This window comes from Chelatococcus albus (genome assembly GCF_030067675.1).
Taxonomy (GTDB): Bacteria; Pseudomonadota; Alphaproteobacteria; order Rhizobiales; family Beijerinckiaceae; genus Chelatococcus_A; species Chelatococcus_A albus.
Genome location: NZ_JASJEV010000009.1, coordinates 54,750 through 111,747, shown reverse-complemented (window position 1 = coordinate 111,747; position 56,998 = coordinate 54,750). Strand labels below are relative to the sequence as shown.

The following is a 56,998-nucleotide window of genomic DNA, read 5'->3' as shown; positions in this document are numbered from 1 at the left end:
AGGTCAGGCTGACGTTGTTCACGGCCTTCACGTGGTGGGTCTGGCCGAGGAACCAGCCCGAGCGCAGCGTGTAGCGCTTGGACAGGCCCTCCGCCTGCAGCACCGGCCCGGCCGGCTTCGGACGATGCAGCTTCGGCGTGGCCGCGATGATGCCGGCGCTCGCCACCTCGCGCAGAGGCGTCAGCCGCTCGCCCGGCGCCATGCCGAAGCGGGGTACGGCGTGCATGAGCGCCTTGAGGTAGGGGTGCCGTGGATCGTGGAAGATCTCCTTGCGCGAGCCCGTCTCCATGATGCGGCCGCGATACATGACGACCACATCGTCGGCCATGTTGGCCACGACGCCGAGATCGTGCGTGATCAGGAGGATGGCCATCCCCGTCTCGGCCTGGAGCGAGCGCATGAGGTCGAGGATCTGGGCCTGCGTCGTCACGTCGAGGGCGGTCGTCGGCTCGTCGGCGATGAGCAGCGCCGGGCGGCAGATGAGTGCCATGGCGATCATGGCGCGCTGGCGCATGCCGCCCGACAGCTCGAAGGGATAGGTCACGAAGGCGCGCTTGGGATCGGGAAAGCCGACGTGCGCGAACACCTCCTCCGCCGCGGCGCGTTCCTCCTCCGGTGACACCTTGCGGTGCAGGCGAAGCGCCTCGATCACCTGGTTGCCGATGGTGTGCAGCGGCGACAGCGAGGTCATCGGCTCCTGGAAGATCATGGCGATACGGCCGCCGCGCAGGGCCCGCATTGGCGCGCCGTCCGCGGCGAGCGCCGCGATGTCGGTGGGGCCGCGGCCGTTCGCCGGATCGTCGAAGAGGATGGCGCCGCCGGCGATGCGCGCCGCCTTCGGCAGGATGCGCAGGATCGCCTGCGCCGTGACGGATTTGCCCGACCCGGACTCGCCGACGAGCGCCACCGTGCGTCCACGCGGAATGTCGAACGAGATGCCGTCGACCGCACGGAAGGTGCCGCCGTCGCTCGCGAAATCCACCACGAGGTCGCGGATCGAAAGAAGCGGCTTGCCCGCCGTCGCCCCTGCCGTCACGGTCGGTGTCCCCTTTGCACCGAGTGGCGAAACATTAGACGATTACGAGGTGATGACGCCATATTTTGCAAGCCGTCGCGCGGGCCCTCGCGTCGATCGTCTCCGGTCATGACGAGAATCTGATGATGGCCTGACGGCGCCGAGCCCGTACCGCGCGCGTCCCCTCCGGGCGTGCCCGGGACGACCCTCCGCACCGCACCGGCCCTGGTCGCGCCGGGGCCGTGAACAGATGCGGGTGCAGCGGCTAGGCCGGACCATCGACGCCGCTTCCCGCCGACGGAGCGGCAAAGACCTCGCGTGCCGCATGGATGCGAACCCCTGCGTGCCGGCAGAGACGCTCGATCAGGCGCTCGCAGAACGACCAGATCGCCTCGTCATGGACGAGATGGTGGGTGAGGAGACCGATCGGCTCGAGAGTATCGTCGGCACGGCGGCGGGCCGCGATCGCCCGGACCAGCCCGTCGAGCAGCATGTCCTCGGCGACGAGGCTGCGGCTACCGTGCCAGTCGACCGGATCGAGATGCGTGTTCACCTGGATGAGCCCTGGGGCGGCCTCGGTTGCCGGCCGGTCGCGGAAGGTGGACAGCCCGCAGAAGCCGAGCGCAGGCAGTTCGGCGACGAGTGCCGGCGCGATGCGGTTCCAGGGCGGCACGAAGATGGGCAAGAGCCGGGCTCCGAAACGCTCGCGCGCGGTGGCGAGCGCCCGCTCGGCATCGGCGACCAGCGCGGCCGTCGGCCGATGGGCGCCGAACTCCGCCTTCTTCTCGTCTGCCGGGGCATGGTTGCGGTGGGAGAGGCCGTGCACCAGCGGGCTCGCCAGAGGTTCGTCGGCCAGCCGCTCCGCCAATGCCCGCGTCGCAGCGGCGGGGATCGCGGCGAGCGCCACCGGCGCGGCGTGACGGCGGGCGAGGGTCAGGAGACGGTCGAGGGCCGGCGTCGGCGCCGTCGCGTCGTCGTCGCGCCACCAGAAGGCGAGCGTGTCGCCGGACGCCACCGCCGTGGCCAGCGCATCGTCGAGGCGGCGCCACGCGCTCTCCGCGCTGTTCGCGGCGAGGGCGGGCGCGGCCAGGCCTCCCCGCCGCCTCGCGAATTCCTCGACGAGGCGAACCGTCGTCGCGAGCCCGCCGCAGTCGATCGCCGTCGCCTCGGGTGGAGGCAGGGCGAGGGCCGCACGCACGGCGCGGGCGAGATTGCCGGCGGTCAGCTCGCCCTGCGGCAGGACGGTGACGAGGCCGTGGCTCGCCAGACGGTCGGCGCGCAGCCGCTGCTCGGTCTCGTTGCCTTCCTCGAAGGGTACGAGCACCGCTTTCACGCCGGTGCCGAAGAGGTCAACGACGGTGTTGTAGCCCGCCTGGCTCACCGAGACGGCCGAGCGGCCGACGAGAAGGGGAAAATCCGGGCGGGCGCGCTCGACGACGAGGTTGTCCGTGGCGCGCGCCGCGACGGCGGCGAAATCCGCCTGGACCACGCCTGCGCCGAGGAGAAGGCGCCAGCGCTTCTCGCGCACGAGGCGCGCCGCCTCCGCCGCGGCGCGGTAGAGCGGCAGGGCGGCGGCGCTGCCCCCGCCTGAAACGACGATCTCGTCGCGGCCGTCGCCGGCGGGTTCGTCGTCCTCTGGCGCCGGCTCGCCGACGTAGCCCGTGTAGCGCAGGAGCGGGGCAAGGGTCGCATCGAGCGGCCAGGAGGCCTCGAGCGGCAATATGGCCGGATCGCCGTGCACGAGCACGCCGTCGTAGTGGCGGAACAGGCGCCGGTGCGCCTCGGCGATGCGTTCGGGCTTGGCCGGCGCGACCAGCACGTCGCGCACGGAAGCGAGGGTGACCGGGCGCGGTCGGCAGGCCTCCGCCGCGGCGAGGAGGGCCATGAACTCGTCCGCGAGCATCCGCCGCCCGAAGGGGAAGAGTTCGGTGACCATCACGTCCGGTCGCATCCGGGCGAAGATGGCCGTGAGCTCGCGGCGGCGTTCGGCGAGGAGCGCGGAGGAGGCCGGACGACCGTCCTCGTCGAGGAGTGTCGAGAAGGCTGTGCCGGCGGAGCGCACAGGCGGCAGCTGCACGAAGCGCAGCCGTCCGGTGCGTACGAGCGGCGCCGGCATGCCGCCGGACACGAGCGTCACGTCGTGGCCTGCCGCGGCGAGCGCGCGGGCGATCGCCGCCGCGCGGGCGAGATGGCCGACGCCGAGCAGATGCGTGACGGTGATGAGGACACTCAGGCTCATGCCGTCGGCTCCTCGGCGAGGAGCGGCAGAAGCGCGCGCCGCAGGATCGCTGCGGCGCCCGCCACGGTGCGCTCTTCCGCAATGAAGCGTCGCGCGGCCGCGGCCATCGCCTCCCGCCGTGCCGGCGCGGCGAGGAGTCCGCGCACGGCATCGGCGAAGACGGCGGCATTGCCTGGCTCGACGAGAAGCCCCGTCTCCCCGTCGCGCAATGCGTCGGCGACGCCGCCGAAGTGGCCGGCCACGACGGGGCAGCCGCAGGCCTGTGCCTCGAGGAAGGCCATGCCGTAGGCTTCGTTGACGGCCGGCCACAGGAAGAGGTCGGCCCCCGCATAGAGGCGCGCGAGCACGGCCTCCTCTCCCACCAGTCCGCGGAAGGTCACGCGCCCGGCCAGGGGGGCGAAGAGAGCTTCCACCTCCGACCGCGCCTCGCCGTCGCCCACGATGGTGAGATGCCATGCCAGATCCGCAAGGCTGGCGAGGCTCTCGGCGAGCAGGCGATAGCTCGCGAGCTTGTCGCCCCGCCGCATCATGGCGACGGTGAGGAGGTGGGCGCCCCCTGTGGGCGGCCGTCCGGCGCCGGCGGCATGGCAGGGCCAGTCGATGAAGGGCGGCAGGGCGACGAGGCTCTGGCGCGCCGGGCGCGCTGCTTCGAGGGCCGGCCGGTCGGCCTCCGTCATGACGAAGATCACGTCCGCGGCATCGAGCGCAGCCTCGGCCGCCTGGTTGGCGATGGCCCAGGGGCCGCGCGCGCGCTTGGCCGCGCGCGACCCTTCCGCCACCACGTAGGGGATGGCGAGCGCGCGCGCGACGCGCGGCCCGATCCAGTCCGGGGCCTTGTAATAGACGTGGTAGGTGAACCACAGCCGCGGCCGCGCCTCGGGCGCGAGCGCGCGATAGACGGCAACGAGCCGCTCCGCTTCGGCGCGGCCCTCGGCCGCCAGATGCTCCTGCGCCACGGCATCGCCGACGAGGTCAAGCGTGCGCAGGTGGCTCGCGAGGCCCGGCACGAAGCCGGCCTGCGTCAGGGCCTGCATCAGGAGCTGCGCCATGCGGCGGTCGCCCGAGGGCGAGGGGTGGTCGGGCGCCTTCAGCGGCGCGTAGAAGGCGATGGGGAAGCCGCCGCTCACGGGGCCGTCGCCTCCGCGGGCTCCCGGTACCCGTCCGCGAGCGGCATCTGCCCGAGCGAGTGGCGCAGCCGTGCCTCGATGAGGTCGAGGCCGGCGTCGATGGAAAAGGCCTCGCGCAGCCGCGCGTGCGCGGCCCGGCCGAGGGCGGCGCGCCGTGCGGGCTCGCGGGCGATGAGATTGAGGGCGTTGGCGAGGGCCTCCCAGTCGCCGGGCGACACGAGCACGCCCTCGCGGCCATCCCGCACGAATTCCGGAATGCCGGCGAAATCGCTCGCCACGATGGCGAGTTCCTGGCTCGCCGCCTCCATGACCACGTTCGGCAGACCGTCCTGGTCGCCCGAGCGGGCGCGCTTGGCCGGCAGCACGAAGACGTCCGCCTCGCGCATCAGCGCGATCACCTCGGGCTGGGCCTTGGCGCCGAGGAACGCGACCTTGCCGGCGACGCCGGCTGCCTCGGCCTGCCTCTTCAGCGCGCCCAGCATCTCGCCGCCGCCGATATGGGCGAAGCGCCAGTTGAGGTCCTCAGGCAGCGCGGCGAGGGCGTTGAGCAGGTCGTCGAAGCCCTTCTTCGCCACTGCCCGGCCCACCGAGACGATGCGCACGGGATCGGCCGGGTCCGAGCCGTCGCGCGCCGGCCGCTGCGGGGGGCTGGGAAAGCGCGACAGGTCGAGCCCGTGATAGGCGAGGGCCACGCGCGCAGGGTCCGCCGGCGGGGCGAGCATGGCGAGATGCGCGTGGCCGGCGGCCGTGCAGGTGACGCCCCAGGCGGCTTCCGCGATCTTCTCGCGCTTCTCCCAGTCGGGCGTCGTCCAGATGTCCTTGGCATGGGCCGAGAAGGACCAGGCGAGCCCGCGCAGGATGGCGGCATAGCGCACCACCGACGCCGGCGTGTGCAGATAATGCACATGCAGGTGGCGCACGCCGGCGGGCAGCTCCCGCGCCATCACGCAGGCCTGACCGAGCCGGCGCCCGCGGTTCGGAGTGGGGTCGCGCTTCAGATCCTGCAGGAAGATGCGGATAAGCCGGCGGAACCCCGGCTGGCGCAGGCTCCACAGGAGGCCGCGCAGGACGCGCAGGGGCTCCTGGTAGAGATACTCCGGAAGATAGGTGGGGCGCGCCCGGATGCGCTCGTGCATCGGATGCACGACGCGCTCGGTCGGGTGGCGAAGCGACCAGATGTCGAGGGGCAGCCCGCGCTCCTCGAGCGCCAGGATCTCCTGCGCGATGAAGGTTTCCGACAGGCGCGGATAGCCCTTCACCACGACGGCGATGCGGCCGATGTCGGAACGAGGACCGGTCACACGTTTCTCTCAGCCATGCTCATCATCCGCGGATGGTCGACAGCGGTGGGCCGCCAACGGGCAGCGAGGACGCGCGCTCACTCTGCGGCCTCACTTATGGCGATGCGGCGGGGGCGCTCGGCCAGCCAGCCGGCGAAACGCCGTTGGATGACGTCGAGCCCGTCGAGGAGACCCGGCACGATGACCTGCGAGGGGCGCTTCTGCGCCGGCAATGCCCGCAGGGCCGCCGCCATGCGGGCCGGATCGCGCTCGGCCTCGTCGTCGACGAGCATGCGCACGAGGCCCAGGCGCTCGGCGTGCATGGCCCGGATGTATTGTTCGAGCCGCGGGCTCGTGCGCGGCACGATCAGGGCCGGCTTGTCGAGCGACAGCACCTCGCAGAAGGTGTTGTAGCCGCCCATGGCCACCACCGCCGTGGCCCGGTTCATGAGATATTCGAGCTTGGTGTCGAAGGCGATGGCGTCGAGCTTCGGGTGCCGGGCGATGCGCTCGGCGAAGCTGCGCCGCCGGTCGCGGTTGATGAAGGGGCCGAAGACGATCACGGCCGGCAGGTCGAGACCGGCATCGGTCTCGTAGGCGGAGATCACCCAGTCGATCAGGTCGTCTCCGTCGCCGCCGCCGCCCGTCGTCAGCAGGATGAAGGGGCCCTTGGTACTCTTGGGATAGCGCATGAACCCGGGCTCCTGCGGCAGGCTGCGCCGCAGGTAGCCGGTATAGGCGATGCGCTGTCGGACCTCTCCAGGCAGGGCGAGGCCCGACAGCGGCTCGTAGATCTCCCTGAGACCGTAGACCCAGGTCTCGTCGTAATAGGCGGCGAGGGCGTCGACCGCGCCCTTGCGCTCCCACTCGGGCACGAGCAGCGCCGGCTCGTCCATGACGTCCCGCACGCCGAGCACGATGCGCGTGCCCCGCTCCTTCAGCCGCTCGAGCGCCGGCACGATCTCGCCGCGAAAGCCGGTCGGCTCCTTGTCGACGATGACGAGGTCCGGGCCGAAGGTGTCGGCCGTCTGCTGGATGATGGCCGCCCGCAGGCCGACCGCCTCGTCGAGCTCGACGTTGAGGTTGAGGCTGCGATAGTCACCGTTCGGCAGCTTCACCACGCCGGGCACGCGCACGTAGTCGACGCCGGAGCCGAACTCGAAATTGCCGATGACCGGCGAGCCGGAGATGATGACGACGGATACCCCGGGCCGGTCCGTCACCAGCGCGTTGGCGATGGCGCGCGAACGGCGCAGATGCCCCAGCCCGAACGTGTCGTGGCTGTAGATGAGCACCCGCGCGCTCTCCGACCCGCCGCCGGCCGATCCCGCCCCCTCTACCCTCGTCGCTGCCGCCATAGGCAGGCTCCTGGCAACCGTGCCCCCAAGGAAATGGGCAAGGAGGTGCCGCGATCGTGAACCCCCTCACCCACGCCATATGGATCGCTGGGCCGGCAGAATGGTACCCATCGCCGGAGCAGCCGATCCGAAATCCAGTAGCTGTACCCTGACCGTCACCGATGTGCGCCACCACCGCTGCACGGGATCCGCGGCAGGGTGGCCCACCGGAGCGGCGGGTTATGGAGCGTTCCCGCGTGCTCGTCTATCTTCTAGCATGCCGATTTGGGGACGCATCCCCTTTCTGGCAGGCGCCGTGATCCGGTCCCGGCCTGGCGCCAAGAGCTGGAACGGCCGCGGTCGGACAAGGAGAAAGGCTTGGAGAAGAGCCTCTTTCGCTACATCTGGCGACACACGCGGCGCGAACAGCTGGTGATCTTTGCCGCGGTCCTCGCGTCGCTGCCGTTCTATTTCTGGTCCCTCGACCTGCCCAAGCGCATCGTCAACGAAGCGATTCAAGGCGGCGCGTTCAAGGACGGCCGGGCGACGGCGACCTTTCTCGAGATCGGCGCGACCCCTCCAGCCCTTTTCGGGGGCGGGCCGCGCGTCACCTTCTTCGAAGGCTTCACGGTCGGCCAGCTCGGCCTCCTGTTCGGCCTGTCGACGTTGTTCCTGGTGCTCGTCCTCGTCAATGGCGCCTTCAAATACTGGATCAATGTGGCGAAAGGAGCACTGGGGGAGCGCATGCTGCGGCGCATGCGCTTCGATCTCTTCTCGCTGACATTCAGATTCCCGCCCGAGACGCTGCGCACGGTCAAGGCGTCAGAGACGGCAACCATCATCAAGGACGAGGTCGAGCCCATCGGCGGCTTCATCGGCGATGCCTTCATCCAGCCGATGTTCCTTGGCACGCAGGCCGCGACCGCGATGCTCTTCATCCTGCTGCAGAATGTCTGGCTCGGCATCATCGCGGCCTCGATCGTCGGCATCCAGTTCGTCGTCATCCCGCGCCTCAGGCGCGTACAGCTGCGTCTCGGCAAGGAGCGGCAGATCGCCTCACGCAAGCTTGCAGGCCGCGTCGGCGAGATCGTCGACGGCATGGAGGCCGTGCACGTGCACGACGCCACGGCCTGGGAGAAGGCCGAGATCGGCGAGCGGCTCTTCCACCTCTTCGATCTGCGCTTCCGCATCTACAAGTGGAAGTTCGCGGTCAAGTTCCTGAACAACCTGCTCGCGCAGATCACGCCGTTCTTCTTCTACTCGGTCGGCGGCTATTTCGCGCTCAAGGGCAAGCTCGACATCGGCCAGCTTGTCGCCGTCATCGCCGCCTATCGCGAGCTGCCGCCGCCGCTCAAGGAACTGATCGACTGGGATCAGCAGCGCCTCGACGTGCAGATCAAGTACGATCAGATCACGCAGCAGTTCGCGCCCGAGCGCCTCATTCCCGAGGAGGTCTTCGCCGGCGCCGAAGCCGATGCCGAGCCGCTGCGGGGCCCGCTCGTGGTCAAGGACCTGCGGGTCATGGACAGCCACGGCTCGCCGCTGGTCGAGGGCGCGTCCTTCGCCTGGGACCTGCCGGCGCGGATCGCCCTCGTCGGGGACGGGGGCGGCGGCCCGAGCGTGCTGGCGCGGGTGCTGGCGCGGCGGATCGACGATTTCACCGGCCAGATCTCGATCGGCGGGCGGGATCTGAGGCGCCTGCCGGAAGCGGTGACGGGCCGTCGTCTCACCTATGCGGGTGTCGATCCGATCCTCTTTCCGGGGACCCTGCGGGACAACCTCGTCTATGGGCTGCGCCACAGGCCGGTGCGCCCCGGGGCCGCTGGGGACGACGCGGAACAGCGCCGGCGCCGGCTCGAGGCCTCGCGCACCGGCAACCCCGAGGCGAGCCCGGACGACGAATGGATCGACTACGCCGCCCTGGGCCTTGAGGGTGCGGACGAGCTCGATCACCGGCTGCTCGAGGAGCTGGCGCTCGTCGGCATGCGCGATGACGTCTATCGTTTCGGCCTGTCGGGCCGGGTCGATCCGGCGCGCTATCCGCATCTCGCGGAAAAGCTCGTCGAGGCCCGCGGCCTCCTGCGCGCCAAGCTTGCCGACCGCGACATGCGCCAGCTGGTCGAGCCCTTCGATCCCGCGCGCTACAACAACCAGGCGACGATCGGCGAGAACCTCCTGTTCGGCGCGTCGGTGGGCGGCGCCTTTGCGGGGCGGGCTCGCGCCGTCAATCCGCTGGTGCGGCGCGTGCTCGACGCCGAGGACCTCACCGACGAACTCGTGCGCATGGGGGGCGACATCGCGCAGACGATGACGGAGATCTTCCGCGGCCTGCCGCCGGGGCACCCGCTGTTCGAGCAATTCTCCTTCATCGCGGCGGACGACCTGCCCGAATACGAGGACATCGTGCGTCGCTGGGCAACGCGGCGGGCGTCGGGCCTGACCCGCGAGGACCGCAACCGCCTCCTCGTCCTGCCGCTCGACTATGTCGAGCCGCGGCATCGCCTCGGGCTCATCGACGACGTGCTGAAGGCGCGTATCGTGGAGGCGCGGATGCGCTTCCGCCGCGAGCTGCGCGGCACACTCTGGGAGCAGGAGGTCGAGCTCTACGACGCCGAGCGCGTGTGCGGCGCCGCGCCGCTCCGGGACAATCTCCTCTTCGGACGCGTGGCGCACGGCATCGCGGATGCGCGCGAACGGGTGACCAAGGTCGCCGGCGAGGTGATTTCCGAACTCGGCATGCGCGACGACATCGCCCGGGTGGGGCTCGACTTCCAGGTCGGGCCGGGCGGACGTCTGCTCACGGCCCAGCAGCGCGCCAGCGTCGCGCTCGTGCGTTGCCTGGTGAAACAACCGGACATCCTCGTGCTCGACGGCGCCCTCGCGTCCTACGGCGACGCGCAGGCGGCAAGCCTCCTCGCCACGATCACCGAGGCCTACCGCGGCCGCAGTCTGGTGGCCGTCCTGCGCGACGAGGCGCAGGCGGCCGACTTCGATATCCTCGTGCGCTTCACGGGCCCCCGACCGCAGCAGGTCCGCGGGCCGCTGGCGCCCGCCGCCGAGGGCGGCGAGGCGGGTGTCGGCGCCGGCACGGTCCAGCAACCTCTGCGTGATAGCGACAAGGCAACAACAGAACCGGAGTTTGAGAGGCAGACGCCATGACGCTCGACACCGAAGTCCAGTCCCTGCGGCAGGTGCCGATGTTCAAGGACATCGACCCCGCGCGCCTGAAGCTCCTCGCCTTCACCAGCGAGCGCGTGACCTTCGCGCCGGGACAGCGCTTCTTCTCCCAGGGCGACCTTTCGGACGCCGCCTACGTCATTCTCGAAGGCCGCGCGCACGTGATGCTCGAGGCCCCGACGGGCGTCATCAAGGTCGCAGAGCTCGGCCGCAACGATCTCGTTGGCGAGATGGGCATCCTGTCCGAGACGCCGCGCTCCGCCACCGTGCTCGCCGATACGGACATCATCGCGCTGCGCATCGACAAGCGCGTGTTTCTCGAGCTGCTCGGCCAATTCCCGCAGATGTCCATCGCTGTCATGCGCGAGCTCGCCAAGCGCCTGGAGCGCACCAACGCGCAACTCGCTGGCCGCGCTTCCTGAGCCGGGCCCGGTCCGCTCCGCCCCCGCAGCTCACGCGGCATCACGATTGCCCGATGGCTGCTGTCGCTTGCACCGTCGCGCGGTAGATTGGCCTCGCAATTCGCGCCGAGTGGACGGACTGGATGACGCTCTCGCAACTGCAGGACAGCCGCGGCGCGCGTCTCGCGGGCAGGCTCTTCGGCCGCTTCGGCCGCCTGCCGGCACGCGTCCAGGCCATCGTCGATGGCGAGACACAGGCGGCCGAGATCCTGTCGGCCTGGCTCGTCTTCGGCATCGTGCTGCTGCTCGGCCTCCTCTATCTCCTGACGCCGAAGGCGCTCGACGCCGTCAGTGAGCTGCGCCCGGTACCGATCGCAGTCTCCATCGGCCTGATGCTCGGCATGCTGCGCCTGACGCTCGCGCACACCGGCCGCATGCACGGCATCGCCGTCACCTTGTTCACCGTGGCGGATTTCGCGCTTCTCTACGGCCTCATCTGGACCTTCCATCTGCAGTACTGGCAACCTCCCGCGTTCTCGCTCAAGGCGCCGAGCTTCCTTTTCACATTCCTTCTCATCGCCGTGCGCACGCTGCGCTTCGAGCCGCGCGTCGTCGTCATGGCCGGGCTGACTGCCGCGATCGGCTGGGCCGTGATGGCATGGCTCGTCTTCACCGATGCGCGTTCCGCCGTGACCCGCGACTTCGTCGTCTACATGACCTCGAACGCGATGCTCATCGGCGCCGAGGTTGAGAAGATCGTCGCGATCCTCCTCTTCACCGCCGTGCTCACCCTGTCGATCGCGCGGGCGCGGCGGGCGCTGCTCACGGCCGCCATCGGCCACACCGTCACCGAAGATCTGTCGCGCTTCTTCGACCCGGAGATCGCCGAGCGCATCACGCGTGCCGAGGAGCTTGCCCCCGGGCGCGGCGAGACCCGCGCGGGGGCTATCCTGATGACCGACATCCGCGGCTTCACGACACTTGCCGCCCGTCTGCCGCCGAGCGAGGTCATCCGCCTCCTCGTCGCCTACCAGCGCCGCATGACAGCCGTGATCACGGCGCACGGCGGCACCATCGACAAGTTCCTTGGAGACGGCATCCTCGCGACCTTCGGCTGCGCCCACGAGAGCGCGGCCGCAGCCGCCCAGGCCCTGCAGGCGATGCTCGACCTCGACGCCGAGGCCGAGCGCTTCGCCGCCGAGCTTGCGGCCGAGGGCAGGGAGCCGGTCGAGATCGGTATCGCCGTCGCCGCCGGCCAAGTGATCTTCGGGACTGTCGGCGATGGGGACCGGCTGGAATTCACGGTGATCGGCGAGCCGGTGAACCGCGTCACCAAGCTTGAGAAGCACAATCGCCGGCTCGGTGCCCGCGCCGTCACCGACAGGAACACCTTCACCCTTGCAGAGGCGCAGGGCTTTGCCGGCGCGGCCCTATTTGCGGCAGCGCCCGGCGAGCAGGTGCCGGGCATCGAAGAGCCCCTCGATCTGGTCTATCTTCCGCGCCGGGATGGCGGCCGGAGCAGAGCCGACGGCGCGGCGCTCGAAGGGGGGCGACCGGCGTGACCGAGACGGCGGAACGCCACGAGGACAGGGCGGTGTCGGCAGCCGGGCGAGCGGGCCTGCGCATCGACCGCCAGCGCCTGCGCCTCGCCTCGGGTCTCGTGCTCTTCGCCTTCGCGGCGACCCATTTTCTCAACCATGCGCTCGGGCTCGTCGACGTCACGTGGATGGATGCTGCGCAGGCCGTCCGGCGTGCCTTCTGGCGCTCTCCGCCCGGCACCGTGCTGCTCTACGGCGCGCTCGTCCTCCACGTCGGGCTCGGCCTGTTCAAGCTCGTCCGGCGCAACACCTGGCGCATGCCGCTGTGGGAGGCTCTGCAGATCGGCCTCGGTCTGCTCATCCCGGTGTGGCTCATGCAGCATGTGGTCGCCACGCGTGGCATGAACCTCGCCTTTGGCATCGACGATACCTATACGCGCGAGCTGCGCATCCTCTGGCCGTCGACCGCGCTGCAACAGACGCTCCTGCTCTACATCGTCTGGCTGCACGGCTGCATCGGCATTCACCACTGGCTCAACACCAAGTCGTGGTACGAGCGTTGGGCGCCCTGGCTGCTCGGCCTTGCCGTGCTCGTGCCGGTGACGGCCACGGCCGGCTGGATCGAGGCGGCACGGCGTCTGGAGGAGTTCGAGTTCGAGGCCCCAGCCTGGACGCGCGAGCAATTCTTCGCCGCCCAAGGCATGATCAACCGCGGCCATGTCCTGCTCATCGCCCTGGCGTTGGCGACGGTGCTCGCCATCGCGGCGCGTCGCGTGGTCACGCGGCTCGGGGGCGGCTTTCTCGTGCGCTACGCAGGGGGAAGGGTCGTCCGCGCCCGTCCCGGTCCGACGCTCCTCGAGATCAGTCGGGCGAACGGCATTCCGCACGCCTCGGTCTGCGGCGGCCGGGGGCGCTGCACCACCTGCCGTGTGCTGGTGACCGACGGCGCTGACCAGTTCCCGGCGGCCGAAGGGGCCGAGGCGGCGGCACTCGCGCGCATCAGCGCGCCCGAAGGCGTGCGCCTCGCCTGCCAGATCAGGCCGCAACGTGACGTGACGGTGCGCAAGCTCGTGCCCGTTGTGCCAGCGGAGCCGACCGGGCGCGCCCGCGACCCCTATCGCTGGGGCGTCGAGCGACGCGTGACGGTGATGTTCGCGGACCTGCGCGCCTTCACGACGCTCGCGGAACAGCTCTATCCCTACGACTCCGTGTTCCTGCTCAACCGCTATTTCGAGGTGATGGGGGAGATCATTCGCGGCAGCGGCGGGATGGTCGACAAGTTCCTGGGCGACGGCATCATGGCCCTCTTCGGCGTCGATCCGGCCCCAGGGGCCGGCAGCCGTGACGCCATCGTCGCTGCGCGCGCCATGCAGGCGGCGCTTGCCGAGCTCAACGCCGAGTTCGCCATGACCCTGCCGCAGCCCCTGCGGATGGGAATCGGCATCCACACCGGCCCTGCGGTCCTCGGCCGTGTCGGGTCGGCCGCTGCCGGGGGAACCGATGCCGCGCTCACTGCCCTCGGCGACACGGTCAATATCGCAAGCCGGCTCGAGACCTTGACGAAGGACTATGGCTCCCTCGCCGTCGTGTCCGAGGCGACACTCAAGGGGTCGGGCTTTGCGCTGCCCGGCTGCGACGTGCACGAGATCGCCGTGCGCGGCCGCAGGGAGCGGATCCATGTCTATGTCGTGCCGGATTTCGCGCTCCTCGCGGAGGCGCCTGCGAAGAAGGTCGTCAGCACCTGACGAGGAGCCACTCGTCCGTTTCCGGGACTTCGCGTCGCGGGTCGAGGCTGGCGGCATCGTCCGTGCGCCATTCGGCGCCGGCGCTTGTCACGGCGTGGGCGCCCCAGCCGCGGAAGGGTGCAAGAGCAGCCGCCGTCCTGCGTATGATCTCATTGGCGTCGAGGCCGCGGCCGGCGGCGAGGATCCCCGGATGCAGGGACAGAAGGACCGCCGCCTCCGATCGGTCCATGAGCGGGCCGAGATGGGGCAGGAGATCGTATTCCGCCCCTTCGATGTCGATCTTGACGAAGCGCCGACCGTCGCACGGCAGCAGGGCCGCCAGTTCGGCCGGCGTGATCGTCTCGGCCGACCAGGTCGTGGGCGCGCCGGCGAGGAGCAGGCTCGACATCGAATCACCGGGCTTGCGTCGGGCACCGAAGGTCACGGTGCCGGCATGGGGATGGATGGCGCGGTCGATCACCGTGATGCGCTCGGCGAGCGTCGGATTGGCGGCGAGATTGCGCGCGAGCTGATCGAGCGCCGCCGGATCCGCCTCCACGGCGAAGACGCGCGCGCCAAGGGCTGCGGCATAGAGCGCGGTCGGCCCGACCCAGGCACCGAGGTCGACGAAGACGGTGTCGCCATCGAGCCAGCGATCGAGCACGGCCAGGGTGCCGGGTTCCCAGAGGCCGGCGGCGACGCGGTCCCAATAGGTCGGCTGGTCATCGGCGACCGCGAGGGCGACAGCGCCCATCTTGACCTCTCGTGCACCCAAGGCGAGCCTCCTCCTGCGGAACACGAGAGATAGGCCCTGCTCCGGCGCGGGGCGAGGGGGCGGTCATGGATCTGGGCGCGCGGCTGCGGGGCAAGCGGTTGTTCGTCACCGGCGCCTCGGGCGGTCTCGGCGCCCATTTCGCCACGCTCGCCGCGCGCCACGGCGCCGCCGTCGTGGTCGGCGCCCGCCGGCGCGCACGGCTCGACGCATTGGTGGCAGACCTCGGCGGGCTCGGCGCGGCGGCCGCCGTCGCCGTCGATCTCGATGTGGCGGACGAGGTCTCCGTTGCCGCAGCCCTCAGCGCGGCCGAGGATGCCGTCGGGCCCCTGGACGTCGTGGTGAACAACGCTGGCATCGGCGGGGAAGGACGTGCGGCCGTCGAGACCGCGGCGAGCGACTTCGATGCCGTGATGGCGACGAACCTGCGGGGCGTCTGGCTCGTGGCGACCGAGGCCGCGCGACGCTGGCGCGCGGCGGGAAGGGGCGGAACGATCGTCAACATCGCCTCGATCCTCGGGCTGCGGGTCGCAGGCCACGTGGCGCCCTACTGTGTGTCGAAGGCGGGCGTCGTGCAGATGACCAAGACGCTGGCGCTCGAGTGGGCGCGGCACGGCATCCGCGTCAACGCGCTCGCCCCGGGCTACATCGAGACCGACATCAACGCCGGCTTCCTGGCGAGCGAGGCGGGCCAGGCGCTCCTCAAGCGCATCCCCATGCGCCGCGCCGGCACGCCGGACGACCTCGACGGCCCCTTTCTTCTGCTAGCGACCGATGCTTCCGCCTGGATGACCGGCTCCGTGGTGACCGTCGACGGCGGTCATCTCGTGTCGTCGCTGTGACGGGGGAGTTCGGGGACAAGCGCTCCGATGGAGGTGACACGCCATGGACTTCACCATCTCTCCCGAGGTCGACGACTTGCGAGCCCGCATCGCCGACTTCGTCGAGCGCGAGCTCATCCCGCTCGAGCCGCATCCGGCGAGCTACGACGAACACGAGAATATCCGTCTCGAACTGCTCGACGAGTTGCGGGACAAGGCGAGGGCCGAGGGCCTGTGGTGCCTGCAGCTTTCGCCGGAGTGGGGCGGGCAGGGCCTCGGCAAGGTCGGCATGGCGGCCTGCTACGAGGCGATGAACCGCTCGCTCTTCGGCCCCGTGGTCTTCAACTGCGCCGCCCCGGACGATGGCAACATGATGCTGCTGGAGGCGGTTGGTACCGAGGCGCAGAAGGAGCGCTGGCTGAGGCCACTGGCCGAGGGGGCCGTGCGCTCCGCCTTCGCCATGACCGAGCCGCATCCCGGCGGGGGCTCGGATCCCACGATGATCCGCACGCGGGCGGAGCGGCGCGGCGACGCCTACGTCGTGCACGGCCGCAAGTGGTTCATCACCGGGGCCGAGGAGGCGGCGCATTTCATCCTGATCGCCCGCACCTCCGACGACGCGCGCCGCGGCCTTACTGCCTTCCTGTTCCACAGGGATGACCCCGGCTGGCGCATTCTGCGGCGCATCGCGATCATGGGCCCGGAGGAGCACGGCGGCCATTGCGAGCTGGAATTCGACGGCCTGCGGATCCCGGCCGAGAACGTGCTTCTCGGCGACGGCGATGGCCTGAAGGTAACGCAGATCCGCCTCGGCCCGGCGCGGCTCACCCATTGCATGCGATGGCTCGGACTTGCCAAGCGCTGCGTGGAGATCGCGCAGGCCTATGTCGCCGAGCGCCAGAGCTTCGGCGTGCGGCTCGCCGACCGCGAGAGCGTGCAGATGATGCTCGGCCGGCTCGCCATGAACATCGAGATCGGCCGCCTGCTCGTCATGAAGGCCTCCTGGGAACTCGACCGCGGGGGCTTCGCCCGCAGCGAGATCTCCATGGCGAAGATCCACGTCGCCGACACGCTGCACGAGGCTGCAGACGTCGCCATCCAGCTCAACGGCGCCCGCGGCTATTCCAAGGACACTGTGCTCGAATGGATCTACCGCTACGCCCGTCAGGCGCGGCTCGTGGACGGTGCGAGCGAGGTGCACCGCATGGTGCTCAACCGCTTCCTGAACGAGCGTGGCCGCGACTTCTGGTCCTGGCCGGTAGCGGAAGGGTGAGCGCGCCGGCGGGTTCGCGTCGCTGCCGGTCGGGTCGCAGCGGGCGCCTTGCAGAACCTGCCGGCCGGCCGGGGCAAGTCGTCATGCGCAAGGCGCATCGCCCGTTTCGCCGGCGGCGGCTTGAGCACGGGGGAGGGAGCATACATTCTGTGCTCTGCATACAGGGATGACGGGGTGAAACGCATGCTGCTCGGCGTGATCGCGGACGACTTCACGGGGGCGAGCGACATCGCCAACACCCTGGCCAAGGGCCTGCCCGGCAGCGGCGGTCTCGCGACCACCCAGTTCCTCGGCGTTCCCTCCCGCCCCGCCGCGGTCGATTGCGAGGCAGGAGTCGTCTCGCTCAAGAGCCGGTCGATCCCGGTGGCCGAGGCGGTCGCCCAGTCGCTGGCCGCGCTCGCCTGGCTGCGGGCTCAGGGCTGCCGGCAGATCGTCTTCAAATACTGCTCGACCTTCGACTCGACGCCGGCGGGCAACATCGGCCCGGTGGGCGAGGCGCTGGCGAAGGCTCTCGGGGCGCAAGGGGTCGTCGCCTGCCCGGCCTTTCCGACGACGGGGCGGACGGTCTACCGCGGCCATCTCTTTGTCGGCGACCGGCTCCTCAACGAGTCGGGCCTGGAGCACCACCCGCTCAATCCCATGACCGATGCCGACATCCGCCGCTGGCTGGCGCGCCAGTGCGAGGAGCCGGTCGGCCTCGTCGACTGGGGCACGGTGCGTCGCGGGAGCGACGCGATCCGCGCCGCGCTCGCGGCCGCGGCCACACGCGGCGAACGGCTCGTGATCGTCGACGCGCTTTCGGACGAGGACCTCGTCGCCATCGGCGCCGCCTCTGCCGAGGCGCCGCTCGTCACCGGCGGTTCGGGGATCGCGCTCGGCCTGCCGCAGAACTTCATCGCAGCGGGGCTCGCGAGCGGCCGGCGCCCCGCGTTCATCGGCGTGGGCGGGCCGGAGGCGATCCTCGCCGGATCCTGCTCGCGCGCGACCCTCGCCCAGATCGAGCGGCACCGCGCCGGTCATCCGGTCCTCCCCATCGACGTCGATGCCGTGATGGCCGGGCGCGTCGCGGTTGCCGACCTCGTGGCCTTCGTCCGCGGGCACGCGGGCAGGGCGCCCCTCGTCTTCTCCTCGGCATCGCCCGAGAAGGTGGCCAGGTTACAGGCGGCGCATGGCCGCGAGGCCGTGGCAACGAGGCTCGACGGGCTCTTCGCCGAGACGGCACGAGCCCTCGTCGCCGGCGGTATCCGCCGCCTCGTCGTTGCCGGCGGCGAGACGTCCGGGGCGGTCGTCTCGGCGCTCGGGCTCGATGCGCTCGCCATCGGCCCGGAGATCGATCCGGGCGTGCCGGCGCTCGTCGCCGACGGCGAGAAGCCGCTGGCGCTGGCGCTGAAGTCCGGCAACTTCGGGGCGGAAGATTTCTTCTCGAAGGCGCTCGCCGTGCTGGGCGGCGCGCCGGCGCGCGGAGAGGCCGCATGAGCGGGGCGGCGAGCGAAGCGCGCACGCGCGAGACGATCGTGCGTTTCGCGCGCTCGATGTTCGAGCGGGGTTTCACCGTCGGCTCCTCGGGCAACATCAGCGCCGCGGTGGAAGACGGGCTGCTCGTCACGCCGACGAATGCCTGCCTCGGCTTCCTCGACCCCGCGCGCATCGCCAAGCTCGATCGGGACGGGCGGCACATCGCCGGCGACCCGCCCTCGAAGGAGGTCTTCCTGCATCGCGCCTTCTACGAGACGCGGCCGGGCACCGGCGCCGTGGTGCACCTGCATTCGACCTATGCCACGGCGATCTCCTGCCTCGCCGACACCGATCCGGACGACTGCATTCCTCCGCTCACGCCCTATGTCGTCATGCGCGTCGGGCGCGTGAAGCTGCTGCCCTACGTGCGTCCCGGCGACCCGCGCATGGGCCACATGATCCGCGCGCTGGGCGGCAGCCACGCCGCCGTCCTCCTCGCCAACCACGGCCCCGTGGTGGCGGGCAAGGACGTGGAGACGGCCGTCTACGCTGCCGAGGAACTGGAGGAGACGGCGAAACTCGTCCTCGTCCTGCGCGGTCAGCCGGCGCGGCGCCTCGATGCGGCGCAAATCGAGGAACTGGAGCGTGTCTTCAGCCCGCCGCGCTAGGCAGACCGCAGCACCTCCGGCTTGGCCGACGGCCGGCGCGCCGGAACCACCGCCCACTCCCGATCGACGGACGCCCCATGCCGAGCTTCTCCGCAAACATCGCCTTCCTCTTCGCCGACCGGCCGTTTCTCGACCGCATCGACGCGGCGAAGGCGGCGGGCTTCGACAAGGTCGAATGCCACTTTCCCTACGAGTTCCCGATTCCCGTCCTGAGGGAGCGGCTTGCGCGGGCGGGCGTTGCCATGACGGGTCTCAACACGGCGCCGGGCGACGTGGCGCGCGGCGAGTGGGGGCTTGCCGGCATGCCAGGGCGCGAGGCCGATTTCGCGGTGCACTGGAGCGACGCACTCGCCTATGCGCAGGCGCTGGGCACGGGGAAGATCCACGTCATGGCCGGCGTGGTTGCGCCGGAGGCCCGGGCGGCGGCGCTCGACACCTATGTGGCGAACATCCGCCGGGCGGCGCGCGAGGCCGCGGCGGCGGGCGTCACCATCCTGCTCGAGCCGCTCAACGTGCGCGACAAGCCGGACTATCTCGTGTCGCGCTCGGACGAGATCGCCGACCTCATCGCCCGCGTCGGCGAGGCTAACGTGAAGCTCCTCTTCGATGTCTACCATGTGCAGATCATGGAGGGAGACCTGATCCGCCGCCTGGAAAGGCACCGGGATGTCATCGGCCACGTGCAGATCGCCGCCGTTCCTTCCCGCCACGAGCCGGACGAGGGCGAGGTCGCCTACCGCGCGATCTTCGACGCGCTGGAGGCGATCGGCTATCACGAGCCCATCGGCCTCGAATACAGGCCGCGCGGCCGCACGGAGGACGGGCTCGGCTGGATGAGGGCCCTCGGAGTGGCGTGAGAGAGCCCGCTGCGGCGGTGAACTCTCCCGCATTCCGATGTCTCGCCGTCAGGCCGCCTTCGCCGGCTCGTCATTGAGGTGGCAGGTCGAGAAGCGCCCGGGCGCGACCTCCTTCAGCATGGGCTTCTCTGCCTTGCAGCGGGGCATGGCGAAGGGGCAGCGCGGATGGAAATGGCAGCCCGACGGCGGGTGGAGCGGCGAGGGCAGCTCGCCCTTGAGCGCCGAGAAGGTCTTCTTCTTCGGCTCGAGCCGCGGCACCTCGGCGAGGAGGGCCTGGGTGTAGGGGTGGTTCGGCTTGCGGAAGAGCTCTTCCGCCGGCGCGAGCTCGACGATGCGGCCGAGGTACATCACGGCGACACGGTCGGCGATGTGCTCCACCACGCCGAGGTCGTGGCTGACGAAGAGATAGGTGAGGCCGAGCTCCTCGCGCAGCTTCATGAACAGGTTGAGCACCTGCGCCTGGATCGACACGTCGAGGGCCGCCGTCGATTCGTCGCAGACCACGACCTTGGGATTGACCGCGAGCGCCCGGGCAATGCCGATGCGCGCCCGCTGGCCGCCCGAGAACTGGTGCGGATAGCGCTTGCGCGTCGCCGGATCGAGGCCGACGCGCGTCATGACCTCGCAGACGTAGGCATCGACGTCGCGGCGCGTGACGAGGCCGTGCACCACCGGCGCCTCGCCGATGATGTCGACGACGCGCAGGCGGGGGTTGAGCGAGGCCATCGGGTCCTGGAAGACCATCTGCACGGCGAGCTCCGCCGCCCGCCGCTCGCGGCCGTGCAGGGTGGCGGTGTCGGCACCCTTGTAGCGGACCGTGCCCTCGCTCGGCGGATAGATGCCGGCGACGACGCGTCCGAGGGTGGACTTGCCGCAGCCCGACTCGCCGACGAGGCCGACGACCTCGCCCTCGGCGATCTCAAGGTCGATGCCGTCGACGGCGCGCACGACCTGGGCTTCGAGCCGCGAGCCGAGGAGCCGGGCGATCTTCTGGGCGGTGTCGAGCGGCTTGACGAAGCGCTTCGACACGCCTTCGAGCGACAGGATGGGAGTGGTCACGCGGCGGCCTCCGCGGTCACGAGCGGGTGGAAGCAACGGTGCATGCGCGCCGTGCCGAAGGCGACGACCGGCGGGTCGTTGCGGCATCCGGCGTCGGCGCGCGCGCAGCGCGGGGCGAAGGCGCAGCCGGGTGGCAGCTTGGCGAGGGAGGGCGTCATGCCCGGGATCTGCGAGAGCGGCACGCCGCGCCGGTTGCGGCTCGGCACGGAACCGATGAGCCCGGCGGTGTAGGGGTGGGCCGGGTTCTCCAGCACGTCGGCGACGCTGCCCTGCTCGACGATGCGCCCGGCGTACATGACGGCGACGCGGTCGGCGAGGCCGGCGACCACCGACAGGTCGTGCGTCACCCAGACGAGCGCGGTGCCCGCCTCCTGGGCGAGTGTCTGCACCTCGGACAGGATCTGGGCCTGGATGGTGACGTCGAGGGCGGTCGTCGGCTCGTCCGCCACCAGGAGGGCAGGCCGGTGCAGGAGGGCGATCGCGATGGCCACGCGCTGGCGCATGCCGCCGGAGAACTGGTGCGGATAGGAGGCGAGGCGCTCGTCGGGCGAGGGGATGCCGACCTTGGCCAGCGCGTCGCGCGCCTTGGCGCGCGCGGCCTTGTGCGACACCTTCTCGTGGGCGGTGATCGCCTCGATCATCTGGGTGTCGACACGCAGCACCGGATTGAGCGTCGTCATCGGATCCTGGAAGATCATGGCGAGCCGCTTGCCCCTCAGGCGCCGCAGCTGCGCCTCGCGCATCCGCGTCAGATCCTCGCCTTCGAGCAGGATGGAGCCCGAGGCGATGCGCCCGGGGGCGTCGATGAGACCCAGAATGGCAAGCCCGGTCACCGACTTGCCGGAGCCCGATTCGCCAACGAGGCCGAGCACCTCGCCGCGATCGACGTGGAAGCTCACGCCATTGATGGCCGTGAGCACCCCGTCGCGGGTGGCGAACTCGACGACGAGGTCGCGGACTTCGAGGATGGGTTGGGATGTCATGTGAGATCTCCCGTCGCGGTGCGATCGGCCGCGTGCAGCATCACCGCGACAGCCTCGGGTTCAGCACGTCGCGCAGGCGGTCGCCCACCAGGTTGATGGCGACGATGGCGAGGACGAGCGCGACGCCGGGGAAGGTCGAGATCCAGTACTTGCCCGAGAGCAGGTAGTCGTAGCCCTTGGCGATCAGCATGCCGAGGGAGGGCTCCGTCACCGGCACGCCGACGCCGAGGAAGGACAGCGTCGATTCAAGCGCGATGGAATGGGCCACCTGCACCGTCGCCACGACGATGAGCGGCGGCAGGCAGTTCGGCAGGAGATGCCGGAAGACGACCCGGTTCTTCGGCAGGGCGAGGCAGCGCGCCGCCTCGATATATTCGCGCCGGCGCTCGACGAGGGCCGAGCCGCGCACCGTGCGGGCGTAATAGGCCCATTGCACGATGACGAGGGCGATGACCACCTTGTCGACGCCGCGGCCGAAGACGGCGAGCAGCACGAGGGCGACGAGGATCGCCGGGAAGGAGAGCTGCAGGTCCACGACGCGCATGACGAGGGTGTCGACGCGCCCGCCGGCATAGGCCGCGACGACGCCGATCGAGGCACCGAGGGCGCAGGCGATGACGGTGGAGACGGCCCCAACGCCGAGCGAGATCCTGAGCCCGTAGAGGATGCCCGAGAGCATGTCGCGCCCCTGCTCGTCCGTGCCGAGCCAGAAGGTATAGCCGGCCAGGCTCTTGGCGCCGGGCGCGAGCGTTCCGTCCATGATGTCGAGCTGCGACAGGTCGTAGGGGTTCTGCGGCGCGATGAAGGGCGCGAGCAGGGCGAGAAGCACCATGGCGAGGAGCGTCACGAGGCCGGCGACGGCCAGGGGGCTCTCGAAGAAGGCCGCGACGTGCCGTGCGAGCAGGCTCTCGCCCTTGTCCGGCGTGGCGGCCACGGCGGCCTCGGCGGCCAAGGTTGTGGTTTCGGCGTGATCGCTCATCTCAGGCCTCCGACAGGCGCACGCGCGGGTCGATCGCGGCGTAGATGAGATCGACGACGAGGTTGATCACCACGAAGATCACCACCGTCATCATGAGGTAGGCGACGATCACCGGCCGGTCGAGGCGCGAGATCGAGTCGATCAGGAGCTTGCCCATGCCCGGATAGGCGAAGACCGTCTCGGTCACCACGGCGAAGGCGATCATCGAGCCGAGCTCGAGGCCGAGCACCGTCACCACGGGAATGAGGATGTTCTTGAGCACGTGCACGCCGATGACGCGCGCCTGGCTCAGGCCCTTGGCGCGGGCGAAGCGCACGTAGTCCTGCAGCATGACCTCGCGCGCGCCGGCACGGGTGAGGCGGATGACGAGCGCCATCTTGTAGAGGGCGAGGTTCAACGCCGGCAAGAGCAGGTGCTGCAAGCCGTCGACGGTGAGAAAGCTGACCGGCAGGCCGAGGATCTCCACCGTCTGGCCGCGGCCGCCGGCCGGCAGCCAGCCGAGGACGACCGAGAAGAGGAGCACGAGCATCAGGCCCTGCCAGAAGTTCGGCAGGCTGAAGCCGAGGATGGAGCCGGCCATGACCGAATGGCCGCCGAGGGAGTTCGGCTTCAGGCCGGCGTAGAGGCCGAGCGGAATGCCGACGCCCACCGCAATGACGAGCGCCGTCATGGCGAGCTCGAAGGTGGCGGGCAGGCGCTTGAGGATGAGCTGCACCGCCGGCTCGTTGTAGACGAAGGAGCGCCCGAGGTCGCCGTGCAGTGCGTTCCAGACGAAGAGGCCATATTGCTCGTAGAGCGGCCGGTCGAGGCCGAGGCGGCGGGTGATGGCCTCGATCTCCTGCTGGTCGGCCTGCGGGCTCGCCAGGATGTCGACCGGGTTGCCCACGGCATAGACGGCGACGAAGACGAGCGTCGCCATCACGGCGATGACAAGCGCGGACTGGCCGAGGCGCCGGATGATGTAGACGAGCATGACGCGTGCTTTCCGATGACGGCACGGGCGAGCGGCGCTCGCCAGTGCCTCTTGCGACTACCGTCGACTGTTGGGCCTTCAGGTTGCGGTCTTGCGCCGATCGCTCGGCCCGGTCGCGGGCGCGATGCGCGGCACCGGTCTTTCCCCGCGTGCGGGGCGCGCGCCGGGCGGAAGCCCGCCAGAGCGGAGGCGCTGCCTGGGCCGGACGCCCGCTCCCCGCTCTTCGGCCGGCGGGGAGGGGAGCCGGCCCATCCCACGAGCCTCGGCCCCGGGTCACTGCGGCGCGACGCCGCTGCCTGCGGGGCTTCGACGCGTGAAGGGACGACGCGGGTGCGGCCTTGCGGGAGCGGGTTCCGCAAGACCGCACCGCGATCCTCAGCCGCTCATTTCGACGACTTGACCTCGGTCGCCATCGTGTACTGGTCGACGCGCGGCGCATAGATGAGGCCCTTCTTGAAGGCCCACGGCGTCACCTCGAAGTGCAGCGGAATGATGCCCGCGTCCTTCTCGAGCACGTCGGAGGCCTTGTGCAGGAGCGCCTCGCGCTTCTTGTCGTCGATGGTGCTCTTGGCCTCGGTGACGAGGGCATCGAGCTCCTTGTTGGAGTAGCGGCCGTAGTTGGTGTTGCCGGCCCCGGTCTCCTTGTTGGGTGTCATGACGAGCGCCGTGAGGGGGTTCGACATCTCGCCCGAATCGGCGCCCCAGCCAGCGAGATAGGCCGAGAACTCGTGCTTGTTGCGCTTGCCGAAGAAGGTCGAGGCCGTCATCGAATCGACGGTCGTCTTGACGCCGATGCGCGTGAACATCTGGGCCACCGCCTGCGCCACCTTCTCGTCGTTGATGTAGCGGTCGTTCGGGCTGCCGAGCACGAGCTCGAAGCCGTTCGGGTAGCCCGCCTCGGCGAGGAGCTTCTTGGCGCCGTCCGGGTCGAAGGCCACGGGCTTGGCATCCTTGCGCGTGCCGAAGAGCGGATGGGGCAGAAGCTCGCCCGCCGGCTGGGCGACGCGGCCCATGATGCGCTCGACGATGGCCTCGCGGTTGATCGACTTCGACAGGGCGAGGCGGACGCGCGGGTCCTTGAAGGGGTTCTTCTCCGCTCCCTTCACCCCCGGCGTCGGCTCGGCGAAGCTGTCGAGATGGATGTAGATGACGCGGTTCGACAGGCCCATGGCCACCGTGAAGCCGCTCTCCTTGATCTTGGCGAAGTCCTGGATCGGCGGGTTCTCGATCAGGTCGACGTCACCGGCGAGGAGGGCGGCGACGCGCGGGCCGGCGCTGGTGATCGGGCGCATGGTCACCCGCTTCCACTCGGGCTTCGTGCCCCAGTAGTCCTCGTTGCGCTCGAGCACGACATGGGTGCCGCGGGTATATTCGACGAGCCTGTAGGCGCCCGTGCCGATGGCCTTTTCGGGGCTGTTGAAGTCGGAGGACTTCGGCACGGTGCCGAGGTTCTCGCAAGCCGTCTTGCCCCACTTGACGTTCTCGCCGCCGAAGACCTTGGCGGAGAGGATGCCGATCGTCGTCATGTTCGTCGGCAGCAGGGGCTGCGGCGTCGTGGTCTTGATGCGGACCGTCAGGGGATCGGGCGTCTCCACCGTCTCGAAGCCACGGGTGAAGACCGTGAAGGACGAGGGCGAGTTCTCGACGGTGGGCACGCGGCAGAGCGTGTAGACGAAGTCTGTCGCCGTGAAGGGCGTGCCGTTCGAGAACTTGACGTTCGGCCGGAGCTTGAACTCCCAGGTCGTGTCGTCAACGGCCTTCCACGATTCGGCGAGGGCAGGCACGAGCTTCTGGTTCTGGTCGGTGGTGACCAGGCCCTCGAAGATGTGCCGGCGCAGCGCGTTGTTCTGGCCAACGTTGTGGAAATGCGGGTCGATCGAGGTCGCCTCCGAGGCGACGCCGATCTTCAGCTCCTGCGCGGAGGCCGCGCCTGCCGCGAGCGGCAGCAGCGCCAGCGCCACGGTGCCCAGTTTCTTCATCCCATTCCCCTTCAGACGTTCTTGCGTGGAGCGGAGCTGGCCCGATCGCGTGCATCGGCCCCCTGCCGCTCCCTCTCGACTGATCGGAGCCGGTGTCGAGGCCGGAAACGCTTCCACCTCGGCCAATCCTGCCCCGGCGCCGGGATGCAAAGCACCGCGCCCGGCGCAGGTCACCACTGTGCGTCGGGCGCGGCACTTCGCTTGATCGGCTGGGGCACAACGCTATTATGCCGATTGATCATTGTCACGATCCAACAACATAACCTCACGACATACCGCTATGCTCGATCCGGATAGTCTGGGTCAGGCGCGCTCGACCCGGCCGAGCCTGCGTGAACTCGAAGTCCTCCATGCCGTCGTGCTGACGCGCAAGACGACTGCCGCGGCCCAGCGGCTAGGCGTGTCGCAGCCGGCCGTGTCGCGCACCATTGCCTCGCTCGAGGCGAGACTCGGCCGCATCCTGTTCGAGCGCGACGGCGGGCGCCTGGTGCCGACCGCCGATGCCCTGTCGCTCGATGCGGAGGCAGCGCCCATCCTCGCCGCGATCGCGCGGCTCGAGAACTGGCCGCATGCGCCGCACGCCGGCGGCCTCCTGCGGGTCTCGGCGGCGCCCACCATCGCCCACAGCTTTCTCGCGCCCTTCATCGCGCGCTTTGCGGCGCTCGAGCCCGAGACGCGCGTGCTCATGGAGATCGGGCGTGGCGCGGACGTCGTGGCGGCGGTGGCCGACGGCAGCGTCGACCTCGGCATCGGCCTCGTCGAATCCTCCTTTGCCCATGCGGGCGTGCGCCCGGACGTCTTCTGCGTGTCGATCGCCCATTGCGCCCTGTGGGCCGGGCATCCGCTAGCCGAGCGGGCGTTGATCCGGCCCGCCGACCTCGCCGGGGAGCCGATGATCGCGGTGACGCGGCGCTTCTCCTCGCGCGCCCAGCTCGACCGCGCCTTCGCCGATGCCGGCATCGAGCCGCGCATCGTCGCCGAGGCGACGACCTCCACCTTCGTGGCCGAGCTGGTGCGCGCCCGCGTCGGCCTCACCATCATCAATCCCTTCCCGCTCGCCCTGGTCGAGGAGGGCGACCTAGTCTTCCGGCCGTTCGACCCGGCCATCGCCTACGAGACGGCGTTCTTCCTGCCGTCGACGGGCGCGAGCCTGCCGGCCGCCCGGCGCTTCGCCGACCTCATCCGCGCAGAACAGCCGGACAACCCCTACGTCACGGTGATCCGCTGACGGTCCCTCCGGAGCCTTGCATGACCACTGCCGCCATCACGGACATCCTGTCCGCGCTCGTGTCGTTCGACACGACGAGCCGCAATTCCAATCTCGCCCTCATTGCCTGGATGGAGCAGTACCTCGCCCGTCACGGCGTGGCGTCGGAGCGGATCTACGATTCGACCGGAAGCAAGGCGAACCTCTGGGCGACGATCGGCCCCGCGGACGTGCCGGGCTACGTCCTGTCGGGCCATACCGACGTCGTGCCCGTCGACGGGCAGGAGTGGACGAACGATCCCTTCACGCTCACCGAGCGCGACGGGCGCCTCTACGGTCGCGGCGCCTGCGACATGAAGGGTTTCCTCGCCGTCTGCCTCGCCATGGTGCCGCAGATGCGGGCGGGCGGGCTCGCGGCGCCCATCCACCTCGCCTTCTCCTACGACGAGGAGGTGGGCTGCGTCGGCGTGCGGGGCCTCCTCGAGAGGCTCTCCCGTCAGCCGGTGAAGCCGCGCGCCGCCTTCATCGGCGAGCCCACCTCCATGCAGGTCGTGCTCGGCCACAAGGGCAAGCGCAGCGTCAAGGTGCACGTGCGCGGGCGCGGTTGCCATTCCTCGCTCGCGCCGCAGGGCGTCAACGCGGTTGAGTGGGGCGCCCGCCTCGTCGCCAGGATCCGCGACATCGCCGATGAGTTCGCCGCGGGCGGCGCGCGCGACGCACTCTACGACGTGCCCTTCACCACGGCCCACGTCGGCGTGCTCACCGGGGGCACCGCACTCAACATCGTGGCCGACTCCTGCGAGATCCTGTTCGAGGTGCGCTCGGTCGGGGCGGACGATCCTGATGCGATCGTCAACCGCATCATCGCCCATGCCCGCGAGGAGCTCGAGCCACGCATGCGAGCGGTTGCCCCGGAGGCGGGCTTCGACTTCGATGTCTATGCCGGCTTTCCCGGTCTCGATACGGCACCGGACGCCGAGGTGACGACGCTTGCCAAGGCGCTCGCCGGCCGCAACGACCACGCCAAGGTGGCCTACGGCACGGAGGCCGGGCTTTTCGACGCCATGGCCGGCATCCCCTCGATCATCGTCGGTCCCGGCTCGATCGGGGAAGCGCACAAGCCGGACGAGTTCATCGAGGTTGCGGAGCTCGAGCGCTGCGCCGCCTTCGTCGGGCGGCTCATCGAGCACTGCCGGGCGCGCTGACCGCGCGGAATACGGTGCCCGGAGCCCGCGCAGGCAGGCTCCGGGGCAAGGGTCACTTCATGGTGCAGTCCTTGGCGTAGACGTCGCCGTAGTCCTTGAACACGGTCTTGACCGGCGCCGTCTCGAACTTGCCGTCGGCGCGCTTCTCCACCTTCACCAGATAGAAATCCTGTTTCGGGAACTGGTTGCTGTTGAAGGCGAACTTGCCGCGCACCGAGGCGAATTTCGCGGTCTTCAGCGCCTCGCCGAGCCTGGCCTTGTCCTTCAGGTCGCCGCCGGTCGCCTTGATCGCCGCATCGATGAGGAGGGCGGCGTCGTAGCTGTTGGCGGCGTACATGGCCGGCACGTAGCCGTATTCCTTCTCGAAGGCGCCGACGAAGGCCTTGCTTTGGGCATTGTCGAGACCGGGCGCCCATTGAGCGCCGGAGAAGAGGCCCACGGCCGCATCCTGTGTCGCCGGCAGCGTCGTCTCGTCCACGGTGAAGGCGGAGAGGAAGGGCACGTTGCCGGCAAGCCCCGCCTGCTTGTACTGCTTGACGAGATTGACGCCCATGCCGCCGGGCATGAAGGCGAAGACGGCGTCAGGCTTGGCCGCGGCGATCTTGGCGAGTTCGGCCGAGAAGTCGAGCTGGTTGAGGGGCGTATAGACCTCGTCCACCACCTCGCCCTTGAAGTAGCGCTTGAAACCGGCGAGCGAATCCTTGCCGGCCTGATAGTTCGGCGCGAGCAGGAAGACGCGCTTGTAGCCCTGGTCCTGCGCGTGCTGGCCGAGAACTTCGTGGTTCTGGTCGTTCTGGTAGGCGGTCGAGAAGAAATAGGGGCTGCAGGCCTTGCCGGCGGCGGGTGAGGGGCCGGCGTTGGTGCCGATGAAGAAGGTCTGGGACTCGACCACCGGCTTGTGCACGGCCATGAGCACGTTGGAGAAGACGACGCCGACCACGAAGTCGACCTTGTCGCGCTCGATGAGGCCCTTGACCTTGTTGACGGCCACGTCCGGCTTCAGCTCGTCGTCGACCACGACGACCTCCGCCTCGAGCCCGCCGAGCTTGCCCCCGAGCGACTTCACGCCCAGGGCGAAGCCGTCGCGCAGGTGCTGGCCGAGCACGGCGGAGGGACCCGACAGGGTCGAGACGACCCCGATCTTCACCTTGCCCGGCGTCTGGGCCACGGCGAGCCCCGTGCTGGCGAGAAGCGCGGCAGTGAGGCCGGCGCCGAAGAGACCGGCGGTCTTGATACCAGCGGACTTGGCGCCAGCGGACTTGGCGCCAGCGGACTTGGCGAGACGTGTCATCGAGGCTCCTCCCTGGAGGCGCGGACCGGCTGAAATCTTGTTGCGCCGAAACCCGCACCCGAATGGCGAAAATAATTTAGGCTTGAAATATCTCGGTTGTGAAGGCCCTCGCCGGGCGGTGCGGGGGGATCGGCCTCCCATGGCATCCGCTGAGCCCTCCCCGTTATCCCGGGGCCGAGCGGCGCGAGGGGCCCGGGACCCGGAACCGATGCGGGTGATCGGGAAGGCGCGGCGCCCGCCGCGCCCCTCAGGCGCCGGAGAGATCGGCGAGCCGCCGCGTCATTGCCGAGGCCGGATCGGCCAGGGCGGCGATGACCGTGAAGTGATTGGCGCCGGGAACCGCCTCCCAGCGCGCCGCGGTGCCTGCGGCGCCCCAGGTCTCGGCGATGGTGCGGCTCTGGCGCAGATATTCGCCGCTCTCGGCGCCGCCGACGACGGCATCGAGCGTGCGCCCGGCGGGCGCCGGCCAGAGGAGGGGGCTCCATCGCCGCGCCTCGGCCTCGTCCATGCCGAGCGCGCTGTTGATGCTCGTGCCGAGGAGCGGCGGAAGGTCGAAGAGGCCGGAGATCGCGTAGGCGGCCGTGACGGTTCCCGCCGGCAGATCAGGTGCGATCGCGGGCCAGTCGGTCGCCAGCATGCAGGCGGCGAGGTGCCCGCCGGCGGAATGGCCGGCGACGACGAGGGGGCGCTGCAGCCGGCGCCGGAGGAAGGCGCAGGCCGCGCGCATCTCGGCCACGATGTCGCCGATGCGCACCTGCGGGCAGAGGTCGTAGCTCGGCACGGCGACCGGGATGCCGTACGCGACGAGGCCCTGCGCCATGTGGCTGAAGAAGGAGCGGTCGAGCGCCTGCCAGTAGCCCCCGTGGATGAACACCACGACGGCGCGGCCCCTGTCCCCGGCCGGCAGGAAGAGGTCGAGCCGGCAGCGCTCGCCCGCGCCGTAGGCGAGACCGAGCTCGGCCGTCGCGCCGGCGCGGAAGGCGGCGGCATCGCGCGCCCAGCCCTCGATGATGCCGGGATGCTCCGGCACACGGGCGCGGTTGTTGTACTCGGCCTCGTAGTCGATCGCGCTCATCGCCTCCTCCTTGGCCTCCTCCTCCTCGGCCGCCCCGTCGCGAGTCGTCAGGGGGCGGGCGCGCGGCCGCGCCCGACGCCGACATAGGTGAAGCCGCGCTTCGTCATGTCCTCGGGCCGGTAGATATTGCGCAGGTCGACGACCACGGGTGTCTTCAGGAGGCGCTTGACGCGGTCGAGGTCGAGGGCGCGGAAGGCGTCCCACTCGGTGACGATGACGAGGGCGTCGGCGCCCTCGACGCAGGCATAGGCGTCGGTGCAGTAGGTCACGCCGTCGAGCAGCGTCTTCGCCTGCGTCATGCCCTCGGGGTCGTAGGCCTTGACGCTGGCGCCGACGTCCTGCAGCGCCGTGATGATGGAGAGCGAGGGCGCCTCGCGCATGTCGTCGGTGTTGGGCTTGAAGGTGAGGCCGAGCACCGCCACCGTCTTGCCGCGCACAGTGCCGCCGCAGGCGGCGATGACCTTGCGCGCCATGGCGCGCTTGCGCTGGTCGTTGACCGCCGCCACAGTCTCGACGATGCGCACGGGCGTGCCGGCGTCCTGCGCCGTCTTGATCAGCGCCAGCGTGTCCTTGGGGAAGCAGGAGCCGCCGAAGCCCGGCCCAGCGTGCAGGAACTTCGCGCCAATGCGGTTGTCGAGGCCGATGCCGCGGGCCACCTCCTGCACGTCGGCGCCCACCTGCTCACACAGGTCGGCAATCTCGTTGATGAACGTGATCTTCGTGGCGAGGAAGGCGTTGCCGGCATATTTGATCACCTCGGCCGTGCGCCGGCCGGTGAAGAGGAGCGGCGCCTGGTTGAGGTAAAGCGGCCGGTAGATCTCGGCCATCACCTCGCGGGCGCGCGGGTCGTCCGTGCCGATGACGATGCGGTCGGGGCGCTTGAAGTCGGAAATGGCGGCGCCCTCGCGCAGGAACTCCGGGTTGGAGACCACGGCGAAATTGGCGCCGGGCCGGGTCTCGCGCAGGATGCGCTCGACCTCGTCGCCTGTGCCGACCGGCACCGTCGACTTGGTGACGACGACCGTGTAGCCGTCCATCACGGCGGCGATCTCGCGCGCCGCCTGGTAGACGTAGGAGAGGTCGGCGTGGCCGTCGCCGCGGCGCGACGGCGTGCCCACGGCGATGAACACGGCGTCCGCTCCCCGCACCGCCTCCGTGAGGTCGGTGGCGAAGGTGAGCCGCCCCTCGCGCATGTTCTTGGCGACGAGCTCGGACAGGCCGGGCTCGTAGATCGGGATCTCGCCGCGCTCGAGGGCGGCGATCTTGGCCGGGTCCTTGTCGATGCAGGCCACCACATGGCCGAAATCGGCGAAACAGGCTCCGGAGACGAGGCCGACGTAGCCCGAGCCGATCATCGCGACGCGCATGGGGGATTCCGTTCGAGGACGACGAGAAGGCCCATGGCTTTAGCCGCCGGAGGAGGCGCGGGCAAGGCGGGGCCTGTTCCGCAAGGGAGGACTGCGACGGCCCGCCGAGCGGCGGGGACGGCACGAGGCAGGCTCCGCCAGCGCCTTCGTCTCCGCCGCCTGTTTGGCGCGGAGGGCTCGCGGCGGGGCGGGCGCCGGCTGTCCGGCGGTGCCGCATGCGGGCATGCATGAGAGGGGCCGGGGGTGCGGCTCCCGCCCGCGGTGCTTGAGGCTTGCTCCGTGAACGCTCTGGCGGGCGGGGTGCGTTCACCCCCCCGTCCGTCCGGCCACCGCTCCCGCTGTCGTCAAGCGGTCGCACTCCTGCCGACCCCGCCCCGGGATACCTGAGGATGGTTTTCGCGCGAACCTCTTCCCGTCACCCCGGAAGCCCCGTGAGCGGCTGTCCGGGGCCCAGAAACGATCCCGGCGGAGAATGAGCGCGGCGGATGTCGTGCCTTGCCGACGCGCGGCATCGGTTGAACTGCCGTCCGGGCCCGGGCCGCGGGCGCCCCGGGATGGCAGCGCCCTGCGCCCGTGCCGCGACGATTGCGGGACAGGCGGCACGGACAAGGCGACGCAGGGGCGAGCTGGCCTTTGACAGGCGCGGCGGCAAGCGGCACAAGCCCGCCGCACGGCAATGCCGATCGAGGGTGGCGATGGACGATCCGGTTCTGGTGGAAGTGACGCGCGGAGCGCTGGTGGAATCGCGCCATCGGGGCACGGTTGCGGTCGTCGATGCAGACGGCGGGCTCGTGCTCGCCCTCGGCGACGTGGAGCAGCGCGTGTTCCCGCGCTCCGCCGTCAAGGCGATCCAGGCCCTGCCGCTCGTCGAGACGGGCGCGGCGGATCGCTATGGCATCACCGAGGAGGAGATCGCGCTCGCCTGCGCCTCGCATTCGGGCGAGCCGCGCCATGCCGAGACGGCAGCCCGCATGCTGACGAAGCTCGGCCGCGACTTCGCCTGTCTCGAATGCGGGGCGCACTGGCCCATGGGGGCGGAGGCGAGCCAGGCGCTCGCCCGCAGCGGCGCGACGCCGACGGCCCTGCATAACAACTGTTCGGGCAAGCACGCCGGCTTCATCTGCGTCGCCTGCGCGCTCGACGTCGATCCCTCGGGCTACGTGGAGCCCGCCCACGCCGTGCAGCGCGAGGTGCGTGCGGCCATGGAGGCGCTGACCGGAGCCGCCCACGGCGAGGACGTGCGCGGCACGGACGGCTGCTCGATCCCGACCTATGCCGTGCCGCTCCGGGCGCTGGCGCTCGCCTTCGCCCGCTTCGGCAGCGGACGAGGGCTCGCTCCCGCGCGGGCCGCGGCTGCTGCACGCATCCGTGCTGCGGTGGCGGCGCATCCCTTCATGGTCGCCGGCACCGGCCGCTTCGACACCCTGCTCATGGAGGCGCTCGGCACGCGTGCCTTCGTCAAGGTGGGGGCGGAAGGCGTCTACTGCGCCTCCCTGCCCGAGCTCGGCCTTGGGATCGCGCTCAAATGCGACGACGGGGCGGGCCGCGCGGCGGAGGTCGTGATGGCGGCGCTGACGGCGCGCTTCCTGCCGCTGTCCGGCGAGGAGGGAGCGGTTGTCGAGAGCCTCGCCCGCCCGCAGTTGAACAATTGGAACGGGCGGCATGTCGGCGGCCTGCGCCCTGCGGCGGCCCTCGGCTGAGCGGATTCGCGCGCCCGATCGTGATTTGCCCTTCCGCGTGTTGCGGTATCCCATTGATGCGAGGCGATCTCGATTGGGGGTGCACATGCGGCACGGAACGACGCTCGTCTTGACCTTCATGCTCTTCGCGGCGGCTCCCTCTGCCGCCGAAGCCTACGGGGCGTTGGCCGTCGACTATGCGCAAGGTACGCGCTTCGGCTTCTCCCGCAATCAGCCGACGGAACAGAAGGCTCGGGAGGTGGCGCTCGGCGGTTGCGGGGCCGGATGCACCGTGATCGTGACGTTCCGCAAGAGCTGCGCGGCTTATGCCGCCGATCAGACGACGGGTAGCCCGGCCGAGGCGCTCGTGAAGGGGCCCGCCGCCGCGGCCGTGCGGGACCAGGCGCTGAGCGACTGCCGCAAACGCGGCGGCCGGCAGTGCAGCCTTCGGGTCTGGGGCTGCGACTGAGGAATGTGCCGCGCGCCGCGCCGGCGGCGGGGCGGGAGTCCTACAGCCCCAGGAGGCGCGCAATTTCGTCGGCGGCGAGCGTCGGCGCCAGGCGACCGGCGGCGACCTCTGCCTCGAGCGCCGGCACGCGGGCACGCACGCCCGGGTCCGAGCGCAGCCGCGCGTGCAGGCGATCCTCCACCATGGCCCACATCCACTTGACCTCCTGCGCGCGGCGCTTGGCGGCGAGCTCGCCGGTGGCGGTCAGGCGCTTGCGATGGCTCTCGACCTGCTCCCACAAGAGGTCGAGCCCTTCGTTGGCGAGGCCCGAGACGGTGATCACCGGCGGCGTCCAGGAGGCGGAGGCCGGCGTGAGGATATGGAGGGCCGCCTTGTAGTCGGCGGCTGCCGCCCGGGCGCGGGCGGCGCCCTCGCCGTCGGCCTTGTTGACGGCGATCAGATCCGCGAGCTCGAGGATGCCCTTCTTGATGCCCTGCAGTTCGTCGCCGGCACCCGGCAGCATGAGCACGAGGAAGAAATCGGTGAGGTCGGCGACCGCCGTCTCCGACTGGCCGACGCCGACTGTCTCGACGAGGATGACGTCGAAGCCGGCCGCCTCGCACAGGAGCATGGTCTCGCGCGTCTTGGCGGCGACGCCGCCGAGCGTGCCCGACGACGGCGAGGGGCGGATGAAGGCGTTCGGGTCGGCCGCGAGGCGGGCCATGCGCGTCTTGTCGCCGAGGATCGAACCGCCCGAGCGCGTCGAGGAGGGGTCGACGGCGAGCACGGCGACCTTGTGGCCGCGCGCGGTCAGGTTGGAGCCGAGCGTGTCGATGGTCGTCGACTTGCCGACGCCCGGCACGCCCGTGATGCCGACCCGGGCGGCTCCGCCCGTGAACGGCAGGACCTGCTGCAGGAGGGCCCGCGCCTTGGCCTTGTGGTCCGCGCGCTTCGACTCGACGAGGGTGATGGCGCGTGCGAGCGCCGCCCGGTCTCCGGCCCGCAGGCGCTCGGCCATGGCCTCGACGTCGGGCAGGGGTGCAGCGGGAATCGCGTGGGCTCGGGTCGTCATGACAGGGGCACTTAGAGCATTCTTCGACAACGTGGGGAACGGGTGGCGAAAGGCCAAGGGCCCGCGCACCCGCAGCCTCCACCGCCCCGGGCCGATTGACGCGCCGCGGCGGAGTGGCCAAGGTTCCTGCCCGGGTCCGTAGCTGAGCGGTGAGGGCATGAGGCGAATGGTGCTGCGTCCGATGGCTCTGATCGCCGGCCTTGCGGCGCTCGCCCTGGCCGGATGTGCCGGCGGGCCGCCGGAAACCGGGGCGCTCGTGCCGCTGTCCGCCGCGGCGCCGACCAACGCCGGCAGGCCCGTGCCGATCCTCGTCGCCACCACCCGCCAGGAAACGGCCGCGGCCGACAAGCCGGGCGAGATGTTCTCGGGCGAGCGCGCGCAGAAGCTCGGCTTCGCCGCGGTCACCGTGGCGATCCCGCCGACGCACAAACCCGGCAAGATCGAGTGGCCGCAGGTCGCGCCGGGCGATCCGGCCAGGAACTTCGTGACGCTCGAGCGCAACTATCTGACAGAAGGCGGGTTCAAGGCAGCCCTGCACCGCAGCGCATCCTCCCGCGCGGTGGGAGCGCGCGACGTCCTGCTCTTCATTCACGGCTACAACAACCGCTTCGACGAGGCGGTCTACCGCTATGCCCAGATCGTCCATGATTCGGGCTTCGCGGGCACGCCGGTGCTCTTCACCTGGGCGTCGCGCGGCAGCCTGCTCGGCTACGGTTACGACGAGGATTCCGCCACCGCCGCGCGCGACCGGCTGGAAGAGACGCTGCGCATCCTCGCCGCCGACCCGGCCGTGGCGCGCATCAACGTGCTTGCCCATTCCATGGGCAACTGGGTGACGCTCGAGGCCCTCAGGCAGGCCAAGATCGCTGGCCACCCGACCTTCAACGGCAAGCTCGGCGACGTCATCATGGCCGCGCCGGATGTCGACGTGGACGTGTTCAAGTCGCAGATGCGCCGTCTCGGCAAGCCGGCGAAGCCCTTCTACCTGATGATCTCGAAGGACGACCGGGCGCTTGCCATGTCGAGCCGGCTGCGCGCCGGCAAGACGCGGCTCGGCGAGTACGACGACAGCGCCACCCTGTCGGAGCTCGGCATCATCGCCTTCGACCTGACGAAGGTCGATTCGAGTGACCCGACCGGCCACGGCAAGTTCGCCCAGGCGCCGCAGATCGTGCAGCTCATCGGCGCGCGCCTCAACGCGGGCGACCAGCTCAACGACAAGGGCCCGACGCTCGGCGACCGCTTGATCACGCTCGGCTCGAGCTTCGGCGGCACGGTGATGAACGCCGCCGATCTCGTCATCAGCGCGCCGGGGGACGTGCTCGGCGGCGTCGGTGGGGCCCTCAAGTAGGCGGGCGCGGACGGCCTCACCTTTGCCCAGATCTTGAGGGCGTTAGGAAGCCTTCACCACCGCCTGCTAGGCGGGCCTTCTCGCCAAGACTGCCGCCATGCCATTCGATCGCGCTCACACACGCCGTGCCGCCCTTCGTCTGCTTGCCCTCAACGGCGGCGCCCTCCTGCTCGCCGGCTGCGGCGGCGGGTCCGCGGCGACGGGCGGTCTCGGCCGCGCCGTCGGCGGCGAGGCGGACCCGTCGATCCTCGCCGTGACCACGCGCAAGCCCGTGCGCGGGGCCGAGGAGCGGCCGTGGTTCGGCAACGAGCGCAGCGGCGCCACGCGTGCCGTGCGCGTGCGCTTCGACCCGCCGCCGCGTTCGCTCGTCGGGCGGGCCGCCGCCTCGGTCACGGGACGGTGGAGCGTCAAGCGCCTGGAAACGCTCGGCGACACCGATCCGGTCGCCGCCATCTCCTCGCTGGTCGCGGGCGGCGATGTCCTCATCTACGTGCATGGCTACAACCAGACCTTCGAGACCGCCGTCACCGACGGCGCGGACCTCGCCGACGCCATCGGCTTCCGTGGCACGACGATCGCCTTCTCCTGGCCGTCCAAGGAGGGGCTGCTCGACTACGGCTACGACCGGGAGAGCGCGCTGTGGTCGCGCGACGCCTTCCAGGACCTCATCGAGGCGCTGGTGCGCAATGCCATGGTCGGGCGCGTGCACATCGTGGCCCACAGCATGGGCACGCTGCTCACGCTCGAGACGCTCCGCCAGCTCTGGTCGGCGAGCGGCAGCGCCGATGTCGCCGCGCGGTTCGGCGCCATCGTCCTCGCCGCGCCGGACATCGATGTCGATCTGTTCGCCGCGAGCCTGCAGCGCATCGGGCCGCTCGTGAAGCACCTGACGGTGATCAGCGCCACGAACGACCGCGCGCTCGCCGTCTCGCGCCAGCTCGCCGGGGGCGTCACGCGCACGGGCGCCGCCGACCGCGCCACGCTCGAGGCGCTCGGCGTCAAGGTGGCGGATGCCTCCGACTACGGCTGGGGCATCCTGCGCCACGACCTCTTCCTGTCGAACAGGGACGTGCGCGGCGTCATCAAGCGGGCCATCGAGCTCGGCGGCTGAAACGGGCTTCCGGCGTCTCCCGGGGTCGACACTCCCGCCGCACGCGCGGCGGGCCTGGGGCTCGCGAACAGGCCTCCGTGACACAGGTATTCGAGCGTCGTCCCCACGCATATTGACCTAAATCAAGTGCCTTATTTTACCGTTTCGAATTTGTGAGATCGTAACCTTGAGTTAAGTCCGCGTTCCTAGTTTTGCCCCGAATATGGGCAGGGGCAGAGCAAAAAATGCGCATCAAGGAGAAGTTGTTCTCGATCGTCGGCATCATGGGGTTTTCTGTGCTCATGGTCGTCACGGCATCAATTTACAGCATCGTCCAGTATGGTACCCGCATGGACGAAGCAGATCGCTTGGCGCGATCGACCCTCTACGCCGAACGTCTGAACCGCCTCGTGACAGGGGCCGTCATGGATTCGCGCGGCATCTACGCGGCGCCGTCGAAAGAGGCTGCGAAAGTCTTCGGCGAGCGGCTGCAACGCTACCTGAACGAGATGGATGAGCTTCTCGTCATCTGGCGGCCGCTCATCTCACCCGGTCGCCGCGCCGAGTTCGAGGAGATCCACCGCCTCGCCGGCGCCTTCAAGGAGGCGCGGCTGGAGCTCGTCCGGCTCGGCACGCAGGTGGGCCCGGCCGCCGCCAACGAGAAGGGCAACAACGAGGCCAACCGGGCGAACCGCAAGGCCTTTCAGGAGAAGATCGAGGCCTTCGAGGCTGTGACCCAGGCCGAGTTCGCGACCCTGCAGGCGGAGGCAAACCGCTTCAAGCCGCTGATGATGACGCTCGTCATCGGCGCGGCGATCGTCGGCACGCTGATCGGCTTCGCCATCGCAGGATGGGTCGGGACGCGCTTCCTGAGCCGCCCCCTGCAGCAGGCCTCGGAGGCACTGAAGCGCATGGCGGCGGGCGACCTCGACATCGCCATCGTCAACCGGCGCTCGGGCGACGAGATCGAGGACATCTGGCACGCCACGTCCGAGCTGCGCGACGCGCTGCGCGAGGCCGAGCGGCTGAAGGCGGAAGAACGCGCCATGGCCGCCGAACGCGTCTCCCGCGCCGAATCGATGGCCGACGTCGTGAGCAAGGTGAGCGGGGTCGTGGAGGCGGCCGCGCGCGGCGACTTCAATGCGCGCGTCGCCGTGGAGGGGATCGAGGTCGATCTCCTGCAGCTCGTCGCCGGCATCAACGAGATCAACGCCGTCGTCGACCGGGCGACGGTGGAGTTCGCCGACGTGCTGGCGGCGATCGCCCGCGGCGACCTGACCCGTACGATCACAACCAACTACTCCGGCCGCTTCGGCGAGCTGCGCGATGCCATCAACGACACCATCCAGCGCCTTTCGGTGACCGTCGACACGATCAAGCAGACGACGGCGGAGGTGTCGGCCGCCGCCAGCGAGATCAAGACGGGTGCGGGCGACCTCTCGCAGCGCACCGAGGGCCAGGCCTCCTCCCTGGAGGAGACGGCGGCGACGACCGAGGAGCTGACCGCTTCGGTGAAGGCGAGCGCCCAGTCGTCGCGGCAGGCGGTCGATCTTGCCCACGGTGCCCAGCAGGTCGCGGAAGAGGGCGGCGAGATCGTCCAGCACGCCATCGACGCGATGGGGCGGATCGAGCAGGCTTCGCGCAAGATCTCGGAGATCATCACGGTCATCGACGGCATCGCCTTCCAAACGAACCTGCTGGCGCTCAACGCAGCGGTCGAGGCGGCGCGCGCCGGCGAGCAGGGCAAGGGCTTCGCCGTGGTGGCGGCGGAGGTGCGCACGCTCGCCCAGCGCTCCGGTGACGCCGCCAAGGAGATCACGGATCTCATCAACTCCAGCACCGCCGAGGTGGCGGAGGGGGTGCGGCTCGTGCATGCGGCGGGCGACGTGCTCGCCAAGATCGTCGAGGCGGCGGGCAAGGTTTCCCAGACCGTGACCGAGATCTCGTCGGCCACAGGCGAGCAGGCGAACGGCATCGAGGAAATGAGCCAGGCGGTCGCCCATATGGACGAGATGACGCAGCAGAACGCCGCTCTCGCCGAGGAGAGCGCCGCCGCCGCGGCCATGCTCGCGAGCCAGATCGAGCGCCTCAACGAGCTCGTTGCGGCCTTCCGCACGCGGCGCGGCGCGGCGCCCGCGGCCGCAGCACCGGGCAAGGCGGGCGCGAGGCCGGCTGCAAAGGCTGGGGCCAAGACCGCCGACCGCACGGACTGGTGGAGCACCGCCGCCTGAGGCGGCCCGCGCCCCCGGCGCGACATCGTCGGACGAAGGCAGCGCCGCCGCTCTCGCAGGGGAGCGGCGGCGTTTCCATGCGCGGCTCCGGGGGGGACGTTTGGGCCGCCCGCGGCGGCGTCATCGCGGTTTCGCCATATCCTGCACTCAAACCGATACCGCCTCGCCGGTGCGGCCGGCTGTTCCCTTGTCTCGTCGATCGCCGACAGGGGAGTGCCGGGCCGTGAAGAAGAGAATCTTCGGCGCGTTGCTCGCCGGCTGTGCCGTCGTCCTCCCCCTCGCCTTGCCGGTAGCCGCGCAGCAGGTCGAGACACCCGCCGTGCTCTATGGGCAGCTTCTCGAAGACGTGCAGATGAAGCGCATCTTCCCCGACGGGAAGCCCTTCGTCGACGCCGTGCCGAAGGCCCCCCGGCGATCATCGTCGACCGCTACAACGAGGAGCGGAGCCGGCCGGGCTTCGACCTTGCCGCCTCGTCGCCCGCCATTTCACCACGCGGCGCACCGCCGAGAGCGACTACCGCTCCGACCCCGGCCGCGACGTCTGCAGCCATATCGACGCGCTGCGGCCGGTCCTCGAGCGCAAGCCGGACGATGCCGAGCCGCTGTCGTCGCTCCTGCCCCTGCCGGGGCCCTATATCGTCCCGGGCGGGCGCTTCCGCGAGATCTACCATTGGGATTCCTACTTCACCATGCTGGGCCGCGAGGAGAGCGGGCGCCACGAGCTGGCGCCGAGCATGGTCGAGAATTTCGCGACCCTCATCACGCGCTACGGCCATGTGCCCAACGGCATCCGCAGCTGCTATCTGAGCCGCTCGCAGCCACCCTTCTTCGCCGCCATGGTGGAACTCGTCGCAGGCGACCACAGCGACCGCGCGGCGACACTCGCCACCTGCCTGCCGGCACTTGCACGCGAATATGCCTTCTGGATGGAGGGGGCGGACACGGGCCAGCAGCGGGATGCGCCGAACGGCTGGGCGCCGCTGCAGTGGATCGCCGTGAAGGGCCTGCGCGACTACGGCGAGGAGGATCTCGCCCGGGTGATCGCGCAGCGCTTCGCGACCAGGGTCGTCGTCGCCTTTCGCGCCACCGGCAAGCTCATGGAGAAATACAACGTCGTGGACGACAAGCTCGCCACCGGCGGCGGGGAATATCCGACGCCGGACGGCTTCGGCTGGACCAACGGGGTCTTGCGCAAGCTCCTCGCGCTCTACCCGGACGCCGTTACCCCGCGCGAGGCGGTCGCCGGCCGCGTCGGGCGCGCCGCGAACGACAACCTTCCGGCCGGACGGGTCGGGCAGCCGACGGCACGCTAGGAGAGCCGCCGCGCGGGCCCACTATTCCGCCGCCGCCTTGGGGCCGTAGCCGAGGCGGGCGCTGAGGTCCTGCAGCAGCTTCTCGGCCGCCTCGGCGATGACCGTGCCGGGCGGGAAGATGGCCGAGGCGCCGGCGGCGTGGAGCGCCTCGAAGTCCTGCGGCGGCACGACGCCTCCGACGACGATCATGATGTCGGGCCGGCCCTGCTTCTCGAGCTCCGCCTTGAGCTCGGGCACGAGGGTCAGGTGGCCGGCGGCGAGCGAGGAGACGCCGACGATGTGCACGTCGTTCTCCACCGCCTGGCGCGCGGCTTCCGCCGGCGTGGCGAAGAGGGGGCCGATGTCGACGTCGAAACCGAGGTCGGCGAAGGCCGAGGCGATCACCTTCTGGCCGCGGTCGTGCCCGTCCTGCCCCATCTTGGCGACGAGGATGCGCGGCCGCCGGCCGTCGTCGTGCTCGAAGGCCTCGACCAGGGCGAGCACGCGCTCCACCGCATCGCTCATCTGCCCCACCTCCCGCTTGTAGACGCCCGAGATGGCCTTGATCTCGGCGCGGTGACGGCCCCAGACCTTCTCGAGCGCGCCCGAGATCTCGCCAACGGTCGCCTTGGCGCGGGCGGCGTCGACAGCGAGGGCGAGGAGGTTGCCCTTGCCCTTGCCTGCAGCCTCCGTCAGCGCCGCCAGCGCCGTCTCGACGGCTGTGCCGTCGCGCTCGGCCTTCAGGCGCTTCAGCTTCTCGATCTGGGCCGCGCGCACGGCGGAATTGTCCACCTTCAGCACGTCTATGGGCGGCTCGTTCTCAGGGCGGAACTTGTTGACGCCGATGACCGACTGCTGGCCGGAATCGATGCGCGCCTGCGTCTTGGCGGCGGCCTCCTCGATCCTGAGCTTGGGGATGCCGGCCTCGATGGCCTTGGCCATGCCGCCGAGCTTCTCCACCTCCTCGATATGGGCCCAGGCCCGGGCGGCGAGCTCGGCGGTGAGCTTCTCGACGTAGTAGGATCCGCCCCAGGGGTCGATGATGCGGGTCGTGCCGCTCTCGTGCTGCAGGAAGAGCTGCGTGTTGCGGGCGATGCGGGCGGAGAAGTCGGTCGGCAGCGCCAGCGCCTCGTCGAGGGCGTTGGTGTGGAGCGACTGGGTGTGCCCCTGCGTCGCCGCCATGGCCTCGATGCAGGTGCGCGTGACGTTGTTGAACACGTCCTGCGCCGTGAGCGACCAGCCCGAGGTCTGGCAGTGTGTGCGCAGGGGCAGGGACTTGTCGCTCTTCGGGTTGAAGCCCTTGACGAGCTTCGCCCACAGGAGGCGCGCGGCTCGCAGCTTCGCCACCTCCATGAAGAAGTTCATGCCGATGGCCCAGAAGAAGGAGAGGCGCGGCGCGAACTGGTCGATGGTGAGCCCGGCTGAAAGGCCGGCACGGATGTATTCCACGCCGTCGGCGAGCGTGTATGCGAGCTCGAGGTCCTGCGTCGCGCCCGCCTCCTGCATGTGGTAGCCGGAGATCGAGATCGAGTTGAACTTCGGCATATGCGCCGAGGTATAGGCGAAGATGTCGGAGATGATCCGCATCGAGCCCTTGGGCGGATAGATATAGGTGTTCCGCACCATGAACTCTTTGAGGATGTCGTTCTGGATCGTGCCGGAGAGCTTTTCCGGCGGCACGCCCTGCTCCTCGGCGGCGACGATGTAGAGCGCCAGCACCGGCAGGACGGCGCCGTTCATGGTCATCGACACGCTCATCTGGTCGAGGGGGATGCCCGCGAAGAGCGTGCGCATGTCGTAGATGGAATCGATCGCCACCCCCGCCATGCCGACGTCGCCGGCGACGCGGGGGTGATCGCTGTCGTAGCCGCGGTGGGTGGCGAGATCGAAGGCGACGGAGAGGCCCTTCTGCCCGGCGGCGAGGTTGCGCCGGTAGAAGGCGTTGGAATCCTCGGCCGTCGAGAAGCCGGCATATTGCCGGATCGTCCACGGCTGGTTGACGTACATCGTCGGATAGGGCCCGCGCAGATAGGGCGGCAGGCCGGGCAAGGTGTCGAGGAAATCGAGGCCGTCCCGGTCGCGGGCATCGTAGAGCGGCTTGACCGCGATGCCCTCGGGCGTCACCCACGGCTCGGCGCCGGCGATTGCTGTGGTCGGTCCTGCGCTGGCCTGGCCCGTGGCAAAGTCCACGGTCGAGAAATCCGGGATACGGCTCATGGGGTTGCGCGCGCTCGCGGTTCGACGATCCGATAACGCGCGAAATGTAAGCCCTCGGGCGGGGCGCCGCCATCGTCTATTCGGCCGATCGCCGACCGGGGCTTTGCGCACGGCCCCCCGCACGACGAAGGGGCCGGCATGGCCGGCCCCCGGGAGCTGCCGATCGACCGGACGGGGGCGCTCAGGCGGCCTGCTTGTGCGCCGTCCAGCGGCCCGAGCAGCCGAGGAGGCCGAGGCGCCAGGATCCGGCCCCCGACGTGCGCTGCAGCTTGCCCGTGGCGTTGACCTTGGCAAGGCCCTTGACGATGCCGAGGTCGACCGCGCCGTCCGCGGCCACCTGGCCCGAGACGGCCGGCGGTTTGGCGCCGGGCTCGGGGATATAGCGCACCTGACCGTCGTCGATGGCGATCGCATAGCGGTAGGATGCGTCGCAGATCCCCGAGTCCGTGACCATCTGCACCGACCAGCGCCCGTCGAAGCTGGAAGACGCCTGCGCGCCGGCCGGGGTTCCCGTCGCGCCTGCGGCGCCAATGCCGAGCGCCAGCGCCGTCACGATCACAATCCTCATGCGTCTCTCTCGTTTGCATGGGACCGGGGCACGCCCCCCCCCCGCGACGAAGGTCGCAATCCTCCGCCTGATCCGCCCGGTCATGCCAATTTCCACGTCGGAGAGTGCCAAAACGGCACAAATCTTCCGATGCAAGACGGCCTATTTGCCTATTGCATGCGCGATGACAAATGAAAATTTCTCAATACGTAGAATGATACCGGGAACAGCGATTGGCATGACGCTGATGCGGTTCACATATAGGCTCGTCGTGTGGCAGCAATATGCTGAAAAGCTTGTGAAACCGATATCGGCATGCGGCATATTGGCATCGCGGGGACAGGCGGCCGTTCAGTGGGTGTGGTGGCTGGCCTCGCGGCCCGGCTCCGCGGACGGCGGACGCCCCTCGGTCCGGCGTCCTATCCCGTCGCCGCTTCGCGCTGCGCCGTCTCGAGGATGCCCAGGAGATCGCAGCCGACGAAGATGAAACGGCCCACTCCGCTCGCCTTCAACGCCTCCTCGAGCTCGCCGGGGCGGCCGGCGAGATAGAGGACGGGGGCGGGCACGAGCGAGCGCAGCCGTTCGGCGGCGGCGACCGCCTCGGCGGCATAGATCTCGTCCGAGGAGCACAGGCAGGCGATGCGGGCACCGGACGCGGCGCAGGCTTTGGCCAGGGCGTCGAGGGACGAGAAGCCGTCGTTGGTCACGGCCTCGATGCCGCCGGCCTCGAAGAAGTTCTTGGCGAAGGTCGCGCGGGCCGTGAAGGCGGCGATCGGCCCGAGATTGGCGAGGAATACCCTTGGGCGTGCGCCGGTGGCGGCAAGATGCGCATCGGAGGCGTCGCGCAGGCGTTCGAACGGCTCGGCCGCGCGGAGAGAGGGGAGGGGATCGACGGTGAAGCCCCCGGCAATGGGCGCACCGGCCGCGATGTCGGCAAGGCTCGCACCCTCGCGGGCGGCGTCAAGGATGGCGGCGAAGGCCGCGCCGCTGCCCTCGGCCGGCAGGGCGAGCGGCTTGCCCGCAGGCGGCGGGGGCGGCGTCGCGGGCTGCAGCACGGTCACGGGCGCTTCCCTGATGTCCGGGAACTCGCTCGTACCCGTGATCGGGTCCTTGCGACGGGCGACCGCGGCCTCGCGCTCGGCCCGCACCTTCGCGATCCTGTCCTGCACGAGGCCCGCCCGCAGGGCCTCGACCATGCCGCCGGCCCCCTCGATCGCCTGGAACAGGGCCCAGGCGCGGTGCGCGAGCTCGTCCGTCAGCGCCTCGATCCCGCCGGCGCCGGCGGCGGGATCCGCCACGCGCCACAGGTTCGATTCCTCGATCAGGATGAGCTGCGTATTGCGCGCGATGCGGCGCGCGAAGGCGTCGGGCAGGCCGAGCGCGGCAGTGAAGGGCGTCACGGTCACGCTGTCGGCGCCGCCGAGCCCGGCGGAGAAGACGGCGACCGTCGCGCGCAGCATGTTGACCCAGGGGTCGCGCTTCGTCGTTGTGCGCCAGGCCGTCTCGGCGTGCAGGCGGATGGGTCTGGGCGCAAGGCCGCAGGCCTCCTCGACCCGGGCCCAGAGGCGCCGCAGGGCGCGGAACTTGGCGATGGTCAGGAACTCGTCCGCATCGGCGACGAGGAGGAAGGCGATGGCGTCGCGCGCCGCCGCGAGCCCGTGGCCGTGCGCCTCGAGCGCCCGGAGATAGGCGAGCGCGGTCGCGAGCACGGCGGCAAGCTCCTGCGCCTCCGAGGCGCCGGCCTCGTGATAGGGCCGCCCGTCGGCGAGGAAGGCGCGGCCGCCAAAGCCGCGCGCGGCAAGGGCGGCGAGCGTGTCGGCCGAGCGGCGGGCGACCGTGCCCCAGTCCGCCGACATCCGCCCCCCGGCGGCGAGCGCGCCGATCGGATCGAGGCCGAGATCGACGTCGAGCCGCGCGAGGTCGTGCCCCCGCCGCTCGCACAGGGCGAGGAAGAGGGCCGCCGCGCCGCGGCCCATGCCGCCGGCGTCGAGGCGGGTGTGGACGAGATCGAGCATGGCCCCGGCGAGCGCGCGCTCGAGATCCGCCGCTGTCCGCGCCGCGAGGCCGAAGCCGCGCGCAGCGGGTGCGCCGGCGAAGACGAGGGCGAGCCCGCTCGCCCCACCCTCGAGGTCGGCGAGGGCGAGCGCATTGGCCTCGCCCGGGTCGGGATGGTCGAGGCGCTGCACGACGCTCCAGGGCGCGATGCCGGCCGCCGCGCCAAGGGCACGCGGCCGTGCGCCCTCGGCCTTGGCGTAGAGCGGCTCGATGCGGATGCCGTCATAGGTGCGCGAGACGAGTTTCCTGTCGAAGTCGGCGCCTTTCAGCACCTTCTCGACGAGCGCCATCCACTGGTCGCGTGTGGCTTGAGGGAATTCGGCGGCGAGCGGCAGATCCGTCATGGCAGGCGATGACCCTCGGCGTTCCTCACGGCGTCTTCTTGCGCCGCACCATGCCACGCGGGACGCGGCACAGCCACCATCTCTTCGTTGGACGAATGCCCAACCCGCCGTGCGCGAACGACCGCACCCCGGGGCGGCGGCCCGCGGGCCCCATCTGGCGCCGTTCAGACGGCGGGCGCCCAGTCCAGCCGCTCGACGCCCGCGGTGCCGAGGGCGGCGAGCGCGTCCGCCACGCGCACGCCGGCGACGACACGCTCGGGGCCGAGGTCGGCGAGGGGCGCGAGCACGAAGGCACGCTCCAGCATGTGCGGGTGGGGCAGGTGCAGTCCCGGCTCGTCGATGCTCAGGTCGCCGTAGGTGAGAATGTCGATATCGAGGACGCGCGGGCCCCAGCGCTCCCGCCGCACGCGACCGGTCTTCTGCTCGATGGCGAGGGCGGCAGCGAGGAGGTCGCGGGGCGTGAGCGTCGTCGCAACCGCCACGCACATGTTGACGAAGAACGGCTGGTCCGTGACGCCCCACGGCGCGGTCTTGTAATAGGCGGAGCGGCGCGTCACCGAGACGCCGGGCGTGGCGTGCAGGGCGGCGACGGCGCAATCGAGCTGGAAGCGCAGGTCGCCCATGTTGGAGCCGAGCCCCAGGACGGCCTCCACGGCGACGGTCTCCGCAGCGCTGGGATCAGTCACGGGCAGGCCTCTCGCGGGATCGTTCGATGGTGATCGCCACCGTGCGGAAGACGGCGTTGATGGGAGCGTTCGGCTTCTCCACCGTCACCTCGACGCTGGCGACGATGGGGAAGCGGCCGAGGATCGCCTCCGCCACGGCGCCGGCGGCAGCCTCGATGAGGTTGTAGTGCCGCTCGGAGAAGGCGGCGACGGCAACGTCCACCATGGTGGCGTAGCAGACGGAATCGGCGAGGCGGTCCGAGCGCATGGCGGCGGCGAGGTCGAGCTTCGCCGTCAGGTCGAGGACGAAACGCTGTCCGAGGCTGCGTTCCTCGGCCATGATGCCGTGGTTGGCGCGCACGGTCAGGCCGTGGACGGTGATGCGATCGCTCATGATCGGGCGTTCCCTATGGCCGCGGCGACAGCGAAGGCCTGCACGTGGGCGGCGACGTCGTGCACGCGGATGATCTCGCATCCCGCCGCGACGGCGGCGAGATGGGTGGCGAGGGTGCCCGGCAGCCGCTCCTCCGGCGTCGAGGGCACGACGGCGTTGATGAAGGATTTTCGCGAGGCGCCGACGAGGATCGGCTGGTGAAAGCGTGCGCGCAGCTCGGCGAGATGAGCGATGACGACGAGGTTCTGTCGCGGCGTCTTGCCGAAGCCGATGCCCGGATCGAGCACGAGGCTCGCCTCGCCGATGCCGGCCCTCGCGGCGATCGCCAGGGTGCGCTCGAAGAAGGCGACCATGTCGGCGAGGATGTCGATGTCGGCGTCGACCGTGGCGCGGTTGTGCATGGCGATGACGGCGGCGCCGTGGTCGGCCGCCACGCGCGCCATGTCCGGGTCGCCCTGCAGGCCCTGGATGTCATTGACGATCACCGCACCCCGGGCAAGGGCGGCGGCGGCGGTGCTCGCCTTGTAGGTATCGACCGAGATCGGCAGGGCAAGCTGCGCCCTGATGCCCTCGAGCACGGGCAGGAGGCGCGCCTGCTCCTCCTCGGCGGAGACCGGCGCGTGGCCGGGGCGCGTCGATTCCGCGCCGATGTCGATGACATGCGCGCCTTCGGCGGCAAGCGCCGCCGCGCGCGCGACGGCCGCCTCCACAGAAGCGGCGCGACTGCCACCGAAGAAGGAATCAGGCGTGACGTTGACGATGCCCATCACGCAGGTGGGTGAGAGCGCCAGCGAGCCGTCCCGCCAGTAGAGTCTCGGCATGTTCATCGCCGCGTCGCGTGCCGCGCCGCCACGAGTCTGTCAACAGGGCGTGGCGTCGCTGCCGACGCGGCTTGCCCCGGGCCGGGATGGCCGTGGTCCGGTTCTCGTGCGAACCTCCTCCCTGGCACCCCGGAAGCCGCGAAGCGGCTGTCCGGGGCCCAGAGACGATCCCGGTGCAGGCAAGGGCGCGGCGGGCGCCGTGCGTTCTGGTTCACCCGCATCGGTTCTCGATCCCGGGCTCACGCCTGCGGTGTGCCCCGGGATGACGGTGGTGGTTTTCGCGTGAACTCTGACTGTCGCCCCGGAAGCTGCAAAGGATGCCGGAGGCAGGGGAGATGCGGCGCGTCAGTAGCTCATCATCGGCGGCAGCGTCCTGGCGTTTTCGATCCATTTCGCCACCGCCTTCTCCCCGGGAAGCAGGCGCACGAGCCTGCGCTTGTCGTTCGCCTCGGCCATCGCCTTCGTCAGGTTGCCGACGTTGCGGTGCCTCAGCTCCTTGACCGTGTCCACCCCCGCCGCCTCAAGAAGCTCGGCATATTCCTCGGCCACCCCCCTGATGCGCATCAGGTCAGCCATGTTGGCCCATTTGAGGATCTTGCTTTCCTCGATGCCGCTCGCTGCGGCGAGCTCCTTGCGCCCCTTGGCGTCCTTGGCGCGTTCGAGGAGCGCCCCGGTCGTCCTGATGCCGACCTTCCTGAGCTTCTCCGCCATCACCGGGCCAATCCCCTCGATGGATGCGATTGGGTAGGACGACATGCCTGCTTCTCCCCTGAGGTCGTTGCGCTGCGGCGGGCACATCGGTCTCCCGCCGTTACCCCCTGGGCGCGGCCTTTCCCGGTCTCTTGCGCCCGAGTTCCCCTGTCTCCCTTCGTCGCTCCCGCCCGGTTGGAGCGATCCGCCCGGACGGTGCGCCGATCTTCAGTCGGATCGATCCAAGGCTGGGCCGGGGGCCTGCGGCTTCCGGACCGGGACGGCGGCACGCCGCCCCGGGAAGAGGCGAGGGCCGCCTGCCTCACACGAACTGCGACAGCCCCGGCACCGCGCCCACGATGGGGCCGACGACGTCCTCACCCGCCTTCTCGCGGGCATAGGCGAAAAGGGCCTTGCCGAGCGGCTGCATCTGGCCCATCGACACGCCCGCGCTGGTGAGCTGGCCGGCGAGGCCCATGATGCCGCCGGCATTGCCCATCAATCCGCCGATCATGCCGGCGAGGCCGTTGCCGCCCGATCCGCCCTGCGCCTCGGCGATGGTGGCTTCGGCTCCCGGCAGGGCGGCGACGAGCTGACCAACCTCGGCCGCCGGGCCCTCCTTCTGCAGGAAGGCGAGCACGATGCCGACCGCCTTGCGGGCGACCGCAGCATCGAGCCCGGCGCTCTCGGTGATCCGCGCGATCAGTTCGTCCATCAATTCCTCCTCGTGAAACGAGCCGCCATTCTTCCCGGCTGCCCCCGTCAAAATCAAGCGGCGCCCATGATCACGATACCGCGTCCGAGGGTGCCCCGCCTACCGCAGACGGTTATAGAAAGGGCGCTGCCGATCACCTATAAGCCGAAAGGAGGGCGGCGCGGCCCGCGCCGCCGGGCATGACGACCAGGCGGGACAGGCGAGCATGGCTGAAGACGGCAGGATCCTCATCGGCAAGAGCACCAAGCCCGAGTATCTGACGCTCCGGCTCGCGAACCGCCACGGCCTCGTCACGGGCGCCACCGGTACCGGCAAGACCGTGACCCTGCAGGTCCTGGCGGAAGGCTTCTCGAATGCCGGCGTGCCGGTCTTCGCCGCCGACATCAAGGGCGACCTGTCGGGGCTCGCCGAGGCGGGCGAGGGCAAGGCGCCCTTCGTCAAGCGAGCCGAGGAGATCGGTGTCGACTACGTGCCGGACCGCTTTCCCGTCGTCTTCTGGGATCTTTTCGGCGAGCAGGGCCATCGCGTGCGCGCCACGGTCTCGGAGATGGGGCCGCTGCTGCTCGCGCGCCTCCTCGACCTCAACGACACGCAGGAAGGCGTGCTCAACATCGCCTTCCGCATCGCCGACGAGCAGGGCCTGCTGCTCCTCGACCTGAAGGACCTGCGCGCGCTCCTCGCCCATGTCGCCGAGAACGCGGCGACGCTCACCGCGAAATACGGCAATGTGTCCGCGGCCTCCGTCGGAGCCATCCAGCGGCAGCTCCTCGTCCTTGAGAACCAGAAGGGGGAGGAGTTCTTCGGCGAGCCGGCGCTCGACATCGCCGACCTGATGCGCACCGACCGCGACGGCCGCGGCATTGTCAACATCCTTGCCGCGGACAGGCTGATGAACAATCCGCGGCTCTACGCCACCTTCCTCCTGTGGTTGCTGTCGGAAATGTTCGAGGCCCTGCCCGAGGTGGGCGATCTAGACAAGCCGAAGCTCGTCTTCTTCTTCGACGAGGCGCATCTGCTCTTCAACGATGCGCCGAAGGCGCTCGTGGAGGCGGTGGAGCGCGTCGTGCGCCTCATCCGCTCCAAGGGCGTCGGCGTCTATTTCGTCACGCAGAACCCGCTCGACGTGCCGGACACGGTGCTCGCCCAGCTCGGCAACCGGGTGCAGCACGCGTTGCGCGCCTTCACGCCCCGCGACCAGAAGGCCGTGCGCGCCGCCGCCGAGACCTTTCGCCAGAACCCGGCCTTCAGCACCGAGAAGGCGATCACCGAGCTCGGTGTCGGCGAGGCCCTGGTTTCGACCCTGGAGGGCAAGGGGGCTCCCTCCATGGTGGAGCGCACCCTGATCGCGCCGCCCTCCGGCCGCGTCGGCCCCGTGTCGCCGCAGGAGCGAGCCGCGCTCGTCGCGGCGAGCCCGGTGCGCGGCAAGTACGACGAGGCCATCGACCGCGAATCCGCCTACGAGGTGCTGCAGAAGCGCAGCGCGCAAGGGGCCGAGGCGGGGCAGGCGGCGCAGCAGGCGAGCGCCGGCTCCGGCGGCATCCTCGACACGCTCGGCGGCGTGCTGGGCGGCGTGCTCGGCGGCGGCGCGCCGCCCTCCGGCCGCGGCGGGCGCCGCACCGTCACCATCACCGAGCGCGTCATCACCAACGTCGCCTCCTCGGCGGCGCGCACCATCGGCGCGCAGCTCGGCCGCGCCATCCTGCGCGGCGTGCTCGGTTCGATGACGCGCCGGTGACGAGGCCCTGATCCTCCCATGGGCGATGCCGATCGCCCACAAGTCGCCGTCGGCCGCCCGCCGACGGCCTTCACGATCGCAATGCGGAGCCTTCCCATGTCCACCGACCTCGACCGCGTCCTCGCCCGCATCGACGCCGACCTCGACGGCTCGCTCGAGCGCCTGTTCACGTGGCTGCGCATTCCCTCGGTCTCGACGGACAAGGCCTATGCCGCTGACTGCCGCCGCGCGGGCGAGTGGCTGGCGCGGGAGCTCGCCGGCCTCGGTTTCGAGGCGGGCCTGCGCGAGACGCCCGGGCATCCGATCGTGCTCGGCCACGCCCCGCGGGAGGGCGCGCCGCACGCCATGTTCTACGGCCATTACGACGTGCAGCCGGTCGATCCGCTGAACCTGTGGGAGACGCCCCCCTTCGAGCCGCGCATCGCCGATCTCGGCGACGGCCGCAAGGCGATCGTGGCGCGCGGCGCCTGCGACGACAAAGGCCAGGTGATGACCTTCGTCGAGGCCTGCCGCGCCTGGAAGGCGGTGACGGGCGTGCTGCCCATCGGCCTCACCATGCTCGTCGAGGGGGCGGAGGAGGACGGCTCCAAGCACCTGCCGGAGTTCGTGGAGGCGAACAGGGCCGAGCTGAAGGACCGCTACGGCACCTGCGTCGCCCTCGTCTGCGACACCGGCATGTGGGACCGCCGGACCCCGGCGATCACCGTATCGCTGCGCGGCATGGTCTACGAGGAGATCATCGTGCGATGCGCCGACCGGGACCTGCACTCCGGCCTGTTCGGCGGCGCGGCGCGCAACCCGGTGCACGTGCTCGCCCGCATCATCGCCGACATCCACGACGAGAACGGCCGCATCACCATCCCGCATTTCTACGACGGAGTGCCCGAGACGCCGCCCGAGGTGCTCGACCAGTGGAAGGCGCTCAACCTGACGGCGGAGGAATTCCTAGGCGGCGTCGGCCTCAAATATCCGGCGGGCGAGAAGGACCGCATGCTCATCGAGCAGATCCAGTCGCGCCCCACCTGCGACGTCAACGGCATCATCGGCGGCTACACCGGCGAAGGCACGAAGACGGTCATCGCGGGCGAGGCAAGCTGCAAGATCTCCTTCCGCCTCGTCGGGGATCAGGACCCCAAGGCGATCAGCGCCAATTTCGAGGCCTTCGTGCGCGAGCGCATCCCGGCGGACTGCTCGGTGGAGTTCATCCGCCACAAGGGCTCGCGCGCACTCGCGCTGCCCTACGACATGAAGGACCTCAGGCGGGCGCAGGCGGCGCTGGAGGAGGAGTGGAAGGTCGCTCCCGTCACCATCGGCTCCGGCGGCTCGATCCCGATCGTCGGCGATTTCAAGCGCACGCTCGGCCTCGACACGCTCCTCGTCGGCTTCGGCCTCGACGACGACCGGGTGCATTCGCCCAACGAGAAGTACGATCTCACGAGCTTCCACAAGGGCATCCGCAGCTGGGCGCGCATCCTCGCCGCGCTGGCGGCCTGACGGCCCGGCCAACCATCAGGCGCCGAGCGCCGCGAGGTCGCGCAGCACGGCCCGCGGCGCAAGCCCCGGATATTCCTCCGGGGCGCCGGCGCGGTTGACCCACAGGGCCGCGAAGCCGAAGGCCGCGGCGCCCGCCACGTCCCAGCGGTTGGAGGAGACGAAGGCGATCGTGTCTGCCGGACCGAAGGCATCCACGGCGAGGCGGTAGACGCGGTAGTCGGGCTTGAAAACCTGCACGGCATCGGCGGAGAGGACGGCATCGAGCCGGTCGGCGATCCCGGCCGAGGTGACAGCCTCGGCAAGCATCGTCGCCTCGCCGTTGGAGAGGATGGCGGTGCGCAGGCCCCGCCCGCGCAGGCGGGCAAGCATGACGGGCACCTCCGGATAGACGTCGAGCCGGCGGTAGGCGTCGAGGAGCTCGGGTCTGAGCCGCGGATCGACCCCGGGGAAGCGGGCAAAGGCGAAATCGAGGGCCTGGGCGGTCAGGGCCCGGAAGTTCTCCCACTGGCCGGCGAGCGTCAGCACCCAGGTGTATTCGAGCTGCTTGGCGCGCCACAGATCCGAGAAGCGCTGCGCCTCGGGCCCGACCTCGGCGGCGTGGCGCATCACGGCAGCGTGGACATCGAACAGCGTGCCGTAGGCGTCGAAGACCACTGTGCCGATGCCGGCGCCGAGATCGTCGAGGAGGGGCATCGCAAGCCTCCGACGTGCGAAGCGATGTGGCCGCGGCCGCGCGCCGCTCGCGGCAGTGTCGGCGGTGGGGCGAGCCGGCGCAAGGCGGCGCCCATCACGTCGGCGCCGCCGCCGCATCACGCAATTTCATGACACCCCTGCGACCGTGGCCGTTGACGGCGGGGTTGCGGAGGCATTCGATGCGTCACGAGTTCTGACCAATTCGGGAGGCCGGCATGGCTTGGTATTCGCAGACCTGGACCTGGTTCGAGGGCAAATGGCTCGACGGCAACCCGGCGCTCATGGGCCCGCGCAGCCATGCCTTCTGGCTCGCCTCCTCGGTCTTCGACGGGGCGCGCGTCTTCGAGGGCGTCATGCCCGACATGGACCTGCACGCCGCCCGCGTGAACCGCTCGGCCAGGACGCTCGGCCTGCTGCCCACCATGGAGGCGGAGGCGATCGTCGAGCTCACGCGCGAGGGGGCGCGCAAGTTCGGCCCGGACGCCGCGCTCTACGTCAAGCCGATGTACTGGGCGGAGGCCGATGGCCTCGGCACCATCGCGCCCGACCCCAACTCGACGCGCTTCTGCCTGTGCCTGTTCGAGGCGCCGATGCCCGTGCCGGGCGGCTTCTCGGTGACGAAGGGCGCCTTCCGCCGCCCGACGCTCGAGACCATGCCGACGGATTCCAAGAGCGGCTGCCTCTATCCCAACAATGCGCGCGTCCTCCTCGAGGCGCGCTCGCGCGGCTTCGACAACGCGCTCGTGCTCGACATGCTCGGCAATGTTGCCGAGACGGCGACCTCCAACGTCTTCATGGCGAAGGACGGAGCGGTGTTCACCCCGGCGCCGAACGGCACCTTCCTCAACGGCATCACGCGCCAGCGCGTCATCCGCCTGCTGCGGGACGCGGGCGTCACCGTCAACGAGGCGACGCTGCGCTACGAGGATTTCGAGACGGCGGACGAGATCTTCATCTCCGGCAACTATTCGAAGGTGATGCCGGTCCTGAAGATCGACGGGCGCGAGCTGCAGCCCGGGCCGTTCTACCGCAAGGCGCGCGAACTCTACTGGGCCTTCGCCCACGACAAGGCGGGCAAGGCTGCGGCCTGACGGGTCCCGGCAGGTCGCGCGGGGGAAACGCAGCCGGCATTTCGGGCACCTTCGCGCCGCATGCCGGGGCTGCGCCGCCACGCGTTCCGGTTCACCCGCACCGGTTCTGGTTCGCGGGCTCGGGCTCCGCCCGCTCCGGGATGACCGGGGGGCTGTGCGAACCACCGGCTGTCACCCGAGAAGCCGCGTCGGCGGCCGTCTGGCCCGGCCGGTTCGCGTGGCTTCCGGAGCTGTGGCGGGAAGGGTAGTGTGCTCCACTGCGCACGCTCGCCACATCTCGGGAAAGGTCATGCCGCTGAAGACCCGCCTCACCGAACGCCTCGGCCTCGCCCATCCTGTCGTCTCGGCGCCCATGGCGGGGGCGGGGGGCGGCGCGCTCGCCGCCGCCGTCTCGGCTGCCGGCGGCCTCGGCCTCATCGGCGGCGGCTACGGCGACGCCGAATGGCTCGAGCGCGAGTTCGCTGCCGCCGGTAACCAGCGCGTCGGCTGCGGCTTCATCACCTGGTCCATGGCCAGGGCGCCCGCGCTCCTCGACCTCGCGCTGGCGCACCGGCCGGCGGCCCTGATGCTCTCCTTCGGCGACCCGCGACCCTTCGCGGGCCGCATCAGGGAAGCGCGGGCCATGCTCGTCTGCCAGGTGCAGACCATGCGCCACGTGCGCGAGGCGCTGGAGGCAGGTGCCGAGATCATCGTGGCGCAGGGCAGCGAGGCGGGTGGCCACGGCGCCAGGCGTGCCACCCTGACGCTCGTGCCTGAGGTGGCCGACCTTCTCGCGCGCGAAAGCCCGCAGACGCTACTGCTCGCCGCCGGGGGCATCGCCGACGGGCGGGGCCTCGCCGCGGCACTGATGCTCGGCGCCGACGGCGTGCTCATGGGGTCGCGCTTCTGGGCGAGCCGTGAGGCGCTGGTGCACCCGAACCTGCAGGCGGCAGCCGTGGCGGCGGACGGCGACCACACCGTGCGCACCTCCACCATCGACATCGCCCGCAGGCTCGACTGGCCGAAGCCCTTCGACATCCGCGTGCTCGTCAACGGCTTCGTCGCGCGTTGGCACGGTCGCGAGGCCGAACTCGCCGCCGCCATCGAGGAGGAGGCGCCGCGCTATGCCGCCGCCTCGGCGTCCGGCGACGCGGAAGGGGCAGGCATCGTCGTCGGCGAGGCGACGGGCCTCATCGCCGACGTGCCGCCGGCCGGCGAGATCGTCACGCGCATCGTCGCCGAGGCGGAGGCGCTGCTCGCCCGCCGGGCTCCGGCCTTCGTGGCGCCGTCCTGACGATCCACAGCCGTCATCGCACCGTCGCAGACCGGTCGCGCCAGCGTCATGGGCGATGGCTGAGAAGGAGCCCTCTCATCCTCAAGGGGGCTTTTCATGCGTTTCGTCTCCGCCACCCTCGCCGCCGCCGCGCTCGCCGGCGTTCTGGCGACGCCGGCCCATGCCGACCAGGAATTCCCGGCGACGCTCGCCGGCCATGCGATCCTGCCCGCCGCGAGCTTCCTCGATGCGCCGGCCGATGCGCCCGCCGACCTCAAGGTCTCGGGCAAGTTCGCCGCTCCGGGCGGCCGCCGCGTCGATGCGGTCGGTTCGGTGCCGGGCATGGACGGCGTGCGGCCGACGGGCCTTTCCTTCCCCTTCAAGGGCCAGCCGCTGCAGGGCTTCTCCGGCATCAAGACCGTGGGCGACGGCACCTTCTGGGTCATCACCGACAACGGCTTCGGCGCCAAGGCCAACTCGCCGGACTCGATGCTCATGCTCAACCGCTTCCGCATCGATTGGCAGAAGGGCGCGGTCGAGCGCGTGGAAGGCATCTTCCTGCACGATCCCGACAGGAAGGTTCCCTTCCGCATCGCCAATGAGGGCACCGAGAAGCGCTACCTTACCGGCGCCGACCTCGACATCGAATCCTTCCAGATCGTCGGCGACAAGATCTGGATCGGCGAGGAATTCGGCCCCTTCCTCGTCCGCGCCGACAGGACCGGCAAGATCGAGGCCGTCGTCGAGACCAGGGTGGACGGCAAGCCGGTGCGCTCGCCCGACCATCCGGCCGTGACGACGCCCGCGACCCCGGACGGCAAGGTCGCGTTCAACCTGCGCCGGTCGAAGGGCTACGAGGGCATGGCCGCCTCGAAGGACGGCAAGTTCCTCTATGCACTGCTCGAAGGCCCGCTGTGGGATGCCGAGAAGGGCGCTTACGAGGGCGAGAAGGGCAAGGAATATCTGCGCATCGTCGAGTTCGACGTCGCCAGGGGCGACTGGTCGGGCCGCCACTGGACATATCCGCTCGAACAGAACGGCCACGCCATCGGCGACTTCAACATGATCGACGCCACGACCGGCCTCATCATCGAGCGCGACAATGCCGAAGGCTCCGCGGACAAGGCCTGCCCGGCCGGCGAGAAGCGCCCCGACTGCTTCGAGGCGCCGGCGAAGTTCAAGCGCGTCTACAAGATCGAATTGACCGATGCCAACGCCGGTGGGGCCGTGCGCAAGATCGGCCACATCGACCTCATGAAGATCAGGGATCCGAACGGCAAGGCGCGCCAGGGCGGTCGGGAAGGCCTCTTCGACTTCCCC

At 70.4% G+C, this 56,998-nt stretch carries 46 protein-coding genes (2 of these 46 only partly in view); 22 read left to right on the top strand and 24 right to left on the bottom strand.

The genetic code is table 11. From position 1 onward, the window contains the following. The 5 genes from QNA08_RS14545 to QNA08_RS14525 all read right to left on the bottom strand — a co-directional run. Nucleotides 1-1,036 carry the 5' portion of an ABC transporter ATP-binding protein gene (locus QNA08_RS14545; protein WP_283741453.1) on the bottom strand. Its footprint begins 854 nt before the window's first position, so the window shows 1,036 of its 1,890 coding nt (coding positions 1-1,036); its start codon is at nt 1,034-1,036; its stop codon lies off the left edge, out of view. A gap of 244 nt (nt 1,037-1,280) precedes the next feature. Then, nucleotides 1,281-3,254, bottom strand: a complete 1,974-nt coding sequence (locus QNA08_RS14540) for a glycosyltransferase (RefSeq protein WP_283741452.1) — start codon at nt 3,252-3,254, stop codon at nt 1,281-1,283. Continuing rightward, nucleotides 3,251-4,381 carry a glycosyltransferase family 4 protein gene (locus QNA08_RS14535; RefSeq protein WP_283741451.1) on the bottom strand — a complete coding sequence of 377 codons (1,131 nt, stop codon included), beginning with the start codon at nt 4,379-4,381 and terminating at the stop codon, nt 3,251-3,253. Before QNA08_RS14535 ends, QNA08_RS14540 begins: the two co-directional genes overlap by 4 nt. Beyond that, nucleotides 4,378-5,682 carry a glycosyltransferase gene (locus QNA08_RS14530; protein WP_283741450.1) on the bottom strand — a complete coding sequence of 435 codons (1,305 nt, stop codon included), beginning with the start codon at nt 5,680-5,682 and terminating at the stop codon, nt 4,378-4,380. The genes QNA08_RS14535 and QNA08_RS14530 overlap by 4 nt, the downstream gene beginning before the upstream one ends. Before the next feature lie 77 nt (nt 5,683-5,759). Then, entirely contained in the window at nt 5,760-7,019 is a 1,260-nt protein-coding gene (locus tag QNA08_RS14525; RefSeq protein WP_283741449.1) for a glycosyltransferase family protein, read from the bottom strand. A gap of 357 nt (nt 7,020-7,376) precedes the next feature. Here QNA08_RS14525 and QNA08_RS14520 point away from each other — a divergent pair, with 357 nt between their 5' ends. The 4 genes from QNA08_RS14520 to QNA08_RS14505 all read left to right on the top strand — a co-directional run bounded on the left by QNA08_RS14520 (nt 7,377) and on the right by QNA08_RS14505 (nt 13,859). Further along, nucleotides 7,377-10,157 carry an ABC transporter transmembrane domain-containing protein gene (locus QNA08_RS14520; RefSeq protein ID WP_283741448.1) on the top strand — a complete coding sequence of 927 codons (2,781 nt, stop codon included), beginning with the start codon at nt 7,377-7,379 and terminating at the stop codon, nt 10,155-10,157. Continuing rightward, nucleotides 10,154-10,597, top strand: a complete 444-nt coding sequence (locus QNA08_RS14515; RefSeq protein ID WP_283741447.1) for a Crp/Fnr family transcriptional regulator — start codon at nt 10,154-10,156, stop codon at nt 10,595-10,597. The genes QNA08_RS14520 and QNA08_RS14515 overlap by 4 nt, the downstream gene beginning before the upstream one ends. 122 nt (nt 10,598-10,719) lie before the next feature. Continuing rightward, a complete protein-coding gene (locus tag QNA08_RS14510) occupies nt 10,720-12,138 on the top strand; it encodes an adenylate/guanylate cyclase domain-containing protein (protein WP_283741446.1) in 1,419 nt (472 codons plus the stop codon). Beyond that, nucleotides 12,135-13,859, top strand: coding sequence for an adenylate/guanylate cyclase domain-containing protein (locus tag QNA08_RS14505; protein ID WP_283741445.1), 1,725 nt, complete (start codon nt 12,135-12,137; stop codon nt 13,857-13,859). Before QNA08_RS14510 ends, QNA08_RS14505 begins: the two co-directional genes overlap by 4 nt. On the opposite strand, the gene QNA08_RS14500 is transcribed toward QNA08_RS14505, so the two are convergent. Beyond that, a complete protein-coding gene (locus QNA08_RS14500) occupies nt 13,849-14,592 on the bottom strand; it encodes an FkbM family methyltransferase (protein WP_283741444.1) in 744 nt (247 codons plus the stop codon). The genes QNA08_RS14505 and QNA08_RS14500 overlap by 11 nt on opposite strands. A gap of 86 nt (nt 14,593-14,678) precedes the next feature. Between QNA08_RS14500 and QNA08_RS14495 the strand changes: the two genes are divergently transcribed. From QNA08_RS14495 to QNA08_RS14475, 5 genes are all read left to right on the top strand, one after another. Next, nucleotides 14,679-15,452, top strand: a complete 774-nt coding sequence (locus tag QNA08_RS14495; protein WP_283741443.1) for an SDR family NAD(P)-dependent oxidoreductase — start codon at nt 14,679-14,681, stop codon at nt 15,450-15,452. Nucleotides 15,453-15,495: 43 nt separating this feature from the next. Next, nucleotides 15,496-16,704, top strand: a complete 1,209-nt coding sequence (locus QNA08_RS14490) for an acyl-CoA dehydrogenase family protein (RefSeq protein ID WP_283741442.1) — start codon at nt 15,496-15,498, stop codon at nt 16,702-16,704. 183 nt (nt 16,705-16,887) lie between these two features. Then, nucleotides 16,888-18,180, top strand: coding sequence for a 3-oxo-tetronate kinase (gene otnK / locus QNA08_RS14485; protein ID WP_283741485.1), 1,293 nt, complete (start codon nt 16,888-16,890; stop codon nt 18,178-18,180). After that, a complete protein-coding gene (otnC, locus tag QNA08_RS14480; RefSeq protein WP_283741441.1) occupies nt 18,177-18,827 on the top strand; it encodes a 3-oxo-tetronate 4-phosphate decarboxylase in 651 nt (216 codons plus the stop codon). Before otnK ends, otnC begins: the two co-directional genes overlap by 4 nt. A 77-nt stretch (nt 18,828-18,904) precedes the next feature. Then, nucleotides 18,905-19,684 carry a hydroxypyruvate isomerase family protein gene (locus tag QNA08_RS14475; protein ID WP_283741440.1) on the top strand — a complete coding sequence of 260 codons (780 nt, stop codon included), beginning with the start codon at nt 18,905-18,907 and terminating at the stop codon, nt 19,682-19,684. Nucleotides 19,685-19,732: 48 nt separating this feature from the next. Here QNA08_RS14475 and QNA08_RS14470 read toward each other — a convergent pair whose 3' ends face one another. The 5 genes from QNA08_RS14470 to QNA08_RS14450 form a co-directional block, all read right to left on the bottom strand. Then, nucleotides 19,733-20,743 carry an ABC transporter ATP-binding protein gene (locus QNA08_RS14470; RefSeq protein WP_283741439.1) on the bottom strand — a complete coding sequence of 337 codons (1,011 nt, stop codon included), beginning with the start codon at nt 20,741-20,743 and terminating at the stop codon, nt 19,733-19,735. Then, nucleotides 20,740-21,726: an ABC transporter ATP-binding protein gene (locus QNA08_RS14465; RefSeq protein ID WP_283741438.1), complete on the bottom strand. Its 987-nt coding sequence runs from the start codon at nt 21,724-21,726 to the stop codon at nt 20,740-20,742. Before QNA08_RS14465 ends, QNA08_RS14470 begins: the two co-directional genes overlap by 4 nt. Nucleotides 21,727-21,766: 40 nt before the next feature. Further along, nucleotides 21,767-22,705 (bottom strand): ABC transporter permease, encoded by a 939-nt coding sequence (locus QNA08_RS14460; RefSeq protein ID WP_283741437.1) that lies wholly within the window; start codon nt 22,703-22,705, stop codon nt 21,767-21,769. Nucleotide 22,706: 1 nt separating this feature from the next. Beyond that, nucleotides 22,707-23,678 carry an ABC transporter permease gene (locus QNA08_RS14455; RefSeq protein WP_283741436.1) on the bottom strand — a complete coding sequence of 324 codons (972 nt, stop codon included), beginning with the start codon at nt 23,676-23,678 and terminating at the stop codon, nt 22,707-22,709. Between the two features lie 383 nt (nt 23,679-24,061). Next, nucleotides 24,062-25,657 carry an ABC transporter substrate-binding protein gene (locus QNA08_RS14450; protein WP_283741435.1) on the bottom strand — a complete coding sequence of 532 codons (1,596 nt, stop codon included), beginning with the start codon at nt 25,655-25,657 and terminating at the stop codon, nt 24,062-24,064. A gap of 280 nt (nt 25,658-25,937) precedes the next feature. Between QNA08_RS14450 and QNA08_RS14445 the strand changes: the two genes are divergently transcribed. Both QNA08_RS14445 and argE read left to right on the top strand, forming a co-directional pair. Beyond that, complete coding sequence (locus QNA08_RS14445) at nt 25,938-26,885, top strand: LysR substrate-binding domain-containing protein (protein ID WP_283741434.1); 948 nt, start codon at nt 25,938-25,940, stop codon at nt 26,883-26,885. Between the two features lie 20 nt (nt 26,886-26,905). Continuing rightward, nucleotides 26,906-28,069, top strand: coding sequence for an acetylornithine deacetylase (gene argE, locus QNA08_RS14440; RefSeq protein WP_283741433.1), 1,164 nt, complete (start codon nt 26,906-26,908; stop codon nt 28,067-28,069). 52 nt (nt 28,070-28,121) lie between these two features. On the opposite strand, the gene QNA08_RS14435 is transcribed toward argE, so the two are convergent. The 3 genes from QNA08_RS14435 to QNA08_RS14425 all read right to left on the bottom strand — a co-directional run bounded on the left by QNA08_RS14435 (nt 28,122) and on the right by QNA08_RS14425 (nt 31,802). After that, on the bottom strand, nt 28,122-29,360 hold the full coding sequence (locus QNA08_RS14435; protein WP_283741432.1) for an ABC transporter substrate-binding protein: 1,239 nt from the start codon (nt 29,358-29,360) through the stop codon (nt 28,122-28,124). Nucleotides 29,361-29,607: 247 nt separating this feature from the next. Continuing rightward, a complete protein-coding gene (locus QNA08_RS14430; protein WP_283741431.1) occupies nt 29,608-30,435 on the bottom strand; it encodes an alpha/beta hydrolase in 828 nt (275 codons plus the stop codon). A 47-nt stretch (nt 30,436-30,482) separates the two neighbouring features. Next, on the bottom strand, nt 30,483-31,802 hold the full coding sequence (locus QNA08_RS14425) for a UDP-glucose dehydrogenase family protein (RefSeq protein ID WP_283741430.1): 1,320 nt from the start codon (nt 31,800-31,802) through the stop codon (nt 30,483-30,485). Between the two features lie 695 nt (nt 31,803-32,497). On the opposite strand from QNA08_RS14425, the gene QNA08_RS14420 reads away from it, so the two are divergent. Continuing rightward, nucleotides 32,498-33,502: an asparaginase gene (locus QNA08_RS14420; protein WP_283741429.1), complete on the top strand. Its 1,005-nt coding sequence runs from the start codon at nt 32,498-32,500 to the stop codon at nt 33,500-33,502. After that, complete coding sequence (locus QNA08_RS14415; RefSeq protein WP_283741428.1) at nt 33,465-33,950, top strand: DUF4189 domain-containing protein; 486 nt, start codon at nt 33,465-33,467, stop codon at nt 33,948-33,950. Before QNA08_RS14420 ends, QNA08_RS14415 begins: the two co-directional genes overlap by 38 nt. Before the next feature lie 40 nt (nt 33,951-33,990). Here QNA08_RS14415 and meaB read toward each other — a convergent pair whose 3' ends face one another. Next, the gene (gene meaB, locus QNA08_RS14410) at nt 33,991-35,001 is read right to left on the bottom strand and encodes a methylmalonyl Co-A mutase-associated GTPase MeaB (protein ID WP_283741427.1); all 1,011 of its coding nucleotides are present in this window, start codon (nt 34,999-35,001) and stop codon (nt 33,991-33,993) included. 181 nt (nt 35,002-35,182) lie between these two features. Here meaB and QNA08_RS14405 point away from each other — a divergent pair, with 181 nt between their 5' ends. The 4 genes from QNA08_RS14405 (at nt 35,183) to QNA08_RS14390 (ending at nt 40,986) form a co-directional block, all read left to right on the top strand. Next, nucleotides 35,183-36,352 carry an alpha/beta hydrolase gene (locus QNA08_RS14405; RefSeq protein WP_283741426.1) on the top strand — a complete coding sequence of 390 codons (1,170 nt, stop codon included), beginning with the start codon at nt 35,183-35,185 and terminating at the stop codon, nt 36,350-36,352. A gap of 97 nt (nt 36,353-36,449) precedes the next feature. Continuing rightward, nucleotides 36,450-37,463 (top strand): alpha/beta hydrolase, encoded by a 1,014-nt coding sequence (locus tag QNA08_RS14400; protein WP_283741425.1) that lies wholly within the window; start codon nt 36,450-36,452, stop codon nt 37,461-37,463. A 224-nt stretch (nt 37,464-37,687) separates the two neighbouring features. After that, entirely contained in the window at nt 37,688-39,673 is a 1,986-nt protein-coding gene (locus tag QNA08_RS14395; RefSeq protein WP_283741424.1) for a methyl-accepting chemotaxis protein, read from the top strand. Nucleotides 39,674-40,224: 551 nt separating this feature from the next. After that, entirely contained in the window at nt 40,225-40,986 is a 762-nt protein-coding gene (locus QNA08_RS14390) for a trehalase family glycosidase (protein WP_340322210.1), read from the top strand. 21 nt (nt 40,987-41,007) lie between these two features. Here the strand turns inward: QNA08_RS14390 and scpA are convergent, their stop codons facing one another. From scpA to QNA08_RS14350, 8 genes are all read right to left on the bottom strand, one after another. Further along, complete coding sequence (gene scpA / locus QNA08_RS14385) at nt 41,008-43,182, bottom strand: methylmalonyl-CoA mutase (protein ID WP_283741423.1); 2,175 nt, start codon at nt 43,180-43,182, stop codon at nt 41,008-41,010. Nucleotides 43,183-43,363: 181 nt separating this feature from the next. After that, nucleotides 43,364-43,750, bottom strand: a complete 387-nt coding sequence (locus QNA08_RS14380; RefSeq protein ID WP_283741422.1) for a DUF3237 domain-containing protein — start codon at nt 43,748-43,750, stop codon at nt 43,364-43,366. A gap of 398 nt (nt 43,751-44,148) precedes the next feature. Next, a complete protein-coding gene (locus QNA08_RS14375; RefSeq protein WP_283741421.1) occupies nt 44,149-46,128 on the bottom strand; it encodes a methylmalonyl-CoA mutase subunit beta in 1,980 nt (659 codons plus the stop codon). 164 nt (nt 46,129-46,292) lie between these two features. Continuing rightward, entirely contained in the window at nt 46,293-46,814 is a 522-nt protein-coding gene (folK, locus tag QNA08_RS14370; RefSeq protein ID WP_283741420.1) for a 2-amino-4-hydroxy-6-hydroxymethyldihydropteridine diphosphokinase, read from the bottom strand. Further along, nucleotides 46,807-47,187 (bottom strand): dihydroneopterin aldolase, encoded by a 381-nt coding sequence (gene folB, locus QNA08_RS14365; RefSeq protein WP_283741419.1) that lies wholly within the window; start codon nt 47,185-47,187, stop codon nt 46,807-46,809. Before folB ends, folK begins: the two co-directional genes overlap by 8 nt. Further along, complete coding sequence (gene folP, locus QNA08_RS14360) at nt 47,184-48,014, bottom strand: dihydropteroate synthase (protein ID WP_283741418.1); 831 nt, start codon at nt 48,012-48,014, stop codon at nt 47,184-47,186. Before folP ends, folB begins: the two co-directional genes overlap by 4 nt. A gap of 339 nt (nt 48,015-48,353) precedes the next feature. Then, nucleotides 48,354-48,764: a DUF4332 domain-containing protein gene (locus tag QNA08_RS14355; RefSeq protein ID WP_283741417.1), complete on the bottom strand. Its 411-nt coding sequence runs from the start codon at nt 48,762-48,764 to the stop codon at nt 48,354-48,356. A 256-nt stretch (nt 48,765-49,020) separates the two neighbouring features. After that, the gene (locus QNA08_RS14350) at nt 49,021-49,413 is read right to left on the bottom strand and encodes a DUF2267 domain-containing protein (protein WP_283741416.1); all 393 of its coding nucleotides are present in this window, start codon (nt 49,411-49,413) and stop codon (nt 49,021-49,023) included. A gap of 205 nt (nt 49,414-49,618) precedes the next feature. Here QNA08_RS14350 and QNA08_RS14345 point away from each other — a divergent pair, with 205 nt between their 5' ends. Together QNA08_RS14345 and QNA08_RS14340 are read left to right on the top strand one after the other, a co-directional pair. Beyond that, nucleotides 49,619-51,148, top strand: a complete 1,530-nt coding sequence (locus QNA08_RS14345; RefSeq protein WP_283741415.1) for a helicase HerA-like domain-containing protein — start codon at nt 49,619-49,621, stop codon at nt 51,146-51,148. 96 nt (nt 51,149-51,244) lie between these two features. After that, on the top strand, nt 51,245-52,642 hold the full coding sequence (locus tag QNA08_RS14340) for a M20/M25/M40 family metallo-hydrolase (RefSeq protein WP_283741414.1): 1,398 nt from the start codon (nt 51,245-51,247) through the stop codon (nt 52,640-52,642). Between the two features lie 15 nt (nt 52,643-52,657). Here the strand turns inward: QNA08_RS14340 and QNA08_RS14335 are convergent, their stop codons facing one another. Next, nucleotides 52,658-53,335 carry a haloacid dehalogenase type II gene (locus QNA08_RS14335; protein WP_283741413.1) on the bottom strand — a complete coding sequence of 226 codons (678 nt, stop codon included), beginning with the start codon at nt 53,333-53,335 and terminating at the stop codon, nt 52,658-52,660. Nucleotides 53,336-53,550: 215 nt separating this feature from the next. Between QNA08_RS14335 and QNA08_RS14330 the strand changes: the two genes are divergently transcribed. The 3 genes from QNA08_RS14330 to QNA08_RS14320 form a co-directional block, all read left to right on the top strand. Further along, nucleotides 53,551-54,426, top strand: a complete 876-nt coding sequence (locus tag QNA08_RS14330; RefSeq protein ID WP_283741412.1) for a branched-chain amino acid aminotransferase — start codon at nt 53,551-53,553, stop codon at nt 54,424-54,426. Nucleotides 54,427-54,715: 289 nt separating this feature from the next. Next, the gene (locus QNA08_RS14325; RefSeq protein ID WP_283741411.1) at nt 54,716-55,699 is read left to right on the top strand and encodes an NAD(P)H-dependent flavin oxidoreductase; all 984 of its coding nucleotides are present in this window, start codon (nt 54,716-54,718) and stop codon (nt 55,697-55,699) included. 96 nt (nt 55,700-55,795) lie between these two features. Beyond that, nucleotides 55,796-56,998, top strand: partial view of an esterase-like activity of phytase family protein gene (locus QNA08_RS14320; protein WP_283741410.1) — the 5' portion only. It continues 156 nt past the right edge of the window; the window shows 1,203 of its 1,359 coding nt (coding positions 1-1,203); it begins with the start codon at nt 55,796-55,798; its stop codon lies beyond the right edge, outside the window.

What these genes read in the sequence shown, in the direction of transcription:
- QNA08_RS14540 (WP_283741452.1), bottom strand. Translation starts at nt 3,254, where the DNA reads ATGAGCCTGAGTGTCCTCATCACCGTCACGCATCTGCTCGGCGTCGGC.
- QNA08_RS14525 (WP_283741449.1), bottom strand. Translation starts at nt 7,019, where the DNA reads ATGGCGGCAGCGACGAGGGTAGAGGGGGCGGGATCGGCCGGCGGCGGG.
- QNA08_RS14515 (WP_283741447.1), top strand. Translation starts at nt 10,154, where the DNA reads ATGACGCTCGACACCGAAGTCCAGTCCCTGCGGCAGGTGCCGATGTTC.
- QNA08_RS14510 (WP_283741446.1), top strand. Translation starts at nt 10,720, where the DNA reads ATGACGCTCTCGCAACTGCAGGACAGCCGCGGCGCGCGTCTCGCGGGC.
- QNA08_RS14500 (WP_283741444.1), bottom strand. Translation starts at nt 14,592, where the DNA reads ATGGGCGCTGTCGCCCTCGCGGTCGCCGATGACCAGCCGACCTATTGG.
- QNA08_RS14495 (WP_283741443.1), top strand. Translation starts at nt 14,679, where the DNA reads ATGGATCTGGGCGCGCGGCTGCGGGGCAAGCGGTTGTTCGTCACCGGC.
- QNA08_RS14490 (WP_283741442.1), top strand. Translation starts at nt 15,496, where the DNA reads ATGGACTTCACCATCTCTCCCGAGGTCGACGACTTGCGAGCCCGCATC.
- otnK (WP_283741485.1), top strand. Translation starts at nt 16,888, where the DNA reads ATGCTGCTCGGCGTGATCGCGGACGACTTCACGGGGGCGAGCGACATC.
- otnC (WP_283741441.1), top strand. Translation starts at nt 18,177, where the DNA reads ATGAGCGGGGCGGCGAGCGAAGCGCGCACGCGCGAGACGATCGTGCGT.
- QNA08_RS14475 (WP_283741440.1), top strand. Translation starts at nt 18,905, where the DNA reads ATGCCGAGCTTCTCCGCAAACATCGCCTTCCTCTTCGCCGACCGGCCG.
- QNA08_RS14465 (WP_283741438.1), bottom strand. Translation starts at nt 21,726, where the DNA reads ATGACATCCCAACCCATCCTCGAAGTCCGCGACCTCGTCGTCGAGTTC.
- QNA08_RS14460 (WP_283741437.1), bottom strand. Translation starts at nt 22,705, where the DNA reads ATGAGCGATCACGCCGAAACCACAACCTTGGCCGCCGAGGCCGCCGTG.
- QNA08_RS14455 (WP_283741436.1), bottom strand. Translation starts at nt 23,678, where the DNA reads ATGCTCGTCTACATCATCCGGCGCCTCGGCCAGTCCGCGCTTGTCATC.
- QNA08_RS14450 (WP_283741435.1), bottom strand. Translation starts at nt 25,657, where the DNA reads ATGAAGAAACTGGGCACCGTGGCGCTGGCGCTGCTGCCGCTCGCGGCA.
- QNA08_RS14445 (WP_283741434.1), top strand. Translation starts at nt 25,938, where the DNA reads ATGCTCGATCCGGATAGTCTGGGTCAGGCGCGCTCGACCCGGCCGAGC.
- argE (WP_283741433.1), top strand. Translation starts at nt 26,906, where the DNA reads ATGACCACTGCCGCCATCACGGACATCCTGTCCGCGCTCGTGTCGTTC.
- QNA08_RS14435 (WP_283741432.1), bottom strand. Translation starts at nt 29,360, where the DNA reads ATGACACGTCTCGCCAAGTCCGCTGGCGCCAAGTCCGCTGGCGCCAAG.
- QNA08_RS14430 (WP_283741431.1), bottom strand. Translation starts at nt 30,435, where the DNA reads ATGAGCGCGATCGACTACGAGGCCGAGTACAACAACCGCGCCCGTGTG.
- QNA08_RS14425 (WP_283741430.1), bottom strand. Translation starts at nt 31,802, where the DNA reads ATGCGCGTCGCGATGATCGGCTCGGGCTACGTCGGCCTCGTCTCCGGA.
- QNA08_RS14420 (WP_283741429.1), top strand. Translation starts at nt 32,498, where the DNA reads ATGGACGATCCGGTTCTGGTGGAAGTGACGCGCGGAGCGCTGGTGGAA.
- QNA08_RS14415 (WP_283741428.1), top strand. Translation starts at nt 33,465, where the DNA reads ATGTCGGCGGCCTGCGCCCTGCGGCGGCCCTCGGCTGAGCGGATTCGC.
- meaB (WP_283741427.1), bottom strand. Translation starts at nt 35,001, where the DNA reads ATGACGACCCGAGCCCACGCGATTCCCGCTGCACCCCTGCCCGACGTC.
- QNA08_RS14405 (WP_283741426.1), top strand. Translation starts at nt 35,183, where the DNA reads ATGGCTCTGATCGCCGGCCTTGCGGCGCTCGCCCTGGCCGGATGTGCC.
- QNA08_RS14400 (WP_283741425.1), top strand. Translation starts at nt 36,450, where the DNA reads ATGCCATTCGATCGCGCTCACACACGCCGTGCCGCCCTTCGTCTGCTT.
- QNA08_RS14395 (WP_283741424.1), top strand. Translation starts at nt 37,688, where the DNA reads ATGCGCATCAAGGAGAAGTTGTTCTCGATCGTCGGCATCATGGGGTTT.
- scpA (WP_283741423.1), bottom strand. Translation starts at nt 43,182, where the DNA reads ATGAGCCGTATCCCGGATTTCTCGACCGTGGACTTTGCCACGGGCCAG.
- QNA08_RS14380 (WP_283741422.1), bottom strand. Translation starts at nt 43,750, where the DNA reads ATGAGGATTGTGATCGTGACGGCGCTGGCGCTCGGCATTGGCGCCGCA.
- QNA08_RS14375 (WP_283741421.1), bottom strand. Translation starts at nt 46,128, where the DNA reads ATGACGGATCTGCCGCTCGCCGCCGAATTCCCTCAAGCCACACGCGAC.
- folB (WP_283741419.1), bottom strand. Translation starts at nt 47,187, where the DNA reads ATGAGCGATCGCATCACCGTCCACGGCCTGACCGTGCGCGCCAACCAC.
- folP (WP_283741418.1), bottom strand. Translation starts at nt 48,014, where the DNA reads ATGAACATGCCGAGACTCTACTGGCGGGACGGCTCGCTGGCGCTCTCA.
- QNA08_RS14355 (WP_283741417.1), bottom strand. Translation starts at nt 48,764, where the DNA reads ATGTCGTCCTACCCAATCGCATCCATCGAGGGGATTGGCCCGGTGATG.
- QNA08_RS14350 (WP_283741416.1), bottom strand. Translation starts at nt 49,413, where the DNA reads ATGGACGAACTGATCGCGCGGATCACCGAGAGCGCCGGGCTCGATGCT.
- QNA08_RS14345 (WP_283741415.1), top strand. Translation starts at nt 49,619, where the DNA reads ATGGCTGAAGACGGCAGGATCCTCATCGGCAAGAGCACCAAGCCCGAG.
- QNA08_RS14340 (WP_283741414.1), top strand. Translation starts at nt 51,245, where the DNA reads ATGTCCACCGACCTCGACCGCGTCCTCGCCCGCATCGACGCCGACCTC.
- QNA08_RS14335 (WP_283741413.1), bottom strand. Translation starts at nt 53,335, where the DNA reads ATGCCCCTCCTCGACGATCTCGGCGCCGGCATCGGCACAGTGGTCTTC.
- QNA08_RS14330 (WP_283741412.1), top strand. Translation starts at nt 53,551, where the DNA reads ATGGCTTGGTATTCGCAGACCTGGACCTGGTTCGAGGGCAAATGGCTC.
- QNA08_RS14325 (WP_283741411.1), top strand. Translation starts at nt 54,716, where the DNA reads ATGCCGCTGAAGACCCGCCTCACCGAACGCCTCGGCCTCGCCCATCCT.